This window comes from Suipraeoptans intestinalis (assembly GCF_034091795.1).
Lineage (GTDB): Bacteria > Bacillota > Clostridia > Lachnospirales > Lachnospiraceae > Suipraeoptans > Suipraeoptans intestinalis.
In genome coordinates this window covers 173,015-230,685 of record NZ_JAXFXH010000019.1, presented here as the reverse complement: position 1 = coordinate 230,685, position 57,671 = coordinate 173,015, and the positions used below count along the sequence as shown (strand labels likewise).

Here is a 57,671-nt window from a genome sequence, read left to right as displayed (position 1 = left end):
AACGTTCTGGCGGAGACAGTCACAGGAGCAGACGGAAAAGAAGTCAGACAGTATCCCTACGGTAATCTGTTTGCGCATGTAGTAGGCTACAGTCAACAAGGGAAGACGGGGTTGGAGTCCGCAGAGAATTATAATCTTCTGACATCCAACGAATTTTTTCTTACCAAGCTGCAAAACGAATTCCAAAACAAGAAAAATCCGGGGGACAACATTGTGACGACGCTGGATGCCCGCTTGCAGGAAGCGGCGTGGAACGCGCTGGGGCCTTATAGGGGAGCTGTGGTAGCAATAGAGCCTTCCACCGGAAAGATTGTGGCTATGGTGTCCAAGCCGGACTACGATCCCAACCAGATAGAAGAGAATTGGGAGTACCTGAATGCAGATCCGGAAAGCGCTCTGCTGAACAGAGCCACACAGGGCAACTATGTACCGGGATCCACCTTTAAGGTGGTAACGGCGCTGGAATATATGCGGGAGCATCCGGATTTTGAATCCTACTCCTACACCTGTCCGGGGTTCATAGAACACGAGGGGACACTGATCCACTGCTACAATCATCAGGCTCATGGAGTGGTAGATCTTCAGGACAGTCTGGCATACTCCTGCAATGCCTCGTTTTCTAATATTGGATTGATGCTGGAGGTTCCCCGGTTTCAAAAAACAGCCAAGGAACTTTTGTTTGACAGTAAGCTTCCCGGCCCTCTGCCGGGAAGCCGCAGTAGTTTTACATTGACGGAGCAGTCAGACAGTGCGGACAAAATGATGACGGCTATGGGACAGGGACAGACCCAGGTAAGCCCTTATCATATGGCGCTGATCACGGCTTCCATCGCCAATGGGGGCGTGTTGATGAAACCTTATCTGGTAGATAAGATCACCAACCATTCCGGAAAGGTGATCGAAAAGCAGATGCCGAAAGAATACAGAACCCTGATGACGCCGGAGGAGGCCGCAAAATTGAAAGAGTATATGACGGCCGTAACCTCTTATGGGACAGCTTCCGTGTTTGCAGGAGCCGGCTATACGGCGGCAGGGAAGACAGGAACGGCAGAGTACAGCAATGATCAGGAAAAAACACATTCCTGGTTTATCGGAATGTGTGATGTGGATCAGCCGCAGCTGGCAATCAGCGTCATCATTGAAGCTTCCGATGGAAGTATCAGTGGCACGCAGGTGGCGAAACAGGTATTTGACGCCTATTATCAGTAGCGGTCAAAAGGAGAAGGGAATGCGCTATTTCAAAAATCTGTACCTGACAGAAAGAGCAAAAGAAAAGAAGGAAACTATCATCCGAAAGCTGGAGGATAACAGCATCCAGTTCTCGGTTTATCTGCTCCTTTGCAGAGAGGGAGAGAGGATGACACTGGAGATCTGCCATGCCGGAATGTTTTTACAGGCCTGGTATCCCAGAGAACAGGTAAAGATCGCGGGAATGGCATTTGGCTATGAGGAGGCGCTGGAACTACTGGCAGAGATGGTGGAGGATGCTTACCAAAACACCGGAAACGCAGACGTGTGTTCTTATCTGAAAGCAAGGGAGGAACAGGGCGAATAAAATGTTGCATATGATTTTAATCCTATTGAAAGGACTGGGGATCTGCCTGGGAGCTTTTGCGGGACTGCTTGTTCTCGTTCTATTAGGAATCCTGTTTTTACCAATCTGCTATCGGATGGAAGGAAACTGGAACCGGATGAAGGAAGAGCGGGGAGGCAGGGCTGTGATAAGATGGTGTTTTGGCCTGGTTTCAGCCTGCTTCTATTATGAAGAAGGAGCAAAATGGAAAGTCAGAGTTGCTTTTTGGAGGTGGGGGAGCGATTCGCCTTCGAGACAGGGGAAAAAAGAAAAACAGTCCGAAGAGAAAACGAGTGAGGAAAAAGAGGATGACGAAGCGGACCAAAAGGAAACAGATTCCGTTCCTTTCCAGGAAATGGAACCAGAGGATCCAGTGGATCAGACGAATCCTAAAATGGAAGAAAATCCTGGGAAAGTGGAAACGGCAGAAAAAGAAAGTACAGAAAAAAGCATTTTAAACAGGATCCGAAAGGGATGGGAAGAGATCAAGAGAAAGTTTCGTAATATCCATGATACCATCAGATGGCTGCAGGAGCAAAAGGAGGCTCTCAAAGAATTTCTGGGGGATCCCATCCATCAAAGAGCATTCCAGATATTGAAAAAAGAAGGTAGGATTCTTCTTAAAAAACTAAAGCCGAAAGATATAAGAGGAAGATTTGTATTTGGCTTTGAAGATCCCGGAACAACAGGGTATGTTCTGGCAGGACTGGCAGTTTTGTATCCGGTTTATGAGGATCGGATAGAAATTCTCCCCGATTTTGAGACGGAAGTTTTGGAGGTGGACGGAAGCGTTTGCGGCAGAGTCTACTTGTGGTGGATGATCAGGCTGCTGGCGGGCCTTGGATGCAGGAAAGCGGTTCGAATGACCTATCGGGATATCATGGAATATAAAAACAATATGGCACGCAGGAAAGGAAGGGACAGATAATGGCAGAACAGAATTTTAAGGAAACGGTAGAGGCACTATTTCAGGGAGTGGACAGTGTGGTGTCGTCCAAGACGGTGGTAGGGGAGCCCGTCCATATCGGCGATGTTATCATTCTTCCACTGGTGGATGTATCTTTTGCCATCGGAGCCGGCAGCTTTCAGAGCGGGAAAAATGTGGAAGCAGGCGGAAGACAGGGAGAAAGGAAGCAAAAGGGCGCAGGGGGAATGGGCGGAAAGATGACGCCCAGCGCAGTTCTTGTGATACAAAACGGAAAGACCAAGCTGGTCAATATTAAAAACCAGGATACTATGACAAAGATCCTGGATATGGTCCCGGATCTTGTGGATCGCTTTTCTCCTAAAAAAGAAGGGAAGATGACAGAGCAGAAGGTTGCAGATATGCTGGAAAAAGCTTCGGAAGCGGAGTAGGAGAAATCTTTCCAGGAAAATCTTTCCGGCAGGAAGAAGAAATTAGGTCTTGCAATTTCAGATGAGATTTGCTAGAATATCAATGTTGCAAGTTCGTAAGAACTTATTTTGAGCGTTAGGAGGTGCAGTCATGGCTAAATGTGCTATTTGCGAAAAGGGTGCTCACTTTGGAAATAATGTAAGTCATTCTAATAGAAAAACACCAAAAATGTGGAAGTCAAATGTGAAGTCCGTTCGTGTAAAGACAGAGGGCGGTGCTACACGTAAGATGTATGTATGTACTTCTTGTCTGAAGTCCGGCAGAGTAGAGCGTGCATAATGCAGGAGAAAGAAGAATGAGGAACTCAGATTTCGTTTTGGAATCTGAGTTTTTGCTTTATAAGGAACCGGGACAGGGAGTTAATAGTTGTAATCAAATAAAAAACAGAGTATAATATCAGTACTGCGTAGGCAGCAGGGGAAGAGAACGGAGGTTTCGATATGAAAGGATGTATGAGTACAGAACTTGGCATCGTGACGGTAGATGCGGAAGTTATTGCGAAATATGCGGGAACGGTAGCGGTAGAGTGCTTTGGGATCGTAGGGATGGCGGCGGTCAATATGAAGGATGGACTGGTTCACCTGTTGAAAAAGGAGAGTCTGACCAAAGGAATACAGGTAAGGATCTCAGAGGATAATCATATCGCGATCCATTTTCATGTGATCGTGTCTTATGGTGTGAACATCTCGGCCGTTACAGACAATCTGTGCAGCAATGTAAAATATAAAGTGGAAGAATTTTCCGGAATGCCGGTAGATAAGATCAATGTCTACATTGAAGGCGTAAGAGTCATCGATTAAGGAGGGGCAAGACGTGGCTACGAAAACGATAAGTGTAGATAAGATGGCTGAAATGTTTCTTGCCGGAGCAAGGAATATTGAGGCGAAAAAGGAATATATTAACGAACTGAACGTATTTCCCGTTCCGGACGGGGATACGGGAACGAATATGTCTATGACCATCATGGCGGCTGCCAGGGAAGTGGCGGCTTTGGAACATCCGACGATGGAGGAACTGGCAAAAGCCATCTCCTCCGGATCCCTGCGGGGAGCAAGAGGAAATTCAGGGGTGATCCTGTCGCAGCTGTTAAGAGGATTCACGAAAGCGATCCGTCAGGAGAAAGAAGTAGACACCTTTGTGCTGGCGGCGGCATGTGCCAGGGGACGGGACACGGCTTACAAGGCGGTTATGAAGCCAAAGGAAGGAACCATTTTGACGGTTGCCAGCGGGATTGCGGACAAGGCAGCCCAGATGGCGGGAGAAACTGAGGATCTGGAGGTCTTTCTCGGCGAAGTGATCGCACATGGGCGGGAAGTTCTGGCAAAGACTCCGGAGATGCTGCCTGTTTTAAAAGAGGCAGGCGTGGTGGATTCCGGCGGACAGGGACTGATCGAGATCCTCCAGGGTGCTTACGATGCATTTTTAGGGAAGGAAATAGACTATCCGGCCATCATTCCGGCAGCGGAAAGAGTAGTAAAAGCAGCATCTGTGACAGAAGAGGCGGAGATTCGTTTTGGCTACTGTACAGAGTTTATCATCCTGACGGAAAAGGAATTTACAGAAGGACAGGAAAGAGAACTGAAACAGTACCTTTCTTCCATTGGTGATTCCATTGTCTGCGTAGCAGATGAAGAGGTGGTAAAGATCCACGTACATACCAACGATCCGGGTATGGCGCTGCAAAAAGCTCTGGGATATGGGCAGCTTTCCCGTATCAAGATCGACAATATGCGGGAGGAGCACCAGGAAAAACTGATCCGGGATTCCGAGAGACTGGCACGGGAGCAGGCGCAGGAAGAAAAAGAGCGGAAAAAGATGGGCTTTATCGCTGTTTCCATAGGAGAAGGACTGAATGATATTTTCCGTGAACTGGGTGTAGATTACATCATCGAAGGGGGACAGACAATGAACCCCAGCACAGAGGATATGCTCAATGCTATCCAACAGGTCAATGCGGATACTATATTCATCCTTCCCAACAACAAGAACATTGTACTGGCAGCCAGTCAGGCCAGGGAACTGGTGAAGGAGAAGGAGATCATAGTGATCCCGACAAAGACGGTTCCCCAGGGAATCACGGCAGTCATCAATTTCATGCCGGAGGAGGATGTACCCTCCAATGAGGCTGTGATGCTGGAAGAGATCGCAAAAGTGAAGACCGGACAGGTTACCTACGCAGTCCGGGATACCTGTATCGATGAGAAAGAGATCAAAGAAGGCGACATTATGGGAATTGGCGATAATGGGATTCTGGCAGTAGGGAAAGAAGTGGAAGCGACAGCCAGAGAGATGCTGGATCATCTGGTAGACGACAGTTCCGAGCTGATCAGTCTCTATTACGGGGAAAACGTCAGCGAAGAAGCGGCGGCAGCATTTGTGCAGGCGGTAGAAGAGCTGTATCCGGATCTGGATGTAGACGCTCATTACGGCGGACAGCCGATCTATTACTACGTGATGGCAGTGGAATAGTCCGTCAGGCAGGGATATGATAGAAGAGACAAGATTAAATCAACTGAAAGGGATAGGAGAAAAGACGGAAAAACTCTTCCAGAAGCTGGGACTTTTTACGGTGGGGGATCTGATCCGCTTCTATCCCAGGACTTACGATATTTATGAAGCGCCTGTCTTCATCTCCCAGTTGGAGGAAGGACGGATACAGGCGATAAGGGGAAAGATCGTATCACCGGTGCGGGTGGCGGGCAGTCGGGAAATGCAGGTCACAACTCTTTTGATCCGGGATGATACGGGAAGTCTCCGTGTACTGTGGTTTCGTATGCCCTTTTTAAAGCATAGCTTCAAAGAAGGGCAGGAAATTATTTTAAGGGGGAGGGTCGTCTTAAAAAAAGGTGAGTTCCGAATGGAGCAGCCTGAAATCTTTCTCTCTTTACAGGCATATAAAGAAAGGCTGCATTCCATGCAGCCTGTTTACAGTGTGACGGCAGGGTTGTCCAACAAAGTGGTAAAAAAGGCAGTCCAGCAGGTTCTGGAGCATTTTACGTTCAAAGAGGAAGCCTTGCCGGAGCATATTCTGAAGGAAAATCATCTATTTCTGTGGAAAGACGCTGTTCTTGGAATCCATTTCCCCAAAACAAAAGAAGAATTTGAATATAGCAGACGAAGACTAGTGTTTGACGAATTTCTCACATTTATCCTTGCCGTCAGGGGTCTGAAAGAAAAGAAGGAAGCGGAGGAAAGCAGTTATCTTGCTTGGGATGACAGGCTGAGCCAAAAACTGGAGGAATCCTTACCTTATCGGCTGACAAATGCGCAAAAGCAGGTGTGCCGGGAGGTTTCCGAAGATCTGAGATCCGGAAAAATGATGGCAAGGCTGATACAGGGAGACGTGGGATCCGGCAAAACGATCGTGGCGGTTCTGGCGCTTCTTCAGATGGTGGGAAGCGGATATCAGGGAGCACTGATGGCACCGACGGAGGTATTGGCAAATCAGCATTACGAAAGCCTGCAGAATATGTTTGCGGCTGCAGGCCTTGATGTTACCGTGGAGCTTTTGACCGGATCCCTGAAAGGGAAGGCAAGAAAAGAAGCCTATGAAAGGATTCGAGAGGGCAGGGTGGATATTGTAGTGGGAACGCATGCCCTGATCCAGGAGCAGGTGGAATATCATGAGCTTGCTCTGGTAGTTACAGATGAACAGCATAGATTTGGCGTAAACCAGAGAGGAGATTTTGCAAAAAAAGGTAAAAAACCGCATGTTTTGGTCATGAGTGCAACGCCGATTCCCAGAACACTGGCGATTATTTTGTATGGCGATCTGGACGTTTCCGTGATAGCAGAGCGTCCTTTAAACCGGATCCCGATCAAGAACTGTGTGGTGGGAACGGATTACCGCAAAAAGGCATACGCCTTCTTAAAGAAGCAGGTGGAAGAGGGGCGGCAGTGCTATGTGATCTGCCCGATGGTGGAAGAAAGCGAACATCTGGATGCAGAAAACGTAACGGATTATACAGAGATTTTGCGGGAAACATTAGGGAAGAATATCTGTGTGGAATGTCTGCACGGAAAAATGAAACCCTCTGAAAAAGACAGGCTGATGCAGGCGTTCTCTCAAAATAAGATCCAGATACTGGTGTCTACGACAGTGATTGAGGTGGGGATCGATGTTCCAAATGCTACGGTGATTCTGATCGAGAATGCGGAACGGTTTGGATTGGCACAGCTGCATCAATTAAGAGGAAGAGTGGGGCGGGGAAGGCACCAGTCTTATTGTATTTTTATGACTGCCTCCAGATCAAAAGAGATTCGGGACAGACTGGAGATTCTGAATCAGAGTAACGATGGCTTCTTTATTGCCGAAGAAGACCTGCGGCTGAGGGGACCGGGAGATCTGTTCGGGATCCGGCAAAGCGGGTTAATGGATTTTAAAATGGGGGATATCTTTCAGGATTCCCAGATATTGAAATTGGCGGCGAAGGTGGCGAAAGAACTGGAGAGGCAGGACAGGGAGTGCCTGACTCTCAGGCAGGATCCGGTGGTACTTTAGAGGACGGATCGAAAAAGGAGAAAAGGAGAAACGGTTGCAAACGAGCATAGTGGTGTTAGGGATAGTCGCACTGTACATCATACTGGAGGCAGTGCGGGAACTGCATACATTCCGAAAGGTGTATTATACCGTATCCGCAAGGGAACTGAATGGAATGAAAAGAAGCCGGAAGGTGGTTTTTTTAAGCGATCTTCACAACGCTTCCTATGGAAAAGAAAACCAGAGGCTCTACCAGGCGATCCGGGAGGAAAAACCGGATATCATCCTGATCGGAGGCGATATGCTGGTGGGAAAAAGAAGTAGCTCCTATGAGGGCACCCTCTCTTTTTTAGTACGGCTGGCAGAACTGTGTTCTGTTTATTATACGAATGGAAATCATGAGCAAAAGATGAAAGAAAACGCCCGGTTTTATGAAGGCAGATATAACAGATACAGATCCGCTTTGGAGGCGAATGGGGTCTGTGTGTTGGAAAACCGGCAGGAGGCATTCCTGTGGGACGAGGCAAAGATCTGTCTGACGGGCTTGGAGATTCCGCTTTGGGGATACAAAAAACAGGGAGGGAAACCGGTTACCAAAAGGGACCTGGATCGTCTTATGAAAAAGAAAGAGGATGGCTTTGAGATCGTTTTGGCTCATAATCCCAAGTATATGAAAGTTTATGAGAAATGGGGAGGAAATCTTTTTCTGTCCGGTCATTATCATGGAGGGATCGTAGGATTTCCGGGAAACAGAGGAATTCTGTCTCCGGATTTCCGGCTGTTTCCTCCTTACACGGCCGGAAAACATAAGCTTTCAAAGAAGGCAACAGCCATCATCAGCAGAGGTCTGGGCGTTCATACGCTGCCGTTTCGACTGTGGAATCCGGCGGAGCTGGTTATTATTACATTGCAAGGAGAAAAAGGAAATGGGAATTCCCGTAAAACTGCAGGTATTTGAAGGTCCGCTGGATCTTCTGCTACATCTGATCGATAAAAATAAAATAGATATCTACGATATTCCGATCGTAGAAATTACCGGCCAGTATATGGAATATATCCGGCAAATGGAATCGGAAGATCTAAACATTATGAGTGAATTCCTGGTAATGGCGGCTACGCTTCTGGACATCAAGTGCAGGATGCTTCTTCCGGCGGAGGAAAACGAGGAAGGGGAGAGGGAGGATCCGAGACAGGAACTTCTGGAACAGCTTCTGGAATACAAAAAATACAAATGCATGGCATCCTGGCTCAGAGACAGGGAAAGCTGTGGGGCCGGAAGGATCTGCCGGAGGGAATCTCTTCCGCCGGAAGTGAAAGAATACCAGGAGCCGGTGGATATGGATCGTCTGCTGGAAGGAGTGACATTGCAAAGGCTGCATGGAATCTTTCAGGAGGTTATGCAAAAAAGGGCGGACAAGCTGGATCCGGTCCGAAGCAAATTCGGAAAGATAGAAAAAGAAGAAGTGACCCTTCCCGAGAAACTGAGTTATGTTACCGATTACATCAGACGCAACAGAAATGTCCGCTTTCGGCAGCTACTGGAGGCCCAGACATCCAAAATACAGGTAGTCGTCACTTTTTTGGCAGTGCTTCAGCTGATGAAAGAAGGACAGATCCATGTGGAGCAGGAAAAGGCGTTTGAGGAGATCCGGATCCTGTGGAACGCGGATGAAAAATAAAAGGAAGAAAGGCAGTATGGTTGAAGTGGAAATGAACAGATTGGCAGGGATTGTCGAGGCGATACTATTTACGATGGGAGATGCGGTGGAAATCGAAAAGCTTTCGAAAGCCATTGACCATGATGAAAAAACAACACGAAAGATCCTGGAGGTACTGAAGGAAAAATATCTGGAGGAAGACAGAGGGATCCAGTTGATAGAGCTGGAAGATTCCGTGCAGCTGTGTACCAAGGCGGAAGCCTACGAATATCTGATCAGGCTGGCCAGTCAGCCCCGCAGGCACGTGCTGACGGAAGTGTTGATGGAAACGCTGTCTATCATTGCCTATAAGCAGCCGGTTACCAAACAGGAGATCGAGAAGATCAGAGGAGTTAAATCGGATCATGCAGTAAATAAGCTGGTGGAATACGAACTGGTGTCGGAGATGGGAAGGCTGGACGCTCCGGGAAAACCCATCCTGTTTGGTACGACGCAGGAGTTTTTAAGAAGGTTCGGGCTGCCTTCCGCCGGAGAACTTCCAAGTCCGGACCCGGAACAGATGGAAGAATTTAAGGAAGAGGCAGAGGAAGAAGTACAGCTGAGGCTGAATGTATAAGGACTGTCATTTTTTCAGAAAAAGATTGACAGGATGGAAAAAGTAGACTAACATAGGATCAAAGATATAGAACATTTGTTCTGAAAAGGAGAACTTAGATGAAGAAAGATACAAAGAAAGAATCAGTACAGCAGAGCAGAGAAAATGAAAAAAAATTAGAAGCTCTTTCTATGGCTATCGCAAAGCTGGAGAAGGATTTTGGAAAGGGAACGGTAATGAAGCTGGGGGATCCTGCCGCACAGGTGGCAGTGGAGACAGTTCCCACAGGCTCCCTCAGTCTGGATCTGGCGCTGGGACTTGGCGGACTGCCCAGAGGAAGGGTAATAGAGATCTACGGACCGGAGTCCAGCGGAAAGACAACAATCGCGCTTCATGCCATTGCCTCCGTACAAAGGGCAGGAGGAATTGCAGGATTTATTGATGCAGAGCATGCCCTGGATCCGGTGTATGCCAAGAATATCGGAGTAGATATTGACGAACTTTATATTTCGCAGCCGGACAGCGGAGATCAGGCGCTGGAGATCGCAGAAACGATGGCCAGATCGGGAGCGCTGGATATTATCGTCATCGACTCTGTCGCAGCTCTGGTTCCCCGGCAGGAGATCGAAGGCGGCATGGGAGACAGTCATGTGGGACTGCAGGCCAGATTGATGTCCCAGGCGCTCAGAAAGCTGACGCCTATTATCGGAAAAGCCAACTGTATTGTGATCTTCATCAACCAGCTGCGGGAAAAGGTAGGGAGCTACGGCGGCGGAGAGACAACGACGGGAGGAAGAGCGTTAAAATTCTATTCATCCGTCCGCATCGATATCAGAAGGATAGAGGTATTGAAGCAGAGCGGGGAGATGATAGGAAACAGGACGCGTGCCAAAGTTGTAAAGAACAAGATCGCGCCTCCTTTCAAAGAGGCAGAGTTCGATATTATGTATGGAAAGGGGATCTCCAAGGAGGGAGACATCCTGGACATGGGAGTCAAGTGTGATATCATCAAAAAGAGCGGCGCATGGTTTTCCTATGAAGGAACCCGACTGGGGCAAGGAAGGGAGAACTCCAAGAACTACTTTATGGAGCATCCGGAACTAGCGGAAGAAATCGAAGAGAAAGTCCGCGCCCATTCCCTGGTAAGCAATATGGGAGGAGAGGCCAAAAGCTCCGCCCCGGAGCCGGCGAAAGAGGGGATAGCTGCAAAGGAAGAAGAGCTGGATGATTTCTTTGATGAGGAACTGGACACGCTGTTTGAAGGTGATGAATAAAAATGCAGATCACCAAAATCAGACCGGTCAATGAAAAAAAGGTTTTTATAGAAACGGATGAGAAGGAAGGCTTCTGTCTTTATCTGGGAGAAGTAAAAAAACTCGGAATCCTCTGCGGAATGGAACTGTCTGCGGAGGATTATCGTCATATCAGAGAGGAAATCCTGGTAAAGCGGGCAAAAAAAAGGGCGCTATACCTTCTGAATTTTGGAAGAAAAACAGAAGATCAACTGAAAAGAAAACTGATCCAGGACAGATATCCCAAGGATGTGGCTCGGGAAGCGGTAGAATATGCGAAAAGCTTCGGTTATCTGGATGATGCCGCCTTTGCCAGAGACTACATAGAATTGAACAAGGACAGAAAGAGCAAAAGGGAAATGGCGCTTGCTCTTTTTCAAAAAGGGCTTTCCAAAGAGGAGATCCGACAGGCTATGGAGGAGGTCTATGATCAGGAAGATCACGTCAACGCCATCCGGCGCATTCTGCACCAGAAGGGATATGATCCCCGGGAGAAGGATGAGAAAAAAAGGCAGAAGATCATAGGGTATCTGGCCAGAAAAGGGTTTTCTTGGCGGGAAGTGCAAAGACAGATGGAATTGACGGAAGAAGAGACTGGGAGTGAATGGTAAGTCTTGACATAATACCGAAAACAGTATAGAATTTAGGTGTTGTATTTGTACAATGAAAATAAAATAAGGAGGTGCTCCTGTGCCAGTAGGAATAGGAATTGCTGTGGCGGTTGCGCTGATTGTGATAACGGCGATAGTCAGTAGAGCTTTGACAGTATCGAGCCTGAAGAAAAATGCAGAATCCAAGATCGGAAATGCAGAGACGAAGGCGAGAGAGATTATTGATACCGCAGTTAAAACGGCAGAAGCAAAGAAGAAGGAGTCCTTGTTGGAGATCAAGGAAGAGTCGATCCGCAACAAGAATGAACTTGAAAAGGAGAGCAAGGAACGCAGAGCAGAACTGCAGCGTTACGAAAAAAGAGTCCTTTCCAAGGAGGAGACTTTAGACAAGAAGGCAGAAGCCATCGAGAAGCGAGAAGCAGGATTCACAGCAAAGGAAGAGAGGCTGAAACAGCGGGAAGCGGAAGTGGACCAGCTGGGCAGGCAGAGAGTACAGGAACTAGAAAGAATCTCAGGACTTACCTCCGAACAAGCAAAAGAGTATTTATTAAAAACTGTTGAAGACGATGTGAAGCATGATACGGCTAAGATGATCAAGGAACTGGAGGCGCAGGCGAAGGAAGAAGCTGACAAAAAGGCGAAAGAGTATATCGTCACTGCCATCCAAAGATGCGCGGCAGATCATGTGGCAGAGACTACGATCTCTGTGGTACAGCTTCCAAGCGACGAGATGAAAGGAAGGATCATCGGACGGGAAGGACGTAATATCCGGACCCTCGAGACGCTGACGGGAATAGAATTGATCATTGATGATACACCGGAAGCGGTTATTCTGTCAGGATTTGATCCCATCCGTCGTGAAGTGGCAAGGATCGCACTGGAGAAGCTGATCGTAGACGGGCGGATCCATCCGGCAAGGATTGAAGAAATGGTGGAAAAAGCCCAGAAAGAAGTGGAAACTTTGATCCGTGAGGAAGGAGAAGCGGCTACACTGGAAGTGGGAGTTCATGGAGTACATCCGGAACTGGTGCGTCTGCTTGGACGTATGAGGTTCAGGACCAGCTATGGACAGAATGCACTAAAGCATTCCATCGAGGTGGCGCATCTGGCAGGACTTTTGGCAGGCGAGCTGGGAGTAGATACCAGAATGGCCAGACGTGCAGGACTGTTGCATGATATCGGAAAGTCCATCGACCACGATGTGGAAGGATCGCACATTCAGATCGGAGTAGATCTCTGCAGAAAGTACAAAGAATCTGCGATCGTTATTAATTCTGTGGAGTCACACCACGGAGAAGTTGAACCGGAATCTTTGATCGCATGTCTGGTACAGGCGGCGGATACCATATCTGCAGCCAGACCGGGGGCGAGAAGAGAGACCTTGGAGACATACACAAACAGACTAAAACAGTTAGAAGATATCACCAACCAGTTTAAGGGAGTGGATAAATCTTTTGCAATTCAGGCAGGTAGAGAGATTCGTGTAATGGTAGTTCCAGATAAGGTATCTGATGCAGACATGGTGCTGATGGCCAGGGATATTGCAAAGCAAATTGAGTTTGAGCTGGAATATCCGGGGCAGATCAAGGTCAATGTGATCCGGGAATCCAGGGTTACAGACTATGCCAAGTAGAAGATAAATGGAGATGATGTCGCCGAGTGGTCATATTGACTATTCGGCGATATTTTATATATCGGGAAATAATCCGAAGCAGGGATAGCAGGGGATTGTTTTCTGCCGGAGAATAGAAAGCGTGTGCCTGAGAGAAAAGAAGGATCCGGAAAACAGCAGGGAGCAGATCGCCGGAAGAGAAGGGAAAAGAGCATGGAAAAGAATGTGGTAAGGGCAGACAGAAAATTAATGTATGAAGGCTCTGTTATCAAGGTATATCAGGATAAGATGCAGTTTGCCGGAGGAAACGAAGAAAACTGGGATTATATCCATCATGACGGGGCAGCGGCGGTGGTTCCGGTGCTGCCGGATGGACGGATCCTTATGGTGGAGCAATACCGAAGCGCTCTGGACCGGGAGACATTGGAGATCCCGGCGGGCAAGCTGGATGCGCCGGGAGAGGATCCCAGACTTTGCGCCCAGAGGGAACTGGAAGAAGAGACAGGATATTTTTGTCAGGAACCAAAGTGGCTGATCACCGTTCGCACGATGGTAGCTTTTTCAAATGAAAAGGTGGAGATCTATGTAGCGGAAGATTTGATCCCATCCAGACAGCATCTGGATGAAAACGAATTTATTCATGTAAGCGCCTATCCGCTGGAAGAATTAAAAGAGAAGATCTTTCGGGGAGAGATTCAGGATTCCAAGACCATAGCGGCTCTTTTGGCCTATGGAGAGGCTTATGGGAAAAGCAGAAGAACCGCAAACTAACGAAGAAGCGGCTGGAAAGCAGAGGAGGAGAACAGGATGGAAAGAGAAAAAAGCTTTGGCCTTAACAGGGATGTGATCAAATATTTTGCCATGTTTACCATGCTGCTAAACCACATTGGCAATATTTTTCTGGAGCCGGGGACAGTCTGGCATGAGGCGCTGCTGGATATCGGATATTTTACTGCGATCACAATGTGCTATTTTCTGGTGGAAGGGTATGGATATACCAGGTCTAAATCCAGCTACAGAAACCGGTTGCTTTTCTGGGCGGTCATCTCTCAGATCCCGTTCGGCCTTGCCTTGTCATCGGGAGAGATCCTGCGATTCACCGGATTTAACATGTTATTTACCCTGTTTTTTTGCTTTTTGATCATTGATGTGATCCACACAGCGTCTCGCCGCTGGAAGAAGGTATTGTATGTGATCCTGCTGCTGCTCCCTTGTCTGTTCTGCGACTGGTTCATTCTGGCGCCTGTTTTTACTCTGTTGTTTCTTTGGGCCGGGAAAGATAAAAAGCGTCTGGCTGTTGCATACGGAATCTCCATGGGAGCGTTCGGGCTTTTGTCTATGGGAAGCTTTTACGGATACACAGGAGCAGCTCTGTTTTTTGTTGTGGCAGGAAAGGTGTCGGGGATGCTTCTTTCCGGAATCTGTATCATCTGGCTGTATAACGGCAAACGGATGGAACGGGGCAGGATTTTTTCCAAGTGGTTCTTCTACATATTTTATCCCGCCCATCTGCTGATTCTGGGGATCATACGGATCGCAATGGGATTGTAAGGAGCCTTCTGCTATGACCCTGTAGCCAACTGAAACGCAGATAACAAAAAATCCTGCTGGATAAGAAAAAATCCTATGGAACAGGAGGGTAATATGTTATAATAGCAAGAAGCTACAGGAGTGAGGAGGATACTTATGAAAAAAGTGATACAAATTAAGAGGCGCGGAATCGGGTTTCTGCTGGCATGCGCAGTGCTGCTGAGTGTTTGGCCGGGCGGATTTACAGAGTCTCTTCAGGCGGCAGATACACAGAATGTTTCTATACGTATTTTTAACCTGGAGGGGGATGGGAGCCAGAATGAGCAAACAGAATTTGAAGCGGAAGCGCCCGTCAACGCAGCGGCAAATCTTGTGGTGTCGGGAGACGGCGTAAAAATAGAAAACCCATGGCTGGTCCTTCGGGTAGAAAAAAACAAGGATAAGGCCGCAAAGCCTCAATTTGTAGACTCACAAAATGCATATCTTTCAAAATATCTGGAAGATGAAACGCATTATTACATGGTTTATAAATTAAACGCAATTGCAGGAGGCACCAATATTACATTTCCGTTCCCGTTCAAGTTTGTCGGTGGAAAGGCGGAAACAGGAGATCGGGTGACGGTGGATTTTCAGATGCTGCAGGGCGATGGAGAAGACAGAACAAATGTATCCCTGGCAGATCTTCAGGGGAAGGAAGTGCTTTACAGCACACAAAAGATCTACACGGCAAAGGCCGACTGGCTGGAGATCAATGACAGCCACATTAATATGTGGTATGCGTCAGGATATGATCAGACAAAGAAGGCCTTTTTCTACCATGCACGCAACATTCCGGAGAATCAGAAGACGACGGGAGAAACAGAAGTGATCGTCTCTCCTATGTTTTCAGAAACAGTAACAGAACCGGAAGATCTGACGGGGCGTGTGGATTACAGACATCCTAAAAACATTAAAATGCAATTTAAAATGCCTCCCTACGGAAAGCTGACGGAGGATGCAAAGAGAAATGGCTGGACCTATGATGAAACCACAAGGATCGCTACTTTGTTCAGAGAAAATCCGGATATCAGTTATGTAAAAGAAGGATGGCGTGAGGGAAAAGCCGGAATCACCTCCTGGGGCGGCTATATTCAGATGGTCAACGCTCCCTTTTTTGATGAAACAGGAGATCCCAAACTCTATACGATTGAAGCAAGCTATATTGTGAATGCAGGGTTAAGTGACGAGCGGCGCCTGCCGGACAGAAAAGCATCCTACTATCTGATTCCGGTTTACTTTAAGCCGGGCGGCGCATTCAGTATATGGAAGGATAATCTTACCGAAAGGGGGACCACGGAAAACGGGATAGGTTACGACATAAGTGAGGGGGACTATACCTATTATGGAAAAAAACTGTACGACAGGAAGCAGGATCAGACGGCAGAGGGCCTGGTTTATACACTGGACATCAGGAACAGCAATAATGGAGAATCTGCCCAAAATCCGGACAACGGACAGACGACAAAGGTATGGAGCATTACGGATAATCTGATCAGCCGGGGCGATACGGGAAGACTGTATTATAAGTATTTTACCGTCGCTAAAGTGATGGATTATTCCCCGATCTTGTCAGAGGAAAGAAAAGCAGAGATCAGAAATGCCATGATAGAAGCCATTAATGCTCCCAATAAACTATATGGGATCCGGGCGGATGGCACGAAAGAACTGATCCGGGAAAATATTAAATATCAGGAGAAGGTGGCGGTCGAGGACACGCAGGCCAAATACCTGAAGCTGGAACTGGAGCTGTCCAGACCGCTGGAGCTAAATAACAGCGCTGTGCGAATGATCACGCAGGCTTATCCGACGAAGGAAGAAGAGAAAAAATTTCAGGATGGCACGTATGCCCTCCGACAATACTATTACGGAGACGCTTCGGCATCAGTGGTAACCAGCAAACTGGGAGAAGGACTGGATACGGCTGCAAAGGACAGAAGCCTGGCACAGGGAAATGATTACTGGGCGCGTACCGGTATCGGGATCATTAATCCCAAAGTTGAGATCACAAACACAGAGAATCAAAGCGTTGCTTACTCGGCATCGGGAAGCTTTCTTAAATACAGCACGAATGTTTATGCCCAATATAACCGGGGAGATTGGGGACCACTGGCAAATGAACCATTGGAAAATGTCAGGGTGATCCAGCTTTTGCCGCCGGCATTTGAGTATGACAGTACCACCGGGACCTACTGGTATCTTGACAAGATTGAAGCGCCGCAGGTTGTGGAGAACTTTAAAAATACAGGACGTACTGCTGTGATCTACACGATCCCTCATATGGATCCCGGTGATTATCACTATAACTCTGCGAGAATAGAAACGAGAATCAGGGCACTGCCTTCTGCCAATGCAGGAAATAACAAGATAGAAAGCTTTATGGTATATGGCAACAATGATGTGATCCTGCCGCAGGATAAAGAAAATGAATATACAGATGTGCTGGATCTAAATGAAAATGGAAATGTAGACGAGATACTTGCCGCCACCAGCTCTCATATCAACTATATTCCCCCGTATGAGTTACTGGTAAAGAAACAGGTAGGGTATGACAGGAATAATTTCACCTTGTTTGCGACAGGAGATCTGGGGTATTCCTTTTATTATAAGATCAATATTTTCAATAATACGATCGCCAATGTGCAGAATGCATATATCATAGATGTTCTGCCGTACAAGGGAGACCACTACATCGTAGCAAACGATCAGGGAGAATATCTGGATCGTGCATCCCAATTTTCCACAAAGCTGGTACAGTCTTTGGAAAGCCTTCCTGAAAATCAGGCGGCGCTGGAAAAATTTGACGTCTTTTATCAGGTGACGGAACAGGGAAAAAATCTGGAAAGCGTCAGGGACGGACAGTGGCTGACAGCGGCGCAGATACAGGAGTTTTCTCAGGTAAAAAGTGTGAAATTTGTTTTGAAAAAAGGGGTACAGATGGAATCAAAGTCGGAAGTGGACTTCTTCCTTTGCTGCCGGATGCCCTATGACAAAACTTTGAACCCGGGAGAAGTGGCCATTAATTCTTCCGCTATCGCAACAGATGGAAAAACGTATTCAGAGGGAAACTCTGTGAAAGTAACCTACGAGAAGTATGGGGTGGAAGGCGTTCTATTTGATGATACGGATGAAGATGGCGTTATGGATGAAACGGAAGAACGGATCGCGGGAAGAAAGGTAGAGGTGGTGGATCCTGTTACCAAAGAAGTGGTAAAAGATCCGAACGGAGCCCCTCTTACCGCTGTGACAGATGAAAAAGGACACTACCAGATAGAAGTGTTCAAAAGAGGAGACTACCGCATCCGTTTTGCAAAGGAAACCTATGAAATCTTTACGGAAGTCAACGGGACGGCAAACAATCAAAGCAATGTGGAAACAGTATCGGGTCAGCTAGGAGACAGCTATGGATTTTCTTTAAATCCCATTTCCAAGTCTGCCGTCAGAAATGCAGGAATCATTCCGCAGGCAAGAGAAGTCTCCATCCGAAAGATCTCAACAGAAACAGGAGACAACAAAGAAGAAATCCCTCTTTCCGGCGTAGAGTTTCGTTTGATGCAGGGAGAAAAGCTGATTGCCACGCAAGCGACGGACGAAAAAGGAGAAGCGGTATTTTCCACCGTTCCTTTTGGAGAGTATACGCTGGTAGAAAGCAAGGGGATCGAAGGCTATGAGATCCTGGAACCCAAAGGCCGGAAGATCCAGGTGACGAAAGAAAAGCCGGTAGAAGTGCAGGTGTTTGAAAACAAGCCGATTCGCAGAGATATTCGTCTGATAAAGGAAGATCAGGATGAAAAGGGCAGGAAGCTGCCGGGCGTCACCTTTGCGATCTATGGAAAGGGAGAGATCGACAAGGCGATTGCAGAGGCAACGAGTGACGAGAAGGGAGAGGTGCTCTTTCGTGATATTCCCTATGGCGATTATGAGATCAGAGAGGTACAGACGATAGAAGGGTATGTACGAAAGGAGGACAGCCTGGAAGTATCTGTGAAAGAAAACGAGGAGACTGCGATAGATCTGGGAACGGTAACGAATCGAAAGATCAAAGGCACTGTCAAAATATACAAGCAGGACGGGGAAAAACATCCCCTTTCCGGAGCAGAATTTACGCTGCTTCAGGACGGAAAGGAAGTGAAAAAGCAGATCACAGATCGAGAGGGAATCGCGGTGTTTGAGGATCTGGTTTATGGAGCTTACGAAGTGGTGGAAAGCAAGGCTCCGGAAGGCTACCAGAAGGAGGAGCAGAGGTATCACTTTGAAATTCGTGAAGATGGGAAAATCCTGGAACAGACGGTGGTGAACCGGAAGATCCCTGAACCGGAAAAGAAAGATGCGACCAAAGGAACATCCAAAGTAAAAAGAGCGGCAAAGACGGGAGATGCGGCTGCTCCGGCAAGAAGTGCGATATGGCTGCTTGTAAGTGGCCTGAGTATGCTGGGGATCGTGAGAATGAGCCTCCGCCGGAAAAACAGATAACAGGAAATAAAAAGAACCAGCGCACAGGAAAGAAGCGATTTCTGTAAAGCGCTGGTTTCTTTTTAGATGCGGGAATTGTGTACGGAAATAGATACAGCAGATGTTGTTGACAGGGATGAGGGAGCGTGGTATTCTATGAATGCAAACCCTAGTAAAAAAGTAGGAATTGAAAAGAAGGTGAGAAGCATGAAACTTTCTACGAAGGGAAGATATGGTCTTCGAGCTATTATAGATCTGGCTCGTTACGGAGAGGAGGAGCCGGTATCCATAGGAAGCATTGCCGGAAGACAGGACATTTCCGAACGGTATCTGGAGCAGTTGATGGCGCTTCTGAAAAAGGCGGGATTGGTGACCAGCATCCGGGGAGCCGGAGGCGGTTATGTGCTGGCGAAAGAGGCGGATACCGTATCGGTGGGAGATGTACTGCGGGCATTGGAGGGAGATCTGGAACCTGTCCGGTGCGGAGCCTTTCACGAGGAAGAAGGCTGCCAGGGAGCAGACAGCTGTGTGACCAAGTATGTCTGGCAGAAGATCAATAACAGTATCAATGAAACTGTTGATGAGATCAAATTGAGCGAACTGGTATGGGAAAGCCGGGTAAAAAATCCGGCCGGCAATTCTCCGGGACCACAATGTGTAAATTGACAAGTCCGGGCAGGGATCAGAAGAAAAACAAAGACAGGAAAAGGATTTTGGACGGCTGCAGGATATGGGTGCAGCGACATAGAAACCAGCAGAAAATAACAGTGAAAAGGAGAGTGCAAAATGAACAGACCTATCTATTTGGATAATGCGGCAACCACAAAGACTGCACCGGAGGTAGTAGAAGCCATGCTGCCTTATTTTACAGAGCAGTACGGAAATCCCTCCAGTGTTTACAGCTTTGCAGCCGGGAACAAGGAAGTGATCGCGGCACAGCGGGAGATCATAGCAGATGTGCTGGGGGCAAAAAGCAACGAGATCTATTTTACGGCCGGAGGCTCTGAGGCGGATAACTGGGCGCTGAAGGCTACGGCAGAGGCGTACAAGAGCAAAGGAAACCATATCATCACCAGTAAGATAGAACACCATGCGATCCTGCATACAGCGGAATACCTGGAAAAAAACGGATTTGAGGTAACCTATCTGGATGTGGATGCAGACGGAAAGGTGGATCTGGACGCGTTAAAGAAGGCGATCCGTCCGACGACGATCCTGATCTCTATCATGTATGCCAACAATGAGATCGGAACGATCCAGCCCATCAGGGAAATCGGCGAAATTGCCCATGAGCATGGAATTTTGTTCCATACGGATGCCGTTCAGGCTTTCGGACAGATCCCCATTCAGGTGGATGCGTGCCACATTGACATGCTGAGTGCCAGCGGCCACAAATTAAACGGACCAAAGGGGATCGGCTTCCTTTACATCCGCACCGGCGTAAGGATTCGCTCTTTCATCCACGGCGGAGGACAGGAGAGAAAGAGGAGGGCAGGTACGGAAAATGTTCCGGGCATCGTAGGACTGGGAGCAGCAGTAAAAAGAGCGGCGGCTACCATGGAGGAACGGGCCAGACACGAGATCGAACTTCGGGATGAACTGATCCGTCAGATCGAATCGGAAATTTCCTATGTGAAACTGAACGGACACCGGACGGACAGGCTGCCAAATAACGTCAATTTCAGTTTCCGGTTCATCGAAGGAGAATCCCTTCTGATCATGCTGGATATGAAGGGGATCTGCGGATCCAGCGGTTCTGCCTGTACTTCAGGGTCCTTAGACCCCTCCCACGTACTGCTGGCCATCGGGCTGCCTCACGAAATCGCTCATGGTTCCCTGCGACTGACATTGAGTGAGGAGACGACAAAGGAAGAAATCAGTTATGTAGTGGAAAGCCTGAAAGAGATTATCGCACAGTTAAGGAAAATGTCTCCTCTCTATGAGGATTTTATAAAAAAGCACGGTTCACAAGAGTAGACAGACTGAAAAACAAGTCAAAAAAGCAGACCAGGAGGTATGAATATGTATACAGAAAAGGTAATGGATCATTTCCAGCATCCAAGAAATATGGGAGAAATAGAAAATGCCAGCGGCGTAGGAACGGTAGGGAATGCAAAATGTGGAGACATTATGCGGATCTATCTGGACATAGACGACGATCAGATCATTCGGGATGTCAAGTTTAAGACGTTTGGCTGCGGAGCCGCGGTTGCTACAAGCAGTATGGCTACAGAGCTGGTCAAAGGCAAATCCATCCAGGAAGCGATGGCGATCACCAACAAAGCGGTGATGGAGGCGCTGGACGGACTGCCGCCGGTAAAGGTACACTGCTCTTTGCTGGCAGAGGAGGCCATCCATGCGGCATTGTGGGATTATGCAGAAAAACATCAGATAAAGATCGAAGGACTGGAAAAGCCAAAATCAGATATTCATGAAGAGGAAGAAGAGGAAGAATATTAAATTTCGGGAGACAGAATGAATCGAAAAAAAGTAGTGGTAGGCATGTCCGGAGGAGTTGACTCCTCTGTGGCTGCCTATTTGTTAAAAGAAGAAGGATATGACGTGATCGGCGTCACGATGCAGATCTGGCAGGATGAGGACAGGACTTTTCAGGAAGAGCAGGGAGGATGCTGCGGGCTGAGTGCGGTAGACGATGCCAGACGGGTGGCGGCAGCCATCGGCATCCCGCATTATGTGATGAACTTTAAAAAAGAATTCAAGGAGAAGGTCATAGACTATTTTCTGGAAGAATATCTGCAGGGAAGAACGCCAAATCCCTGTATTGCCTGTAACCGCCATGTCAAATGGGAGTCTCTGCTGAAAAGAAGCATGGATATCGGAGCGGATTATATTGCAACCGGCCATTATGCAAGGATCGTCAGCCTGCCCAACGGACGCCGGTCCATCCGAACCTCCGTTACGCAAGGGAAGGATCAGACCTATGCCCTGTATAATCTGACCCAGGAGCAGCTGGCAAGAACGCTGATGCCTGTGGGAGATTATCATAAGGAGGAGATTCGGGAGATCGCACAGAAGATTTCCCTTCGGATCGCAAAAAAACCGGACAGTCAGGACATCTGTTTCGTTCCGGACGGAGACTATGCAGGATATATCGAGCAGAACACGGACAAGGGAAGCTGTCCCGGAAATTTTGTGCTGAAGGACGGAACAGTGGTGGGAAAACACAAAGGGATCGTGCATTATACTGTGGGACAGAGAAAGGGGCTGGGGATCGCTTTGGGATTTCCGGTTTTTGTTCTGGAGATACGGCCGCAGACCAATGAAGTGGTTCTGGGGAAGAAGGAGGATACACTGTCTACTCACATCAGAATGGGGGAATTAAATCTCATGTCAGAAGAACGGTTTCCCCGGAACAAGACTTTGTGGGGAAAGATCCGATATAATCACAAAGGAGGACGGTGTCGCATCGAGCAGGTGGATGAAGGGGAGGCTGTCTGTATTTTTGAGGAACCGCAGGGAGCGGCGGCCCCGGGACAGGCGCTGGTCCTTTATGACAACGAACTGGTGGTAGGCGGCGGCGTGATCCGGAAAGGGTGGATCCTATGAGAGTGGACGTACATATGCACACTGCATTTTCCCATGATTCCCAGGCGAAGCCGGAGGAAATGATCGAGGGTGCGATCCAAAAACAGATGAAAAAAATATGTCTGACCGATCACTTTGACAAGGATGATATGGAATGGGGAGAGGAGTGTATTTTCCCTGTGGAGGAATATTTCAAGACGCTGCAGCCCTTAAAAGAAGCGTACCGGGATAAAATAGACGTGGGAATCGGGGTGGAACTGGGACTTCGTCCTTATCTGGGAAAGTATTACAGGGAACTGACAGCTTCTCATCCTTTTGATTTTATCATAGGATCCGTTCACTGCATCCGGGGAGAGGATCCTGCCAAGGGAGTCTTGTTCCAGGGAAAGACAGACATGGAGGTTTACAAACAGGCGATGGAAGCGAATCTGGCTTCTGTAAGGGCCTGTGAAGAATTTGATGTTCTGGGGCATCTGGATTATGTGGTCCGGTACGGTCGGGAGAAGGAAGGGAGCTATCGGCTGGAGCCTCTGATGGAGATCATCGATGAGATCCTGCGCCTTCTTGTAGGTAGAAGGCAGGGGCTGGAGGTAAATACGGCCGGACTGAAATACGGGCTTTCCTTTCCACACCCGCACAAAAGGATCCTGCAAAGATACAGGGAGCTGGGCGGAGAGATCATTACCATGGGCTCGGATGCACACAGTCCGGAGCATATCGGATATCGGTTTACACAAGGAGTAGAGTACCTGAAAGCGTGTGGTTTTAAATATTACACAGAATTTTCTTCCAGAATACCGGTTTTTAAGCAACTTCCATAAAAATGGGAAATTTACTTGAAATGTTGTATCAAATTTAGTACAATATCACAGAAGTTGAAGTGTTTTTTGCAGTTCGAATTTCAAATACTAGGAAAAACTTTAGGAGGATTGGATCATGGCAGTAAAAGTGGCAATTAATGGTTTTGGACGGATCGGACGTCTGGCATTCAGACAGATGTTCGGAGCAGAGGGATATGAGGTTGTAGCGATCAATGACCTGACATCTCCGGCTATGCTGGCTCATTTGTTAAAATATGATTCTTCACAGGGAAGATATGCTTTGGCAGATAAGGTGGAAGCGACAGAGGATTCTATCGTGGTAGACGGAAAAGAGATCAAGATTTATGCAAAAGCAAATGCAGAGGAGCTTCCCTGGGGAGAGATCGGAGTAGATGTAGTTCTGGAATGTACAGGATTCTACACCTCCAAAGAGAAAGCATCTGCACACGTGAAGGCAGGAGCAAGAAAGGTTGTCATTTCAGCACCGGCCGGAAACGATCTTCCTACTATCGTTTACAATGTAAATCATGATGAATTAAAGGCAGAGGATACTGTGATCTCAGCAGCTTCCTGTACCACCAACTGTCTTGCGCCGATGGCAAAGGCACTGAATGATCTGGCAGCTATCAAATCCGGTATCATGTGTACGATCCATGCTTATACAGGAGATCAGATGACGCTGGACGGACCGCAGAAAAAGGGAGATCTCAGAAGATCCCGTGCGGCAGCTGTAAACATTGTTCCCAACAGCACAGGGGCAGCAAAAGCGATCGGACTTGTTATTCCGGAACTGAACGGAAAACTGATCGGAGCAGCGCAGCGTGTTCCTACGCCGACAGGATCCACTACTATCCTGACAGCAGTCGTAGAAGGAACTGTGACGGCAGATCAGGTAAACGCAGCGATGAAAGCAGCGGCAAACGAGTCCTTCGGATATAACACAGACGAGATCGTTTCAAGCGACATCGTTGGAATGCGGTTTGGTTCTCTCTTTGATGCCACACAGACGATGGTGCTTCCGCTGGATAACGGAACCACACAGGTACAGGTGGTATCCTGGTATGATAATGAGAACTCTTACACAAGCCAGATGGTAAGAACGATTAAATATTTTGCAGAATTAGCATAAAGTATTTAGGAAGACTCAAAAGGGGTCCGGTCACAGTGGACCGGATTCCTTTTACGTTATCAAACAACAAAAGCAGTTAGAGGAGGATTTGGTATGCTGAATAAAAAATCGATCGACGATATTCAGGTAAAGGGGAAACGTGTGCTGGTTCGCTGTGATTTTAATGTGCCTTTGATCGACGGAAAGATCACAGATGAAAACCGTCTGGTTGCGGCGCTTCCTACGATTCAGAAGCTGATCACAGACGGAGGAAGGGTGATTCTTTGCTCTCATCTGGGGAAACCAAAGGGAGAGCCGGTTCCGGAGCTTTCACTGGCGCCGGTTGCCGTGCGTCTGTCCCAGCTTCTTGACAAAGAGGTAGTATTTGCGGCGGATAAAGAAGTCGTAGGAGAGGAAGCGAAAAAAGCAGTGGCGGCCATGAAAGACGGAGACGTGGTACTGCTTGAGAACACCAGATACAGAGTAGAAGAAACGAAGAACGGAGAAGCATTTAGCAAAGAGTTGGCTTCTTTGTGCGACATCTTTGTAAATGACGCATTTGGAACGGCCCACAGGGCACATTGCTCCAACGTGGGAGTCACTCAGTTTGTAGAAACGGCAGTCGTTGGGTATCTGATGCAGAAAGAAATAGATTTCCTGGGAAATGCGGTGAACAATCCGGAGAGACCTTTTGTTGCGATCCTGGGCGGAGCCAAGGTGTCCAGCAAGATTTCCGTGATCGAGAACCTTCTGGATAAAGTAGACACGCTGATCATCGGCGGAGGTATGGCCTATACTTTTGCGAAGGCAAAAGGGGGAAGCGTCGGAAAATCCCTTCTGGAGGAAGACTATTGTGAATATGCACGGAATATGATCCAGAAGGCAAAGGAAAAGGGTGTGAACCTGTTATTGCCTTTGGACAACGTGATCGCAGACGACTTTTCCAATGACGCCAACAGACAGGTCGTAAAAGAAGGAGAGATCCCGGAGGGCTGGGAAGGACTGGATATCGGACCGCTGACTGTCAAATCCTTCTGCGACGCCGTACAGGATGCCAGAACGGTTGTGTGGAACGGTCCCATGGGCTGTTTCGAGATGCCGAATTTTGCACACGGTACAGAGGCGGTAGCAAAGGCGCTGGCACAGACGGAGGCCACCACCATTATCGGCGGCGGAGACTCAGCGGCGGCTGTAAATCAGCTGGGATATGGAGACAAGATGACTCACATTTCCACCGGAGGCGGAGCCTCTCTGGAATTTTTGGAAGGCAAGGAGCTTCCCGGAGTGGCAGCGGCAAATGATAAATAGAGAAGGAGAAAAAACATGGCAAGAAGAAAGATCGTAGCAGGGAACTGGAAGATGAACCAGACGCCGAGTCAGGCGGTAAAGCTGGTAGAGATGCTGAAACCACTGGTGGCAAGTGACGAGGTAGATGTGGTATTTTGTGTACCTGCGATTGATATCATCCCGGTGGTGGAGGCTTGTAAAGGAAGCAATATCAAGGTGGGCGCAGAAAACATGTATTTTGAGGAAAGCGGAGCCTATACCGGAGAGATCTCTCCGGCTATGCTGACAGACGCAGGGGTAGAATATGTGGTTCTGGGGCACTCTGAGCGCAGAGAATATTTTGCGGAGACAGATCTGACCGTCAACAAAAAGATGCACAAGGCGTTTGAACACGGAATCACACCTATTATGTGCTGTGGGGAGACGTTGGAGCAGAGAGAGCAGGGTGTGACCATGGACTTTATCCGTCAGCAGGTAAAGGTGGGATTCCTTGGGATCACGGCAGAACAGGCACAGAAGGCAGTGATCGCCTATGAACCCATCTGGGCGATTGGAACCGGAAAGACCGCTACCACAGAGCAGGCAGAAGAGGTTTGCGCAGGGATCCGTCAGTGTATCAGGGAAATGTATGACGGTGCGACTGCAGAAGCGATCCGTATTCAGTACGGCGGCTCCGTAAACGGAGGAAATGCGGCCGAATTGTTCGCCCAGGCAGATATTGACGGAGGTCTGGTAGGCGGAGCTTCTCTGAAGGAAGAATTCGGAAAGATCGTAAATTACAGATAAAGAAGAAGCAACGGCTGCAAGGGCAGTAAGAGAGCTGATACAGGACCGCTGGATTGTACAGCGGTCCTGTTTTAAAAAGAAGCTTAGTAAAAAGAAGCTTACAAGAAGAAGGAAATAAGAGGAATTTGGAATGAAAAAGAAACCTACAGTATTAATGATCCTGGATGGCTACGGCCTGAATGAAAAAAAAGAAGGGAACGCCGTGGCGGAAGGCAAGACGCCGGTGATGGACCGGTTGATGGCTACCTGTCCGTTTGTAAAAGGAAATGCCAGCGGACTGGCCGTAGGGCTTCCCGACGGACAGATGGGGAACTCAGAAGTGGGTCACCTGAATATGGGCGCAGGGCGTATCGTGTACCAGGAGTTGACCAAGATCACAAAATCCATTCAGGACGGCGATTTTTTTGAAAATCCTGTCTTGAAAAAAGCATGCAGAGCTGCCCGGGAAAACGGAAAATCCCTTCACCTGATGGGACTGGTTTCTGACGGAGGTGTTCACAGCCACCAGGAGCATATTTACGGACTTCTGGAACTGGCAAAGCGGGAGCAGGTAGAAAACGTCTATGTGCATTGTTTTCTGGATGGAAGGGATACGCCTCCTTCTTCCGGCAGGGAGTTTGTGGCAGAATTGTGTGAACAGATGAAAAAAATAGGAGTCGGCGAGGTTGCCAGTGTTTCGGGACGCTACTATGCAATGGATCGGGACAACCGCTGGGACAGGGTGGAAAAAGCCTACCTGGCCATGGTAAAAGGACAGGGAGAAAAGATCCAGGATCCGGTAGCCGGAATAGGAGCCTCTTACGAAAACGGAGTTACAGACGAATTTATGGTTCCCTCGGTGGTGGAAAAGAACGGAACACCGGTGGGATGTGTAGAAAACGGGGATTCTGTCGTATTCTTTAATTTCAGACCGGACAGAGCCAGAGAGATCACAAGAGCCTTTTGTCAGGAAGACTTTACGGGATTTGACAGAAAAGAACGGATCCGGACCACCTTCGTATGCTTTACAGAGTATGACGTGACCATTCCCAATAAAGAAGTAGCCTTTGTAAAAGAAGAGATCACCCATACGTTTGGAGAATTTTTGGCAGAACATCACATGACACAGGCCAGGATCGCCGAGACAGAGAAGTACGCGCATGTGACCTTTTTCTTTAACGGAGGAGTGGAGGAGCCCAATGTAGGAGAGGAAAGGATCCTGGTAAAATCTCCCAAGGTGGCTACGTATGACCAGAAACCGGAGATGAGTGCCTATGAAGTCTGCGACAGGCTGACGGAGGCGATCCGTTCCCAGAAGTATGATGTGATCATAATCAATTTTGCCAATCCGGACATGGTAGGGCATACCGGAGTGGAGAACGCCGCCATCAAAGCGATTGAAGCGGTGGATGCGTGCGTGGGAAAAACCGTGGAGGCTTTGCAGGAGGTAGATGGACAAATGTTTTTATGTGCCGACCACGGAAACGCAGAGCAGCTGATCGATGAAGAAACAGGAGAACCATTTACCGCCCATACCACCAATCCGGTGCCTTTTATCCTGGTGAACGCAGGAGAGGGATACGGACTGAAGGAGGGAGGCTGTCTGGCGGATATCGCGCCGACTCTGATCGATCTGATGGGAATGGAACAGCCCAGGGAGATGACGGGGACTTCCCTTTTGCTTAGATAAAGGCTGCCGAAGGCAGAGCATCCTTTGTCAGAAAGAAACGCGAAAAAGAAAAACAAAAAATCGTAAGAAGATATCTTGACAAGAACAGAGTGTGTTGCTATATTAAAAACAGAACGCACTCTGTTTTATGTACTGAGGGTTTCAAAAAGGAAACCCGACACCGAAAAAAGAAAGGAAAGAGGTGGAATATGCAGAGAGTATATTCATTGTTGGTAGACAACAATCCCGGAGTGTTAAGCCGGATCTCAGGACTGTTCAGCAGAAGAGGATACAGCATTGACAGTATTACGGCAGGACTGACGGCGGACCCCAGATTTACCCGTATCATCATCGTGGCAAGCGGAGATGAGCTGATCCTTGCGCAGATTGAAAAGCAGGTCAGGAAACTGGAGGACATTATCGAGATCAAAGTGCTGAAGCCGGAAACGTCAGTGTTCCGCGAACTGATTATGGTGAAGGTTCGTGCCAACGCCGCTGAAAGGGCGGAGATCATTTCCATCGCAGGGATTTTCCGGGCGAAGATCGTGGATGTGGAAAAAGAATCTCTCATGGTGGAACTGACGGGAAACCAGTCAAAACTGGATGCGTTTTTGAACCTTTTGGATGGTCATGAAATCCTGGAGATTGCAAGGACCGGAATTACGGGGCTTGCAAGAGGGATGAAAGATGTGACCTACATCGATTGAGAGAATTTTTAGGAGGAACAAGAAATGTCAGCAAGAATTTTTTATCAGGAAGACTGTAATCTGGAATTATTAAAGGGAAAGAAGATCGCCATCATCGGTTACGGAAGCCAGGGACATGCCCATGCTCTGAACCTGACAGAGTCCGGTTGCGATGTGATCGTTGGTCTGTACGAGGGAAGCAAGTCCTGGGCGAAAGCGGAGGCACAGGGACTGAAGGTATATACTGCGGCAGAAGCGGCAAAACAGGCTGATATTATTATGATCCTCATCAATGATGAAAAACAGGCGGATCTGTACAAGAAAGACATCGAGCCCAATCTGGAAGCCGGGAACATGCTGATGTTTGCCCATGGATTTGCTATTCATTTCGGACAGATCCTTCCTCCCGAGCAGGTAGATGTGGCTATGATCGCGCCAAAGGCGCCGGGACACACCGTCAGAAGCGAGTATCAGGCAGGAAAAGGAACACCCTGTCTCGTGGCAATTGAGCAGGATGCTACCGGAAAAGCGCTGGATGTGGCTTTGGCATATGCGGCAGGGCTGGGCGGCGCAAGAGCCGGAGTCTTGGAGACAACGTTTAGGACAGAGACGGAGACAGACCTTTTCGGAGAACAGGCTGTCCTGTGCGGAGGAGTATGTGCTTTGATGCAGGCGGGCTTTGATACCCTTGTGGAAGCCGGTTATGATCCGAGAAACGCATACTTTGAATGCGTACATGAAATGAAGCTGATCGTAGATCTGATCTATGAGTCAGGCTTTGAGGGAATGAGATATTCCATCTCCAATACGGCAGAATACGGAGACTATGTAACAGGACCGAAGATCGTTACAGAGGAAACAAAGAAAGCCATGAAGAAGATTCTTTCCGATATTCAGGACGGAAGCTTTGCAAAAGAATTCCTTCTGGATATGTCTGCGGCAGGCGGACAGGCACATTTTAGGGCGATGCGGAAGCTGGCGGCTGAGCATGCGTCCGAAAAAGTAGGAAAAGAAGTCAGAAGTCTCTATAGCTGGAGCGATTCAGAGAAGCTGATCAACAACTAGGAGTCAGACAGAAGGATGTTTCTTTCACGGGAGATCAGAAGAGACAAGGTGGAAAGCAATAAAATAGAAGTAAGAAAATAAAAAAGCTAAAAAGCAAGAAGGATTTGGAAGAAGGAAAAGACCCCTCTTACAGATCCTTCTTTTTTTGGAAGCAAAAAGAGCAAAAGATCTGCAACAGGAAGCATCCTCCGGGATAGGATGTATTTTAATATCAGGAACGGAAATCGGTTAAAAATGGACAGGCATCGGAAAGAAAAAAGTGTGTTAAACTATAGATAGACATAATAAAGAGTTGTTTGCTTGTAAGAACAAAAAAGAGGAGGGAATGCAGATGATTTCATTTTTTTTGTGTTTGCTGGCGTTGATCGTAGGGTATTTCACCTACGGAGTGTTGGTTGAGAAAATATTTGCGCCGGATGACAGAAAGACGCCGTGCGTGGCGCATCCTGACGGAGTGGACTATGTGCCCATGAAGCCGTGGCGTGCCTTTTTGATCCAACTGTTGAATATTGCAGGACTGGGACCCATTTTCGGGGCGCTGTCCGGGGCGATCTGGGGGCCTTCTGTATTTTTGTGGATCGTTCTGGGAACCATTTTTGCAGGAGCGGTTCACGATTTTCTAAGCGGTATGCTTTCCATCCGTAATGACGGTGCAAGCATTTCGGAAATTGTAGGCACCTATCTGGGAGGCGGAATGAAGCAGGTCATGCGGGTCTTTTCCGTGATCCTTCTGGTCATGGTAGGAGTCGTGTTTATGGTGGGACCGGCAGGGCTTTTGGCCATCCTTACGCCGGACATACTGGATGTGCGTGTATGGACCATTATCATTCTGGTATATTATTTCCTGGCAACCATGCTGCCGATTGACAAGATCATCGGAAAGCTGTATCCCATTTTCGGAATCTGCCTGATCATTATGGCAGTGGGGATTGCAGGTGCTACGATCTTTCACAGCGGGACGAGGCCGATGATGGAAATCACCCTGAAAAATCTCCATCCGGCCGGAAAGCCTATCTGGCCTCTGATGTTTATTACAGTTGCCTGTGGCGCGATCTCCGGTTTTCATGCGACCCAGTCGCCAATGATCGCAAGATGTCTGACTTCAGAAAAACAGGGCCGCAGGATCTTTTATGGAGCCATGGTGGCAGAGGGAGTGATCGCTCTGATCTGGGCGGCAGCCGGCTGTGCCTTTTATAACAAGACAGGAGGGCTGATGACAGGACTTCTGGAGGCGGGCGGTGGAAATTCTACGACAGTGTACAATATGTCCATCTCTCTTTTAGGACCCTTGGGAGGAGTTTTGGCTATGATAGGCGTGATTGCCTGCCCCATTACTTCCGGAGATACGGCGTTTAGAAGTGCCAGACTGACCATTGCAGACTGGTTTCATATTGATCAGAAGGATACGAAAAAGAGGCTCCTTTTATCCGCGCCGCTTCTTCTTTTGGGATATTTGATCTCCTTTATAGATTACAGCGTGGTATGGAGATACTTCTCCTGGTCCAATCAGACATTGGCCATGATCGCGCTTTGGGCAGGCGCAGCCTACCTGGTAAAAAGCGGGAAACATCCTGGATACAGTCTGATCGCCGCCATTCCGGCCGCCTTTATGTCGGCAGTCAGCGTAACCTATATCCTGATCGCAGAAGAAGGATTTAAGCTGAGTACTTCCATCGGATATCCGGTAGGGATCTGCGTGGCGCTGCTTCTGACGATATTGTTTTTCGTCAAAGGACTGCTTCCGGCTTTACAGCAGAAAAAATAAAAAATAACCTGAAGAAGATCAGGATTTGAAAAGGAGGCTGTCCCGGATGGGAGCAGCCTCCTTTTCTGTGGGAAACTGGAGGACAGGTTTTCCAGACAAAATAAAAAACAGCCATTGTGACGGTATGGCTGTTTTTGTTATTATTATGTAAGAAATACTTCTTAAGAAATCTTGTTGACCGCTTTTGAAAGACGGGAAATCTTTCTGGAGCAGGTGTTTTTGTGATATACACCCTTGCTTCCTGCCTTGTTGATCTCAACGGTTGCTTCTCTTAAAGCAACAGCAGCAGCTTCTGCATCGTTGTTCGCAACTGCTGACTCAACTTTTTTTACGTAAGTCTTTACTTTAGATTTAATTGCCTTGTTTCTGGCAGCCTTTGTTTCGTTTACTAAAATTCTCTTCTTTGCAGATTTGATGTTAGCCAATCTGTCCACCTCCAATACCTTATATTCATGATTTTGAATGTCCGGTTCGTTAGATCCGGACACGGACGTTCTAACGAAACACACGAATTCATTGTAGGACAGACCGGTCATTCTGTCAATAGAATTTTCAAAACATTTCCGATAACAATTGTCGGGGCTTTCTTTTTGTGGTACGATATGGAAACTGTGAGAGTAGAAAACAAGGAGAAAGGGTGGAAGATCATGGCGGCAAGGAAAGAGTATGGTGCAGAGAGCATTACCGTACTGGAAGGACTGGAGGCAGTACGAAAAAGACCGGGGATGTATATCGGGAGCGTATCGACCAAAGGCCTGCATCATCTGATCTACGAGATCGTAGACAATGCGGTAGATGAGCATTTGGCGGGCTATTGCTCCGATATCCGGGTGACGCTGGAAGCAGACGGATCCGTGACGGTGGAGGATGACGGAAGGGGAGTTCCGGTAGAATTGCACCGTACAGGAATTCCGGCGGCGCGGGTCGTCTACACGACCTTGCATGCCGGCGGAAAATTTGACGGAGAAGCCTACAAGACCAGCGGAGGTCTTCACGGGGTAGGATCTTCTGTAGTCAACGCCTTGTCCTGCTACATGGATGTGCAGATCAGCCGGGAAGGAAAGATCTTTCACGACAGGTACGAAAGAGGGACTCCGGTCATCCCGCTGGAAAACGGACTTCTTCCGGTGGTGGGAAAAAGCAGAAAAACAGGAACAAAGGTAAACTTTTTACCGGATGATCAGATTTTTGAAAAGACGAAATTTAAAAGCGAAGAAGTCAAAAGCAGGCTGCACGAGACAGCCTATTTGAATCCGAAGCTGACGATTCTGTTTGCAGATAAAAGGGGAGCAGAACCGGAGGCGGTCGTTTATCATGAACCGGAAGGGATCCTGGGCTTTATCCGGGATCTGAATGCCAAAAAAGAGACCATTCATCCGCCCGTTTATTTTAAAGGAGAAGCAGAAGGCATCGAAGTAGAGGGTGCCTTTCAGTATGTCAATGAGTTCCATGAGAATGTTCTGGGATTCTGCAACAATATTTATAATGCAGAAGGAGGAACGCATCTGACAGGATTTAAAACGACGTTTACCACCATCATGAATCAATATGCCAGGGAACTGGGGATCCTGAAAGAAAAAGACGCCAATTTTACCGGGGCAGATATCAGAAACGGGATGACGGCAGTAATTTCCCTGAAACATCCGGATCCCAGATTTGAAGGACAGACCAAGACTAAGCTGGACAATCCGGACGCTGCAAAAGCGTGCGGTAAGGTGACCGGAGAGGAAGTGCCCCGATATTTCGACAGGAATCTGGAGCAATTGAAAAAGGTGATCTCCTGTGCGGAAAAGGCGGCAAAAATCAGGAGGTCAGAGGAAAAGGCCAAAACAAATCTTCTGGTAAAGCAAAAATACTCCTTTGACAGCAACGGAAAACTTGCAAATTGTGAAAGCAGGGTTCCTGCAGAGTGCGAGATCTTTATCGTGGAGGGAGATTCTGCGGGAGGGTCGGCAAAGACGGCCCGAAACAGGAAATATCAGGCGATCCTTCCGATTCGTGGAAAGATTCTGAATGTGGAAAAGGCAAGCATCGACAAGGTGCTGGCAAATGCAGAGATCAAGTCGATGATCAATGCCTTCGGGTGCGGATTTTCCGAAGGCTATGGGAATGATTTTGACATCAGTAAGCTACGGTACGGAAAGATCATCATCATGGCGGATGCAGATGTGGACGGTGCCCATATTTCTACGCTACTGCTGACTTTATTCTATCGGTTTATGCCGGAACTGATCTACGAAGGGCATATTTATATTGCCATGCCTCCTCTTTATAAGGTAATGCCCAAAAAAGGTGAGGAAGAATATCTGTATGACGATAAGGCACTGGAGGCTTACAGAAGAACGCATGAAGGTGGATTTACCCTGCAAAGGTATAAGGGACTGGGAGAAATGGATGCGGAACAGTTGTGGGATACCACACTGAATCCGGAAACGAGAGTGCTGAAACAGGTAGAGATCGAAGATGCGAGAATGGCTTCCGGGGTGACAGAGATGCTGATGGGGACGGAAGTTCCTCCGAGAAAAGCGTTTATTTATGAAAATGCTGCGGAAGCAGAATTGGATATCTAGGAAATATAGAGGAGAAAGACAATGGAAGATACACAGATTATCAGAACAGAGTATTCGGATATCATGAAGAAGTCTTATATTGACTATGCCATGAGTGTCATCATATCCAGGGCCTTGCCGGACGTCAGAGACGGACTAAAGCCGGTACAAAGGAGAACGCTGTATGATATGCATGAATTGGGGATCCGATACGACAAACCTTATCGGAAATCGGCCCGTATCGTGGGAGATACCATGGGTAAATACCACCCGCATGGAGACAGCTCCATTTATGATTCACTGGTGGTTATGGCACAGGACTTCAAAAAGGGAATGGTTCTGGTGGACGGGCATGGAAATTTTGGCTCCATCGAGGGCGACGGGGCTGCGGCCATGCGTTATACGGAAGCCCGTCTTGCACAGGTGACCCAGGAGGCGTATCTGGCAGATCTGGATAAAGATATTGTAGACTTTGTCCCCAATTTTGACGAAACGGAGAAAGAGCCGCAGGTGCTTCCGGCCAGAATCCCGAACCTGCTGGTCAACGGAGCAGAAGGGATCGCAGTAGGAATGGCAACCAGCATTCCCACCCACAATCTGGGAGAGGTGATCGATGCCGTCAAGGCCTATATGGAGAACGAGGACATTACCACCGGGCAGCTGATGAAATATGTAAAAGGGCCTGATTTTCCCACAGGAGGGATCGTGGTAAATCAGGATCAGCTTCCGGAGATCTATGAGAGTGGAATGGGAAAGATCCGTTTACGGGGGCGGGTTTCCATAGAAGAAGGAAAAGGCGGGAAAAAGCAGCTGGTGATCACGGAAATCCCGTACACGATGGTGGGAGCCGGGATCGGCAGATTTCTGAACGATGTATGCAGTCTGGTAGAACAGAAAAAAACCGGCGATATTGTGGACATCTCCAATCAATCCTCGAAAGAGGGGATCCGTATTGTGATCGAACTGAAGCGGGGTGCGGATCCAAAGAATCTGGAAAACATGCTGTACAAAAAGACCAAGCTGGAAGACACCTTCGGGGTCAATATGCTGGCAGTGGCAGACGGAAGACCGGAGATCATGGGACTGAAAAAAGTCATAGAACATCATGTAGACTTCCAGTTTGACCTGACTACAAGAAAATACCAGAATCTGTTAAAAAAAGAAGTAGACAGAAAAGAAGTGCAGGAAGGGCTGATCAAAGCCTGCGATGTGATCGACCTGATCATCGAGATCCTGCGGGGAAGCAAGTCCATACAGGATGCAAAGGACTGCCTGATCCATGGGACGGTAGAAAAGATCCAGTTTAAAAATAAGATTTCCAAAAAACTGGCTTCCATGCTTCGGTTTACAGAACGTCAGGCTGCAGCGATCCTGGAGATGCGCCTGTATAAGCTGATCGGCCTGGAAGTGGAGGCCCTGATACAGGAACATGAAAAAACGCTGGCAAACATTGCAAAATATGAAGATATTTTGAACAATTATGATTCCATGAGCCAGGTGATCACAGAAGATTTGGACCGACTAAAAGAAAAATTCGGAAGAGCAAGAAGGACGACGATCGAGAATGCAGAAGAGGCCGTTTATGAAGAAAAGGCCATAGAGGAGAAGGAGGTCTTCCTTTTGCTGGATCGGTTTGGCTATGGCAGAACGGTGGATACGGCAGTATATGAACGGAACAAGGAGGCGGCGGATGCAGAGCATAAGCTGGTGATCCCCTGCAAGAACACGGGAAAGATCTGCCTGTTTACGGATACCGGTCAGATGCATCAGATAAAGGTTATGGATCTGCCGTGCGGCAAATTCAGAGATAAAGGGATCCCTATAGACAATATAAGTAATTACAGCAGTGCGACGGAAGAGGTGGTCTATGCCTGTGATGAACTGCAGTTTCATCAGGGAAAACTGCTTTTTGGAACCGGTCAGGGAATGCTGAAGATAGTAGACGCATCGGAGTTTTTGGTAAGCAAGAGAACCGTTAGTGCCACAAAACTTTCTGCAGATGACAGGGTGGTTTTTGTAAAACCGGCTGGAAAAGGACAGCAGATTGTGCTACAATCAAAAAATGGTTACTTCCTGAGATTTTCCACAGATGAAGTGCCGGAAAAGAAGAAGACCGCCATTGGCGTCCGGGGCATAAAGCTAAAGCCAAAGGATACTGTGGAGGCAATCTATTTGTTTGAAGAAGGAGTGGAAACGAAAGTTTCCTATAAGGGAAAAGAAGTATCTCTTAACCGTCTGAAGCAGGCAAAAAGGGATACGGCAGGTATCAAAAACAGAGGGGCATAATATTTCTAAGGAGGCAGATACATGAAGATGTTACGGAAGACGGGCATGCTTTTTGGGGCCGTGTGTTTGATGCTTTTAGGAGTGGTATCTTACCGCACCACGGCAAAAGCCTGGACGGGCAGGACACAGAATGAAGCCATGGACTGGGTACGTTCCCAGGTAGGGAAGAGCATCGACGACGATAATGCTTATGGAGTACAATGTGTGGATCTGATCCGCGCTTATTATCGGTATCTGGGAGTGATGCCGGTACTTGGGAACGGAGCCGATTATACGAGCAATGCACTTCCGACAGGCTGGAAGCGGATCCAGGGAGCCACTCCAAAGCCTGGAGATATCCTGGTATATACGGGCGGAATGGGCGGATACGGTCATGTAGGGATCTATGAGAGTGACTATGTCACGTATCACCAGAATTTTAACAATGTGAAGATGGTTCAGAAGATTGCCTACGTAAAATATAATGGATTTAACAACTACAATCCCTACTGGGGAGTGATCCGGCCGGATTTTTCCGGATCATCTGATCAGGATGTTCCCAATCCTCCTCACAATCAGGAGGATGATGTGATCTGGCAGGAGCCCGGCGGATGGGTTCAGCAGGGAGGCCGGTGGTATTACAAAGATGCGAACGGCGCCTATGTGAAAGGATGGCTGAACGACAAAGGAAACTGGTACTATCTGAACAGTAGCGGAGAGATGCTGACCGGCTGGCAGCAGATAGGGGGACACTGGTATCATCTGGATTCTGACGGAGCGATGGTAACCGGGTGGAAACAGTCCGGAATCAGTTGGTATTATCTGACAGACAGTGGCAAAATGGCGACAAACTGGCAGCAGGTGGGAGATGACTGGTATTTCTTCCATGAGGACGGAGCGATGCGGACGGACTGGAAGCAGATCGGGAATTCCTGGTATTATCTGAACAGCGACGGAAAAATGGCCGTTCACTGGAAACAGCTGGGTGGAAACTGGTACTATTTTGGCAGCAGCGGAGCCATGAGCACCGGTTGGCAGCAGGTAGGGGATAGCTGGTATTTCTTCCATGACGGAGGAGAGATGAGTACCGGCTGGAAGCAGGCGGGAGACGTCTGGTACTACCTGACAGAAGGAGGCAGCATGGCTGTGGGCTGGCAGCAGATAGGCGGCAAGTGGTATTACTTCTCGGAGGGAGGAAGCATGGCCACCGGCTGGAAACAGGCGGGAGACAAGTGGTACTTCTTTGACAATGGAGGAGTGATGACTACCGGCTGGAAGCAGGCAGGAGACGGCTGGTACTACCTGACAGAAGGAGGCAGCATGGCTGTGGGCTGGCAGCAGATAGGCGGCAGATGGTATTACTTCTCCGACGAAGGCGTGATGACTACCGGTTGGAAGCAACTGGGAGAGAGCTGGTATTATCTGGACTCTAACGGAGTCATGGTAACCGGAGAATATCTGATAAATGGAGCAAAGTACACTTTCAATGAGGCAGGAGTGTGGATCCCGTAAAGAAATCAGGGCTCTGGGAATCATATAACAAGAAGGCAGAAGGGAGTATCCGCTTATAATGGACCGAAAATAAGAGAGTTGGAGTCACCTGGATGAAAATTATGAGAATCTTAAAGGCACTGCCTTTGCTTGTGGTTGCTGCGGCAGTGATATACGTTTCTGTTTATATTTGTATTGATAATGGAGGATGGGCTTATATTGCAGCAAGGTTGGCGGGCCTGGAGAAAAAATACGCCGGCAATGTGGAATTGATCGTCATTGCAGCGCAATCCATCTTTTTTACCTCGGATTGGTTTTATCGCCGTATCGGAATGTTTCTTGATAGGCGCATTGAAAAATCCAAGGGACTGAATCACCAGATCTACCTGGGCTACAAGACTGGCATTGCGTGTCTGATCGCTCTGCCCAAACGTACAATTCTGTTTGGGATCTATCTGCTGCTGATCGTACTGGAAAGCATCGGTGTGATCGATCAGGCCAAGGATTATGCGGTAGTGGTTGTCTTTATTATTGCAATCGACAGAGTAGCAAAGATATGGCCGGAAGAAAGGGAGCGCCTGAAAGAGTTCCTGAGCAAGGCAGGCGGATATATCAAAAAAATCTGATTTCAACCCGGCAGGACTTACCGGAGAAGACAGACATATAGTTTTGACAGCAAAAAGCAGACTCTGAAAGGAGCCTGCTTTTTGGTATGACAGAATAAGATCATCTTTGCACGATTTAGGATTTCCCTGAAGAAAAGTATTTTCTGGTCATTTGCACCACAGTACCTGACAGAAGGAACAATGCCACCAGGTTGGGGATGGCCATCAGACCGTTACAGGTATCTGCGATCCCCCAGATCAGTCCCAGATCCATTGTGGCGCCTACAATGGCTACCAGAGAATAAATGATCATGAAAGGCTTCACGGCCTTGATCGTGAAGATAAATTCTACACATCTTGCTCCGTACAGACCCCACCCGAGAATGGTAGAGAAAGCAAAGCAGCACATGGCAACAGCAGTGAAAATCGTCACCCAGTTTCCGTAGGTGGAAGTAAATCCGGAGATGGTAAGCTCGGCCCCGGCTGCCTGTCCGTACTGGATCGGCACTCCGCTGCAGAGGATGGTCAGCGCTGTAAGTGTACAGATTACGATAGTGTCAGCAAATACTTCAAAAATACCGAACATTCCCTGACGTACCGGTTCGTCTGTGTCTGCGCACGCATGAGCCATGGATCCGGTACCGATACCTGCTTCGTTGGAAAAGATTCCTCTGGACACACCCTTGCGGATCGTCATGAAGAAGCTTCCTACAATGCCTCCGGTAAATGCAGAGGGATTAAAAGCTCCCACAAAAATAGACTGGAATACGGCAGGGATGGATTTGATGTGAAGGATCACAACTCCCAGTCCCAGCAGGATGAACAGAACAGCCATAAAAGGAACCAGTTTTTCTGTTACCCCTCCGATACGTTTTACACCGCCCAGAAGAACGGTCGCCACCAAAACGGCGATCACGATACCGATTACAAGACTGACCAGTTTGACCTGGCTTTCCTGGATAACACCAAGACTTGTCAGTGCAGAATTAATAGAAGTCGTGATGGTATTTACCTGTGTAGCGTTTCCGGTACCCAAAACGGTCAGAGATCCCAGAAGTGCATAAAGGCCTGCCATCCAGTGCCATTTCTTATCCAATCCGTTTTTGATGTAGTACATGGGGCCTCCGATGTATTCTCCTTCACGGTTTTTCTCGCGGTAACGGACTGCAAGGATAACTTCGGCATACTTGGTACACATCCCCAGAAGAGCGGAAACCCACATCCAGAACACGGCACCCGGTCCTCCGATGGCGATGGCTCCGGCCACACCGGCGATGTTTCCGGTACCTACCGTGGCGGCAAGAGCGGTACATACTGCCTGAAAGGGTGTGATACTTCCTTCCTTTGCCTCCTCTTTACTGAAAATACGGCCGATAGAGTTCTTAAGTGCATATCCAAATTTGCGAAACTGGATAAAGCGGGTGCGGAAGCTGAGAACCAGACCTACACCGATGATACAAATCATTGCCGGAACACCCCATACAAAATTATTAATGGCGGTGTTTGCACTCTCAATAGTTTGTAACATGATTTTTTCCTCCTCTTTTGACATACTCTCTTTCAGAGCGTTTTTCCTTTATTACCATAGCACAAAAAAGAATGGCTGTACAGAATTGATAAAAAATAGTCGAATTCACAAAATAATATAGTAATATTACACATACAAAAGTGCATGATAGTATCTTCCGATAGCCGGTAACAAACAGTCGCTTCCTTTTCGTGAGTGGAGCCGGAGGGAAAACAAGAAGAAGGATCAGGAGAAAACAGTACCGAGAATATCAAAAAGTACGCCAGAAAGGCGGGAGCCGGAGGAAACAGGACTTGCATTTTGAAAAAAGAGGTGTTATACTGTGAAAGGTTACATAAGGGCAGGAAAAAAGAGTGGACGAAAGTTCACTCTTCTTTATTGCGATACGCCGGAAAAGCGTCCGTACTTGCCGGATTTTACGGGGATACGATTTATGGAAGATCCCTCGTGGTTTTCAAACAAAATGAGGACAGCTGAAAACAAGGAGGTTGACGAGTGTCTAAGAAAGAACGCTATGAACAAAAGACAGAAGAACTGCTTCTTCCTGTGATGGAAGAAAACAAGTTTGAACTGGTAGACGTGGAGTATGTAAAGGAAGGCGGAAGCTGGTATCTTCGGGCTTACATTGATAAAGAGGGCGGAATCAACATAGATGACTGCGAGCTGGTAAGCCGAAAACTTTCGGATCTTCTGGATGCGGCCGATTATATGGAAGACGCATATATTCTGGAAGTCAGCTCTCCCGGACTTGGGCGGCCTTTAAAAAAAGAAAAAGATTACAAACGGAGCCTGGGAAAAGAAATAGAGATCCGCACCTATTCCATGATAGACGGAAAAAAGGAATTCCGGGGAATCCTCCGGTCTTATACCGAAGCGGAGGTTACAATCATGGAGGAAGAAAAAGAAAAAACATTTGCGAAGAAAGAAATTGCGCTGATACGATTGGCGTTTGATTTTTAAGGAGGGAAAAGATGAATACGGAATTATTGGAAGCATTGAATGTACTGGAGAAGGAAAAAGATATCAGCAAGGAAACCCTGCTGGATGCCATTGAAAACTCTCTTTTGAATGCATGCAAGAACCATTTCGGAAAGGCTGACAACATTAAACTGGTCATGGACAGAGAGACCTGTGATTACCAGCTCCTTGCGGAAAAGACGGTCGTGGAAACGGTAGAGGACAAGGTAGAGCAGATCAGCCTGGAGGATGCAAGAGCCATTGACAGCGGGTATGAGCTGGGCGATGTAGTGCAGATCCCCATTGAATCCAAATCCTTCGGGAGGATCGCCACCCAGAACGCAAAGAATCTGATCCTGCAGAAAATCAGGGAAGAAGAGCGCAAGGTAGTGTATGATCAGTACTTTGAAAAAGAAAGAGATATTGTTACAGGAATCGTACAAAGATATGTAGGAAGAAATATCAGCATCAACCTAGGAAAAGCAGATGCAATGCTGACAGAAAACGAACAGGTCAAGGGAGAGATCTTCCAGCCGACAGAGCGGATCAAGCTGTATGTCGTAGAGGTGAAGAACACGACGAAAGGACCGAGGATCCTGGTATCCCGTACACATCCCGAACTGGTGAAGCGCCTGTTTGAAGCAGAGGTTACCGAAGTAAGGGACGGCATTGTAGAGATTAAGAGTATTGCCAGAGAAGCAGGAAGCAGGACGAAGATCGCAGTCTGGTCCAATGATCCGGATGTGGATCCGGTGGGAGCCTGCGTGGGAATGAACGGAGCAAGAGTCAATGCGATCGTGGATGAGCTAAGAGGAGAAAAGATCGATATCATCAACTGGAGTGATAATCCGGCCATCCTGATCGAGAATGCCTTAAGCCCCGCAAAGGTGATCTCGGTTATGGCGGATCCGGATGAGAAGACGGCAAGCGTTATCGTCCCGGATTACCAGCTGTCACTGGCGATCGGAAAAGAAGGACAAAACGCAAGGCTGGCGGCAAGACTGACCGGATATAAGATCGACATCAAAAACGAGACGCAGGCGATTGAGTCGGGAGAACTTCCGGAAAACTACCTGGAACTGATGGAGGGTGTTTACGAGGAAGAGATGTACGAAGACGGATATGAGCAGGATTACGAAGAAGACACGGAAGCAATCTGCGAAGAAACTGAAGAAGATGGCAAGGAGTAGGGAGTGATACTGTGACAGGAACAAAGAAATTACCCTTGAGAAAGTGCGTCGGATGTCAGGAAATGAAGAGCAAAAAAGAAATGATCCGGGTAATCCGTACCGGAGAAGGAGAGTTTCTTTTGGATCAGACAGGCAAAAAGAACGGACGGGGTGCATATGTATGCCCGGATCAGAAGTGCCTGGAGCTGGCAATCAAAAACAAAGGCCTGGAGCGGTCTTTTAAGCAAGGGATCCCGCAGGACGTATACGAGTCACTGAAAAAGGAGATGAGCCGGATTGAAAGCAGATAAAGCGCTGTCCCTGATCGGCCTGGCGACTAAGGCAGGAAGGACAGTCAGCGGAGAATTTTCCACAGAGAAGGCCGTCAAAGACGGACGTGCGTCTTTGGTGGTGGTTGCGGGAAACGCTTCGGAAAACACAAAGAAAAAATTCCGAAACATGTGTGAATTTTACGGAGTACCAATCTATTTTTATAAAGATAAAGATACCTTGGGAAATGCAATGGGAAAAGAGTTTCGGGCTTCCCTGGCGGTCCTGGATGAAGGGTTTGCCAACGGGATCCGAAAAGCGATGGAAACAGATGACGGTACAATTGCATAAGGAGGTAGTGTAGATGTCAAAAATCAAGATATATGAACTGGCCAAAGAACTGGATATTCCCAGCAAGGAACTGGTGAAGTTTTTGGGCGACAAACATATAGAAGCAAAAAGCCATATGAGCAGCATTGAAGAAACGGAAGCGAATATGGTAAGAAATCATTTTCAAAGCGGAGAGTCTTCCGTGAAAGCGGAGAAAGTAAAAACAGAGCAGCCGGAAACAGAAAAGCCGGAGGATACGGCAGAGGCAAAAAAAGTGTCGGAAGCACCTAAAAAGAAGAGCATTGTCCACGTATTCCGTCCTCAGAACAGTAAGAGTGGGGGAGGCAGACAGAAAAGAGGGGCAGCACAGGGGAAAATTCCTCATCCGGGAAAACCGATGCAGGTCAACAATGGAAGACTGCAAAAAGAGGCAGTAAAAGAGGAACCCGCTCCCAGGCAGGGAATGAGAAAGCCGGAAGATGTGAAAGAAGAGGCAGAAAAGCCGGCAGAAGAGATCAAGATCAATCAAACGACAGAAAAGGAAGCTGCTGTGGCAAAAGGAATGAGAGAAGAAACGAAACCTGTAAAAAAAGAACAGACGGAAAAGCATATATCGGGAGAAGGAAACATACTGAAAAACGACAGGCCTCAAAAAGAGCAATTCTCCAAACCGGAAAGAAACGGGGGAGATCGTCCAAGAGGAGACCGTCCGCAGGGCGACCGTTTCTCAAGAAGCGACAGACCGCAAAGTGACAGGTTCCCAAGAAGCGACAGGCCACAGGGGGATCGATTCCCAAGAAACGACAGATCTCAGGGAGACCGTTCGCAGAACGACCGTTTCCAGAGAAATGACAGACCCCAGGGAGACCGTCCACATAATGATCGCTTCCCAAGAGGGGATCGTCCGCAAGGTGACAGATTCCAGAGAAGTGACAGACCCCAGGGAGAGAGATCCCAGGGAGGAAGGTTCCAGGGAGGAGACAGACCTCAGGGCAGTCGGTACGGCCAGGGAGGAGAGAAGAAGGACTGGAATCAGAGAAAGCCGACGGACAGAAGAGGCGACAAGAAAGTATCAGACCCCCTTTCTTCTGTTGTAGAAGGACAAAAGCCTCAAAGAGCAAAAGGGAAGGGAAAAGAAGACTTTAAGAAGAAGGATTATAGAAAAGATGAGGACAACAGACAGAAGAAGGGGAAAAAGACCCCGGAAACCAAGCCTTTGATCCAGAAGCCTCAGTCCAAGGTGCAAAAAGCAGAAGAACAGATCAAGTCGATCATTCTGCCGGAAGTGCTTACCATCAAGGAGCTGGCGGACAAGATGAAGATCGTACCTTCTGTTATTGTGAAAAAACTGTTTCTGAAGGGCCAGATCGTAACGGTCAACCAGGAGATCAACTACGAAACCGCAGAGGAGATCGCATTGGAGTTTGATGTTCTGTGTGAAAAAGAGGAAGTGGTAGACGTGATCGAAGAGCTTCTGCGGGAAGAGGATGAATCGGAAGACACTATGACGAAACGGCCGCCGGTGGTATGCGTTATGGGGCATGTAGACCACGGAAAAACTTCTCTTTTGGATGCGATCCGGGATACGAATGTGATCGACAAAGAGGCAGGAGGGATCACCCAGCATATCGGAGCTTATGTAGTGGACGTCAACGGGGAGAAGATCACCTTCCTGGATACTCCGGGACATGAAGCCTTTACGGCAATGCGTATGAGAGGAGCCAGCTCCACGGATATCGCGATCCTGGTAGTGGCGGCAGACGACGGCGTGATGCCCCAGACGGTGGAAGCCATCAACCATGCAAAAGCAGCGGGAGTGGAGATCGTAGTCGCAGTCAACAAGATAGACAAACCAAGTGCCAATATCGACCGTGTAAAACAGGAACTGGCAGAGTATGAATTGATTCCCGAAGACTGGGGAGGAAGCACTATTTTTGTTCCGGTTTCCGCCAAGACCAGAGAAGGACTGGATGACCTGATGGAAATGCTGGTACTGACGGCAGAGGTGCTGGAATTAAAAGCCAATCCAAACCGTAAGGCAAGGGGTCTGGTTCTGGAAGCAGAGCTGGATAAGGGAAGAGGCTCTGTTGCAACGATCCTGGTACAAAAAGGAACCCTGCGGGTAGGAGATCCTATCGCAGCGGGAGCCGCTTACGGAAAAGTCCGGGCCATGATGGATGATAAAGGAAGACGGGTAAAGGAAGCGGGACCGTCTATGCCGGTAGAGATCCTGGGACTGAACGATGTTCCCAATGCAGGAGAAGTCTTTGTGAACTGTGAAAATGACAAGGAAGCAAGAAGCTTTGCGGAAACCTTTATTTCACAGAGCAAGGTAAAGCTTCTGGAGGATACCAAAGCGAAGCTGTCTCTGGATGATCTGTTTACCCAGATCAAGGAAGGCAATCTAAAAGAGCTGGGCATTGTGATAAAAGCAGACGTACAAGGATCTGTGGAAGCAATGAAGCAGAGTCTTCTGAAGCTGTCTAATGACGAGGTGGTAGTCAAGGTGATCCATGGCGGCGTGGGAGCCATCAACGAGTCAGATGTAAGTCTGGCATCTGCTTCTAATGCCATCATCATCGGATTTAACGTAAGACCGGATGCGGCGGCAAAAGAAACGGCAGACAGAGAAGGCGTGGACCTTCGGATGTACCGGGTAATTTACAAGGCAATTGAGGACGTAGAGGCAGCTATGAAGGGCATGCTGGATCCTGTCTTTGAAGAAAAGGTACTGGGACATGCAGAGGTTCGCCAGATCTTCAAAGCTTCCGGAGTGGGAACGATTGCAGGATCCTATGTTCTGGACGGAACGTTTGAGCGAGACTGCTCTGTAAGGATCACCCGGGACGACGCCGTGATCTTTGAGGGAAAACTGGCCTCTCTGAAGCGGTTTAAGGATGACGTAAAAGAAGTGCGTACCGGCTATGAGTGCGGACTGGTATTCGAAAACTTTAATGACGTGAAAGAAGAAGACAGAGTAGAAGCATACAAGATGGTAGAAGTCCCAAGATAGGACTTCTGCCTGGAAAGAGGCGGATTATGAGAAAGAGAAGCATTAAAAATACGCGTGTAAATACAGAGGTGCAAAGGGCTGTAGGATCTATCATCCGGGGAGGGATCAAGGATCCCCGGGTGGCTCCCTGGACCTCCGTGGTGGCGGCGGAAGTGGCTCCGGATCTAAAAACCTGCAAGATCTATATCAGTGTTTTAGGAGATCAGGAAGCACAGACGGAAACCATGAAAGGCCTGAAAAGCGCAGAAGGGTATATCCGCAAGGAGCTGGCAGCTCAGTTGAATCTGAGAAATACACCGGAACTTACCTTTGTGCTGGACCAGTCTATTGAATATGGGGTCAATATGTCCAGAAAAATTGACGAGATCACAGAAAAAGAGCGGCTGGCAAGACGAGAGATCGAGGAAGAAGCAGATGAAGAATAGAACGATAGAGGAAATCCTGGGAGACGCCAGGAGGATCGCCATCAGCGGCCACATCCGTCCAGACGGCGACTGTGCAGGGTCCGGTATGGCGCTGTATCATTATCTGCGGGATAACCGGCTGGCGGAGACGGTGGATATCTATCTGGGAGAGCTTCCCAAGTCCTTTGAATTTCTGGAAGGGATCGAAGAGATCCGCCATCAGCTTCCCTCCTCCCGAAAACCGTATGATCTGTTTTTCTGCCTGGATTGTGCAGATAAGGGACGACTGGAGTTTTCGACGCCTTTGTTCGAAGAAGCAAAGCGGAGATGTTGCATCGACCACCATATCGGCCAGGGGCCCTTTACGGAGGAGGCCTATGTGGATCAGGAGGCAAGCTCCACGGCGGAATTGGTGTATCAGCTCCTTGATCCGGAAAAGATTTCCAAGAGGGCTGCAGAGGCTCTGTATCTGGGAATCATCCATGATACAGGGGTGTTTCAATATCCCTGCACGGCTCCCTCCACCCATCGGATGGCGGCGGTTTTGCTGGAAAAGGGAGTGGATGCCGCTAATATCATTCAAAAGACCTATTATGAAAAGACGGACAAGCAAAACAGGATCCTTGGGAAAATGCTGGTAGAAAGCCGCCTGCTCCTGGATGGACGGATGATCGTGGCAGGACTTTCCAAAGAGGAAATGGCGGCGTTTGACGTCAGGCCGTCGGATCTTAACGGGATCGTCAGTCAGCTTCGCCTGACAGAGGGCGTGGAAGTTGCCGTATTTTATTACGAATTTCGGGAAGGCGGGTATAAGGTCAGCCTTCGTTCGGGAGATACGGTGGACGTCAACCTGGTGGCCTCTGTGTTTGGCGGAGGCGGACATCAAAGAGCGGCAGGGCTGGAATCTCCCAGGAATCTTGAAGAAATTTTGCGGAAGCTGGAGAAAGAGGTCTGCAGACAGATAGGGGAGAAGGCGAAATAAGATGATACATGGGATAATCAACATACAGAAAAAGGCGGGCTTTACTTCCCATGATGTGGTAGCAAAGCTTAGAGGAATCCTGCATCAGAAAAAGATCGGCCACACCGGCACCCTGGATCCGGATGCGACAGGCGTCCTTCCGGTCTGTCTGGGAAAAGGGACAAAGGTGTGCGATATGCTGACAGACCGGGACAAGGTATATGAGACCGTGCTGCTTTTGGGAAAAGAAACAGACACCCAGGACATCAGCGGACAGGTGCAAAAGGTCTGCGACACTTCCGGCGTGACAGTACAGCAGGTTGAGGCGGCCATAAAAAGCTTTGCGGGCAACATCTGGCAGATGCCTCCCATGTACTCTGCCATTAAGGTGAATGGAAAAAAACTGTACGAGCTGGCGAGAGAAGGCAAGGAAGTAGAGAGGAAGAAAAGGCAGGTTACGATCCACGGGCTTCGGATCCTGAAAATGGAACTTCCCCGGGTATGGATGGAGGTTTCCTGCTCCAAAGGAACGTATATCCGGACACTGTGTCATGATATCGGGGCGAAACTACAGACCGGCGGATGCATGGAGAGCCTGAAGCGTACCCGAGTGGGAGAATTTTCCCTGGAGGAAAGCCTGACACTGGAGAAGGTGGAGGCACTGGCAAAGGAAGGACGGCTGGATAGCTGTCTGATTCCGGTGGACCGGTTATTTTTAAAATATCCCGGGAAAACAGCGCAGAAAGGAATGGAAAAGGCCTTAAGAAACGGGAATCCCATACCGGTCGGATGTGTGACGCCAAAGGAAGAAAGCAAAGAGGAGCCTGTCATCAGACTCTACGAGGCTTCCGGCGTTTTTATGGGGATCTACGAAAAGAAAGAAACATGGTATAAACCGATCAAACTGTTTTTTGATACGCAGGATCCGGGATCGGTTTAAAAGAAACAGGAGTGTCAGAATGAAGTATTTAACAGGACTATCTTCCTATCAGGGCAGCCGCAGGACGGCCATCACGTTTGGAAAGTTTGACGGCATTCACAAGGGACATCAGAAGCTGGTGGGCGAAGTACAGTTTTTAGGAAGAGTGACGGACATTGACAGCATCATCTGTGCTTTTGACATGACTCCTTTTTGGAAAAGCCGGCAGATGGAGAAGCCGACGATCATGACACCGGGGGAAAGAAGAAGATTTCTGAAAGGAAAGGCGGATTATCTGCTGGAATGTCCCTTTACGCGGGAGTTCAGCAGCATTTTGCCGGAGGAGTTTATCCGAAGGTATATCCGGGATCTTTTTCACGCAAGATATGTGGTGGTGGGAGAGGATTTCCGGTTCGGATGTGATAAAAAGGGCGATATCGCAATGCTGAAGGCCTTTGAAAAAGAGTGCGGCTATGAACTTCATGCCATTGCGAAAGAGCGGTTTGGAGACAGAGAGATCAGCAGTACCTACATCAAAGAGTGTATCCGGGAGGGCCGGGCAGATCTGGCAAGGGAGATGCTGGGATACGGCTACGGGATGACAGGCACCGTCATTGCCGGAAACAGACTGGGAAGAAGCATAGGATTCCCCACATTGAACCTGGAGTGGCAGAGAGAAAAAGTTCTTCCCCGAAAGGGCGTCTATTTTGGAAGAACCAGGATCGACGGAGTCTGGTACCAGAGTATTTCCAACCTCGGGACCAAGCCTACGGTGGAAACGGGAGACCGCCTGCTGCTGGAAAGCCATTTACTGGGATTCCAGGGAGATGTATATGGAAAATGTGTAACGACAGAACTGTTTTCCTTTCATAGAGAAGAGAAGAAATTTGCAAGTATAGAAGCTTTAAAAGAACAAATCCTTTCGGATGTGGAAGAAGCGGTCCGCTTTTTTGAAGAAGAGAGGGAGGAAAAGGAGTAATCTCATGAATATTGTAACGTTTTTTGGATTGCTGGGAGGACTTGGACTGTTTCTCTACGGAATGAAGCTGATGAGCGAAGGTCTGGAGAAGGCGGCCGGTGAAAAAATGAGGAATATCCTGGAATTTTTCACTCGGAACCGGTTTATGGGGATGATGGTAGGTATCGCATTTACTGCCATTGTCCAGTCTTCCAGTGCGACGACCGTTATGGTAGTCAGTTTTGTAAATTCAGGTCTGATGGATCTGTTCCAGGCGTCCGGCGTGATCCTGGGAGCCAATATCGGTACGACGGTAACGGGGCAGTTGATTGCCTTTAAGCTGTCGGATATTGCGCCTTTATTTGTGATCACCGGAGTGATCATGGTCATGTTCTGTAAAAAGATGAGCATTCACCGGATCGGAGAAGTGATCCTTGGGTTTGGCGTGCTGTTTATGGGTCTGAGCATCATGAGCAGTTCCATGGAAAGTATCAAAGAATCTCCCCGCATTCTGGAGCTTTTGCAGTCCATGACCAACCCCATGATGGCCATCCTGGTAGGATTTGTGATCACGGCGATCCTTCAGAGTTCTTCCGCTACGGTGGGGATCGTGATCCTCATGGCGTCGCAGGGACTGCTGGAATTTACCATCTGCCCCTTCCTGATCCTGGGATGTAATATGGGCTCCTGCGTATCTGCGCTTCTGGCAAGTCTGGGTGGGAAAAAAGTGGCAAAGCGAGCTGCCATGATCCACTTTTTGTTTAACATCATCGGCTCCGCCATTGCTTTTGGTGTGTTGCTGGTGGGATTGCAGCCTATTACCGAAAAGATTCTGGATTTTTCCGGACAGGATGTAGCAAGGGCAGTGGCAAACCTGCATACCAGCATCAAGATCTTTGAAGTGGTTCTGTTGTTCCCATTCATGGGCTGGGTGGTCAAAGCCACCTATAAGGTGATTCCGGGAACGGACAAGGCCAGAGACGAAGAATTTCAACTGCAGTATATCGGGACAGGGACACTTTTGATTCCCACGACCGCCATGCTGGACGGGATCCGTGAGATCGAGCACATGGGGCAGATCGCCATTGAGAATCTGAAGACGTCCATGGAGGCTCTTTGCGAACCGGAAGAAAAAAAGATCCGACAGGTGTACCAGCGAGAAGAATATATTGATTTTTTGAACCATAAGATCACAGATTATCTGATGAAAGTCAACGAAATAGAACTTCCGGCAGCAGACAAGAAGCTTTTAGGAGGACTGTTCCATGTTGTAAATGATATTGAACGGATCGGGGATCACGCAGAAAATTTTGCGGATTCCGCCGGCATCCGGCTGAAAGACCAGGTGGAATTCAGCGACAAGGCCAAAAAACATTTACAGGAAATGATGGAAAAAGTAGTCACGATCCTGACGTATTCTTTGGATATGTTCCGAAACAGAAATGACGAACATATGAGGGAGATCCTGCAGCTGGAAGATGAAATAGATGAGAAAGAAAAGAAGCTACAGCGTTTTCATGTGAAACAGCTGACAAAAAATAAGTGTACCCCCTTTTCAGGAATGCTGTTTTCTGATACAGTATCAGGGCTGGAACGTGTAGCGGACCATGCAACCAATGTAGCATTTGCAATTTTCAAACCGGATGAGGGTTTGAATGAAGAGGAGGATTAAGAATGAAAAAAGGATTTATCGGAGAGTTTAAGGAATTCATCACGAAAGGGAACGTCATGGATCTGGCAGTCGGTGTCATCATCGGCGGAGCGTTTACGGCGATCGTAACTTCATTGAATGCAGATATCATTGCACCGATCCTGGGAATTTTCGGCGGAGTGGATTTCAGCAACCTGAAGCTGGTTTTGGGAAGCGGAAAGAATGCGCCGGTGCTGATGTACGGAAACTTCATCACGGCCATCATTAATTTCCTGATCACGGCACTGATTATTTTCTGTATGGTAAAGGGACTGAACAAACTGCAAAACGGTATGAAAAAAGACGAGCCGGCAGAAGAAGCAGCTCCGGCTACAAAGAAGTGTCCTTACTGTGCCAGTGAGATTGCAGTGGAGGCTGTAAAATGTCCTCACTGTACCTCTTCTTTGTCCTAGAGGACAAAAGAGAGCTCCGGTTTTACCACCGGCCTCGCAGTCAGATGAAGCAGCCGGTGGTTACAGAGAAAAGTCTTTACATCCCAGGAGGAATGTGATAGACTTACCGGGTAAAACTGATGTTCGGTGGCAGGAATCTCCAACCGCCGCTTAATATCCGGTGTGATTTTTAACAGAAAACAAGGAGGAAGTACAAATGATCACAAAAGAACAGAAACAGCAGATTATGGCAGACTTTGGGAGAGGCGAAGGCGATACCGGTTCACCGGAGGTTCAGATCGCGATCCTGACAGCAAGGATCAATGACCTGACAGAGCACTTCAAGAACAATCCGAAGGATCATCACTCAAGAAGAGGTCTTCTTAAGATGGTAGGACAAAGAAGAGGTCTTCTGGCTTACCTGAAAAAGTCTGACATTACAAGATATCGTACATTGATCGAAAGACTGGGACTTAGAAAATAGTCTTTACAGGATCAGTGGACTGACTGTACAAAGAGAGACTGCCGCCTGATGGATCGAGAAGTTATCCGATCTGTCAGACGGCAGTTTTTATATTTGGAAGGGAGAGAATCGAAAGAAACTTCGGATTGTCGCAGAAAACACCGAAAAGAAGGATGCTGGAGGGCGGCGGATCATCTGTATGTTATAGAAATACTCTATATATCGCTTTTTTCTTCAAAAAAAGCGATTGGAATTTCCGAATACGGACTGTTATACTAAGAAAAGCGTTAAGATTGAAAAGGTAGGAGGTAGAGCATTATGTCTATTACAGCGGAAACAGCGAAAGCGCATGCCAACGATCCGGCCGTGTTATGCTGCAGGGCGGAGGCAGGCATCACCATTGAGGCTGCCAATCTGGAAGATCCGGCTATTTTTGATGAACTGGTGGATTCCGGACTCTTAAACCTGGACGGCTGTCTGACCATCGGACAGGTGCTGGGAGCAAAGCTTACAAAAACCAGCGACTCTTTAAGCCCTTTGACGGCAGAAAATGTAGAAGGGATCAAGGAAGCTGCTTCTGATGAGCCGGCGAATCAGACGGAGGAGAAAGAAGCGCCTTCCATCAGCGGTACGGCAGAGGGAGTCTATACGACTGTCCGCAGCGGGAAAGTTGTGATTTCCATAAAAGAAGGAAAGGATATTTATCTGGAACTTCCCATATAAGTTCAGAGGGTTTATCGGGGGCCTTTTCTGACACACAGGACAGGGCAGGAACAGGGCGATCACAGATCGCTTTGCTCCTGCCCTGTCTTATGTATTCCACGGGAGAAAGGACCTGATTGCTTTTGAAAAATATCAGTAGCGGATCCCCTGTTCCTGTGCTATAATAATGGAAGTTGTGAAGTAAAAGGAGAAGACTATGTATAAGAAATTTGAAATGGAACTTGCGGGCAGGACACTTTGCGTAGATGTAGATCGTGTCGCCAAGCAGGCAAATGGCGCAGTACTGATGCACTATGGAGATACGACGGTACTTTCTACCGCTACCGCATCAGAAAAACCAAGAGAAGGGATCGATTTTTTTCCTCTGAGTGTAGAGTATAACGAAAGGCTTTATGCAGTAGGAAAGGTTCCGGGAGGATTTAACAAACGGGAAGGAAAAGCTTCCGAAAATGCAGTTTTGACCTGCCGGGTGATCGACAGACCTATGCGCCCGCTCTTTCCCAAGGACTATAGAAACGACGTAACTTTAGAAAACCTGGTTCTTTCCGTAGAGCAGGACTGTTCGCCGGAGCTTACGGCAATGCTGGGATCTGCCATTGCAGCCAGCATTTCAGACATTCCTTTCGACGGACCGATCTCTACTACGCAGGTGGGACTGGTGAACGGGGAGTTTGCATTCAATCCGACGGCGGCGGAAAAAGAAGCTTCCGACCTGACTCTGACGGTAGCTTCTACCAGGGACAAGGTGATCATGATCGAGGCGGGAGCCAATGAAGTGCCGGAAGACAAGATGATCGAAGCTATTTTTGCAGCGCATCAGCTGAATCAGAAGGTGATCGCTTTTATCGACACCATCGTAGCAGAATGCGGAAAGGAAAAGCACTCCTATGAGAGCTGCGCCGTTCCGGCAGAAGTATTTGAAGCGATCCAGGCGATCGTTCCGCCTTCCGAGATGGAAGAAGCGGTCTTTACAGATGAGAAGCAGACAAGAGAAGAAAATATCCGGGAGATCACCAGGAGACTGGAGGAAGCTTTTGCAGAAGACGAAGAAAAACTTGCCGTGCTGGGAGAAGCCGTTTACCAATACCAGAAAAAGACCGTTCGTAAGATGATCCTGAAGGATCACAAAAGACCGGATGGAAGAGCCATCGATGAGATCCGGCCGCTGGCCGCAGAGATCGATCTGATTCCGCGCGTTCATGGATCGGCTATGTTTACCCGTGGACAGACGCAGATCTGCACCATTACCACTCTGGCGCCCCTCGCAGAAGCCCAGAGGCTGGATGGCCTGGATGAATCCGAGACCAGTAAAAGATACATGCACCATTATAATTTCCCCTCCTACTCAGTCGGCGAGACAAGACCGTCCAGAGGGCCGGGAAGACGGGAGATCGGACATGGAGCTTTGGCAGAAAAGGCGCTGATCCCGGTACTGCCGGATGAAGCGACCTTCCCCTATGCGATCCGTACTGTTTCCGAGACCTTTGAATCCAACGGTTCTACCTCCCAGGCAAGTATCTGTGCTTCTTCTATGTCACTGATGGCGGCAGGAGTACCGATCCGATCGGCTGTGGCGGGGATTTCGGCAGGACTGGTGACGGGAGAGACCGATGAGGATTACCTGGTACTGACGGATATCCAGGGACTGGAAGATTTTTTTGGAGATATGGACTTTAAGGTGGCGGGAACCCATAAGGGAATCACGGCCATCCAGATGGATATTAAGATCCATGGGCTTACGAGACCGATCATTGAGGAAGCGATCGCAGCGACCAAAAAGGCAAGAACCTATATTCTGGATGAGATCATGAATCCGGCGATCGGTCAGCCGCGTCCGGAAGTGGGACCGTATGCGCCGAAGATCATACAGATGCAGATCGACCCACAGAAGATCGGAGATGTGGTGGGACAGAGAGGAAAGACCATCAATGCCATTATCGAACAGACCGGCGTGAAGATCGATATTACAGACGATGGATCCGTATCTATCTGCGGCACGGATGCAGACAGCATGGCAGAAGCCAGAAGACTGATCGCCGTGATCGTAACAGACTTTGAGGCCGGACAGGTATTGGAAGGAAAAGTCATCAGCATCAAAGAGTTTGGAGCTTTCATAGAATTTGCACCGGGCAAGGAAGGCATGGTTCACATTTCCAAAATCTCCAAGACCAGGATCAATACGGTAGAAGAGGTGCTGACGCTGGGAGAAGAAGTAAAGGTGGTATGCCTTGGAAAAGACAAGATGGGAAGGATGTCCTTTAGCATCAAGGATGTAGTGGAATAAAACGGGGATCCTGACAGGGAATACCTAAAAACGGGAAAGAGAGAAGAGGAATGAAACAGAAAAAGGGACTAATCATCGGGCTTGTTGTTGCTTTGCTGGCAGTGTTTGCGGTCGCTTCCGTAGTGGGCTATAATGTTTTTCAGCAGGTTCGCCACAGACAGGCGCTCCATGCGCTGACAGAGGAACTGAACAAAATGGAAGGAGTGATATCCAACCAGGCTTTTACGGATGCAGAAAGTTCCCAGATCCTGGATCGGACAGTTTCCAAGGGAGACTATGCCGTGCTGGAAAGAGCGGTCAAGGATCATTGCAAGGATCTATTTGCAAAGCAAAATGAGATGACACAATATCTGGAAAAAAATGAGATCGAACAATATCTGACACCGGAGGCGCTGGCGTCAGATGCTCCAAATTTTGAGACGACGACGCAGAAGCTGGCGGAATTTCGGGAAACGGAGAAAAATCTGAGAGAATCCTGGCTGTATCTGGCTTCAGAGGAAGGGATCAGACAGTATCAGTCTGCCCAGCTCAAGGGAGATCTGAAAAAGTTGTTTGATGAATATGTGGAAAATGTTACATCCTCCGATGTGCAGTCGGTGATAGAAAGTGACGTGGCATATTATAATCAGACGATGGATGCAATCGGGCAGGCTTTGGAGTATCTGAAAAATAATCAATCCTCCTGGGTTATGGAGAATGGGCAGATCCTGTTCAACACGGAAGAAAGCCTGAATGCCTACAACGCGATCTTAAGTCAGATTCCGGAATAACGCAAATATGATTTGGAAAACGGGTTCCATCGAAAGATGGGATCCGTTTTTACCATACATTGGGCGTGCGTAACCAATAGATGAAAGCTCCTGATCCACTCTAATGTGTCTGGTAAAAAGTGACAGGTATAACCGATAAATCCTACTTACAATACACAGAATATATAGAAGTGTGTTAAAAATATTACAAAAAAAGCAAAATATAACTAAAATTATTGACTGGAATGATCAAATATGATACATTATTCACAAATATTTAGTGTAAACTGGGTGAGGTTAGGAGGGATAAAGAATGAAAAAATATTTGGCAGGCGTTTTAATTGCGAGTAGTGTTATTCTAGGGCTAGTTGGAATCACTGTTGTTGCAGAAGAGTTGACGGTTCCAATTTCTGAAAATACATTACTAGACATCAAAGCAAATGCAAACACTGTGCAAGTTGGCTGGATCCAGGGGGCAGACGGAAGATGGTGGTATAGGCATGCAGATGGAAGCTACACCGTAAACAACTGGGAACTTATTGACGGAAAGTGGTATTTTTTTGATGGGGATGGCTGGATGAAAACCGGTTGGATACAGTGGGCCGGAGGATGGTATTATCTAGAGCCCAGTGGATCAATGAAAACGGGCTGGTTATACTGGGAAAATAACTGGTACTACTTGAATGCGAATGGTTTAATGCAGATAGGATGGCTAAAGGAAAATGAAAAGTGGTATTTCTTAGCATCAAATGGGTCTATGGTAACAGGATATCGTAGATTAGGAGGTATAGACTATCATTTTGAAGCTAATGGACAATTGAGTTATGATGCCAGCATAGTGGCGGCTATATACACAAAACAATACGGTGATATTAATACGCTGCAAGATGGAAATTTAGCAAAGTCAATTTTACAAAGTAAATATGTAATAGAAAAATATGATAATTTCACAAAAAATAGTTTTGTAGGCAGAAATGGAAAAGTAAATACACCCAATTTGAATAGAGGAATATTCTATTATAGTGGGCATGGTTATAAGTATGGATATGGACTTGCATTAGGGAATGGCTCAGGGATTTCTCCGCAAGAACTCAGTAATATGGAGATGAATAATACTAAAGTAGCTCTCTTTTTTGCATGCTATGGAGGAGTAATAGACTCTAGGAGTGGAAAAAGCTTGGTTACAGCGGCGGTTGCATCAGGAGCGAAGGCTGCTTATGGGTACAGAGTGGCATCTGATGTGTTTCTAGATAGAGCTGTTACAAAAAAATTGTTAGAATCTCTGATGCAAGGAATGAGGTTTGACGAGGCCATTTCACGAACACAAAGGATTTATGAAAAATATGCTCCTCTGCACGGAAATAATTTGGCACTTGCAGGAGATATAAGTATAAGAGTGAATGATACTTATACAATTAAGGACACAGAGGCTTTAGATGTACCAGAAGGATTTGTAGAAACTTCAAATGAAGATGGGATTAGTACTTATAAAAGGTTTTATAATGGGAGGGAAACTACAGACAAAATAGTATATGACCATAATTATATGCAATATCTTGTTCGGAGGAATGTTTTAGATGAGAGTACATTCTTAAGTATTGATTTAAATCATATTGAAGAAAACAAGAAAAAACTTTCAGAAACAGGAGAATTATCTAAATATACAAGTACATTTGAAGTTGTCACTATGGTAGGTGGAAAATCTACAGTAGTTTTAGTTGGAGGTCGAGAAATAGAAGGAATGCTTACTTACGATTGTATTGACTTAATGACGAATACAATTGTGAATGAAGAAATTGATCTGGCAGAAGATATCTTTTAAAGGAAAAATGAAGGGAGGATGTATATGAAAAAAAAGCTGAAGCACTTATTCCTCGCGGCATGTGTAGGACTGGCGGGGATGCTGGGTATGTTTGTCCTGTGGAATCCGACCGGCTCCGAAAAAGCTGTGGCGACAGACGGCGTAGAACAGAAAGCTGTGCCAATAACAGGCTGGGTTCAGGA

General features: G+C 47.8%; 51 protein-coding genes and 1 pseudogene (2 of these 52 running past the window's edge). 50 read left to right on the top strand and 2 right to left on the bottom strand.

Annotated elements, in window-relative coordinates:
- The 29 genes from SOW26_RS06890 to SOW26_RS06750 all read left to right on the top strand — a co-directional run.
- Positions 1–1,209 carry the 3' portion of a peptidoglycan D,D-transpeptidase FtsI family protein gene (locus SOW26_RS06890; protein WP_276960013.1) on the top strand. Its footprint begins 123 nt before the window's first position, so only the last 1,209 of its 1,332 coding nucleotides appear in the window; the start codon falls outside the window, past its left edge; the stop codon is at positions 1,207–1,209.
- A 19-nt stretch (positions 1,210–1,228) separates the two neighbouring features.
- The gene (locus tag SOW26_RS06885; protein WP_276960010.1) at positions 1,229–1,555 is read left to right on the top strand and encodes a hypothetical protein; all 327 of its coding nucleotides are present in this window, start codon (positions 1,229–1,231) and stop codon (positions 1,553–1,555) included.
- Position 1,556: 1 nt separating this feature from the next.
- Positions 1,557–2,501: a DUF2953 domain-containing protein gene (locus SOW26_RS06880; protein ID WP_320652126.1), complete on the top strand. Its 945-nt coding sequence runs from the start codon at positions 1,557–1,559 to the stop codon at positions 2,499–2,501.
- On the top strand, positions 2,501–2,929 hold the full coding sequence (locus SOW26_RS06875) for a GerW family sporulation protein (RefSeq protein ID WP_320652125.1): 429 nt from the start codon (positions 2,501–2,503) through the stop codon (positions 2,927–2,929). Before SOW26_RS06880 ends, SOW26_RS06875 begins: the two co-directional genes overlap by 1 nt.
- A 130-nt stretch (positions 2,930–3,059) precedes the next feature.
- Positions 3,060–3,248 carry a 50S ribosomal protein L28 gene (gene rpmB, locus SOW26_RS06870; protein WP_154475655.1) on the top strand — a complete coding sequence of 63 codons (189 nt, stop codon included), beginning with the start codon at positions 3,060–3,062 and terminating at the stop codon, positions 3,246–3,248.
- Positions 3,249–3,409: 161 nt separating this feature from the next.
- Positions 3,410–3,769, top strand: a complete 360-nt coding sequence (locus SOW26_RS06865) for an Asp23/Gls24 family envelope stress response protein (RefSeq protein ID WP_154475653.1) — start codon at positions 3,410–3,412, stop codon at positions 3,767–3,769.
- A 13-nt stretch (positions 3,770–3,782) separates the two neighbouring features.
- Complete coding sequence (locus tag SOW26_RS06860) at positions 3,783–5,438, top strand: DAK2 domain-containing protein (protein ID WP_320652124.1); 1,656 nt, start codon at positions 3,783–3,785, stop codon at positions 5,436–5,438.
- Between the two features lie 16 nt (positions 5,439–5,454).
- Positions 5,455–7,470: an ATP-dependent DNA helicase RecG gene (recG, locus tag SOW26_RS06855; RefSeq protein ID WP_320652123.1), complete on the top strand. Its 2,016-nt coding sequence runs from the start codon at positions 5,455–5,457 to the stop codon at positions 7,468–7,470.
- A 34-nt stretch (positions 7,471–7,504) separates the two neighbouring features.
- On the top strand, positions 7,505–8,407 hold the full coding sequence (locus SOW26_RS06850) for a metallophosphoesterase (RefSeq protein ID WP_320652122.1): 903 nt from the start codon (positions 7,505–7,507) through the stop codon (positions 8,405–8,407).
- Complete coding sequence (locus SOW26_RS06845; protein WP_154475647.1) at positions 8,376–9,128, top strand: segregation and condensation protein A; 753 nt, start codon at positions 8,376–8,378, stop codon at positions 9,126–9,128. The genes SOW26_RS06850 and SOW26_RS06845 overlap by 32 nt, the downstream gene beginning before the upstream one ends.
- Before the next feature lie 16 nt (positions 9,129–9,144).
- Positions 9,145–9,723 carry an SMC-Scp complex subunit ScpB gene (scpB, locus tag SOW26_RS06840; protein ID WP_154475645.1) on the top strand — a complete coding sequence of 193 codons (579 nt, stop codon included), beginning with the start codon at positions 9,145–9,147 and terminating at the stop codon, positions 9,721–9,723.
- A 98-nt stretch (positions 9,724–9,821) separates the two neighbouring features.
- A complete protein-coding gene (recA, locus tag SOW26_RS06835) occupies positions 9,822–10,976 on the top strand; it encodes a recombinase RecA (RefSeq protein WP_154475643.1) in 1,155 nt (384 codons plus the stop codon).
- 2 nt (positions 10,977–10,978) lie between these two features.
- Positions 10,979–11,605 (top strand): regulatory protein RecX, encoded by a 627-nt coding sequence (locus SOW26_RS06830; protein ID WP_154475641.1) that lies wholly within the window; start codon positions 10,979–10,981, stop codon positions 11,603–11,605.
- Between the two features lie 79 nt (positions 11,606–11,684).
- A complete protein-coding gene (gene rny, locus SOW26_RS06825; protein WP_276960078.1) occupies positions 11,685–13,238 on the top strand; it encodes a ribonuclease Y in 1,554 nt (517 codons plus the stop codon).
- Between the two features lie 192 nt (positions 13,239–13,430).
- Complete coding sequence (locus SOW26_RS06820) at positions 13,431–13,988, top strand: NUDIX domain-containing protein (RefSeq protein ID WP_276960079.1); 558 nt, start codon at positions 13,431–13,433, stop codon at positions 13,986–13,988.
- Between the two features lie 36 nt (positions 13,989–14,024).
- The gene (locus SOW26_RS06815; protein WP_320652121.1) at positions 14,025–14,768 is read left to right on the top strand and encodes a TraX family protein; all 744 of its coding nucleotides are present in this window, start codon (positions 14,025–14,027) and stop codon (positions 14,766–14,768) included.
- A 135-nt stretch (positions 14,769–14,903) separates the two neighbouring features.
- Positions 14,904–19,256: an MSCRAMM family protein gene (locus SOW26_RS06810; RefSeq protein WP_320652120.1), complete on the top strand. Its 4,353-nt coding sequence runs from the start codon at positions 14,904–14,906 to the stop codon at positions 19,254–19,256.
- A 186-nt stretch (positions 19,257–19,442) separates the two neighbouring features.
- Positions 19,443–19,901: an RrF2 family transcriptional regulator gene (locus tag SOW26_RS06805; protein WP_154478755.1), complete on the top strand. Its 459-nt coding sequence runs from the start codon at positions 19,443–19,445 to the stop codon at positions 19,899–19,901.
- 120 nt (positions 19,902–20,021) lie between these two features.
- Positions 20,022–21,212 carry a cysteine desulfurase NifS gene (nifS, locus tag SOW26_RS06800; protein WP_276958996.1) on the top strand — a complete coding sequence of 397 codons (1,191 nt, stop codon included), beginning with the start codon at positions 20,022–20,024 and terminating at the stop codon, positions 21,210–21,212.
- A 45-nt stretch (positions 21,213–21,257) separates the two neighbouring features.
- Complete coding sequence (nifU, locus tag SOW26_RS06795) at positions 21,258–21,695, top strand: Fe-S cluster assembly scaffold protein NifU (RefSeq protein WP_154475631.1); 438 nt, start codon at positions 21,258–21,260, stop codon at positions 21,693–21,695.
- Positions 21,696–21,710: 15 nt separating this feature from the next.
- Positions 21,711–22,802, top strand: a complete 1,092-nt coding sequence (mnmA, locus tag SOW26_RS06790; protein ID WP_276959000.1) for a tRNA 2-thiouridine(34) synthase MnmA — start codon at positions 21,711–21,713, stop codon at positions 22,800–22,802.
- A complete protein-coding gene (locus tag SOW26_RS06785) occupies positions 22,799–23,602 on the top strand; it encodes a histidinol-phosphatase HisJ family protein (protein WP_320652119.1) in 804 nt (267 codons plus the stop codon). Before mnmA ends, SOW26_RS06785 begins: the two co-directional genes overlap by 4 nt.
- A gap of 115 nt (positions 23,603–23,717) precedes the next feature.
- A complete protein-coding gene (gap, locus tag SOW26_RS06780; protein ID WP_154475625.1) occupies positions 23,718–24,731 on the top strand; it encodes a type I glyceraldehyde-3-phosphate dehydrogenase in 1,014 nt (337 codons plus the stop codon).
- Between the two features lie 93 nt (positions 24,732–24,824).
- On the top strand, positions 24,825–26,018 hold the full coding sequence (locus SOW26_RS06775) for a phosphoglycerate kinase (RefSeq protein ID WP_276959007.1): 1,194 nt from the start codon (positions 24,825–24,827) through the stop codon (positions 26,016–26,018).
- Positions 26,019–26,033: 15 nt separating this feature from the next.
- A complete protein-coding gene (gene tpiA, locus SOW26_RS06770; RefSeq protein WP_276959011.1) occupies positions 26,034–26,783 on the top strand; it encodes a triose-phosphate isomerase in 750 nt (249 codons plus the stop codon).
- Between the two features lie 130 nt (positions 26,784–26,913).
- Positions 26,914–28,452 (top strand): 2,3-bisphosphoglycerate-independent phosphoglycerate mutase, encoded by a 1,539-nt coding sequence (gene gpmI / locus SOW26_RS06765; protein WP_320652118.1) that lies wholly within the window; start codon positions 26,914–26,916, stop codon positions 28,450–28,452.
- A gap of 188 nt (positions 28,453–28,640) precedes the next feature.
- The gene (gene ilvN, locus SOW26_RS06760) at positions 28,641–29,138 is read left to right on the top strand and encodes an acetolactate synthase small subunit (protein ID WP_154475617.1); all 498 of its coding nucleotides are present in this window, start codon (positions 28,641–28,643) and stop codon (positions 29,136–29,138) included.
- A gap of 24 nt (positions 29,139–29,162) precedes the next feature.
- On the top strand, positions 29,163–30,182 hold the full coding sequence (ilvC, locus tag SOW26_RS06755; protein WP_154475615.1) for a ketol-acid reductoisomerase: 1,020 nt from the start codon (positions 29,163–29,165) through the stop codon (positions 30,180–30,182).
- 331 nt (positions 30,183–30,513) lie between these two features.
- Entirely contained in the window at positions 30,514–31,947 is a 1,434-nt protein-coding gene (locus tag SOW26_RS06750; protein WP_320652117.1) for a carbon starvation CstA family protein, read from the top strand.
- 161 nt (positions 31,948–32,108) lie between these two features.
- On the opposite strand, the gene rpsT is transcribed toward SOW26_RS06750, so the two are convergent.
- Positions 32,109–32,372 carry a 30S ribosomal protein S20 gene (rpsT, locus tag SOW26_RS06745; RefSeq protein ID WP_154475611.1) on the bottom strand — a complete coding sequence of 88 codons (264 nt, stop codon included), beginning with the start codon at positions 32,370–32,372 and terminating at the stop codon, positions 32,109–32,111.
- Between the two features lie 222 nt (positions 32,373–32,594).
- Here rpsT and SOW26_RS06740 point away from each other — a divergent pair, with 222 nt between their 5' ends.
- From SOW26_RS06740 to SOW26_RS06725, 4 genes are all read left to right on the top strand, one after another.
- Positions 32,595–34,517 (top strand): DNA gyrase/topoisomerase IV subunit B, encoded by a 1,923-nt coding sequence (locus SOW26_RS06740; RefSeq protein ID WP_276960089.1) that lies wholly within the window; start codon positions 32,595–32,597, stop codon positions 34,515–34,517.
- A gap of 21 nt (positions 34,518–34,538) precedes the next feature.
- Positions 34,539–36,782, top strand: a complete 2,244-nt coding sequence (locus tag SOW26_RS06735) for a DNA gyrase/topoisomerase IV subunit A (protein WP_320652116.1) — start codon at positions 34,539–34,541, stop codon at positions 36,780–36,782.
- Positions 36,783–36,803: 21 nt separating this feature from the next.
- A complete protein-coding gene (locus SOW26_RS06730) occupies positions 36,804–38,273 on the top strand; it encodes a hypothetical protein (protein ID WP_320652115.1) in 1,470 nt (489 codons plus the stop codon).
- 92 nt (positions 38,274–38,365) lie between these two features.
- Entirely contained in the window at positions 38,366–38,878 is a 513-nt protein-coding gene (locus SOW26_RS06725; protein ID WP_276960084.1) for a hypothetical protein, read from the top strand.
- 115 nt (positions 38,879–38,993) lie between these two features.
- On the opposite strand, the gene SOW26_RS06720 is transcribed toward SOW26_RS06725, so the two are convergent.
- Positions 38,994–40,385: an alanine/glycine:cation symporter family protein gene (locus SOW26_RS06720; RefSeq protein ID WP_154475603.1), complete on the bottom strand. Its 1,392-nt coding sequence runs from the start codon at positions 40,383–40,385 to the stop codon at positions 38,994–38,996.
- 495 nt (positions 40,386–40,880) lie between these two features.
- Here SOW26_RS06720 and SOW26_RS06715 point away from each other — a divergent pair, with 495 nt between their 5' ends.
- The 17 genes and pseudogenes from SOW26_RS06715 to SOW26_RS06635 all read left to right on the top strand — a co-directional run.
- A complete protein-coding gene (locus tag SOW26_RS06715) occupies positions 40,881–41,345 on the top strand; it encodes a ribosome maturation factor RimP (RefSeq protein WP_276960085.1) in 465 nt (154 codons plus the stop codon).
- A gap of 11 nt (positions 41,346–41,356) precedes the next feature.
- Positions 41,357–42,532, top strand: a complete 1,176-nt coding sequence (gene nusA / locus SOW26_RS06710; protein WP_276960086.1) for a transcription termination factor NusA — start codon at positions 41,357–41,359, stop codon at positions 42,530–42,532.
- Positions 42,533–42,543: 11 nt separating this feature from the next.
- On the top strand, positions 42,544–42,822 hold the full coding sequence (rnpM, locus tag SOW26_RS06705) for an RNase P modulator RnpM (RefSeq protein ID WP_276960087.1): 279 nt from the start codon (positions 42,544–42,546) through the stop codon (positions 42,820–42,822).
- Positions 42,809–43,132: a L7Ae/L30e/S12e/Gadd45 family ribosomal protein gene (locus SOW26_RS06700; RefSeq protein WP_154475599.1), complete on the top strand. Its 324-nt coding sequence runs from the start codon at positions 42,809–42,811 to the stop codon at positions 43,130–43,132. Before rnpM ends, SOW26_RS06700 begins: the two co-directional genes overlap by 14 nt.
- 13 nt (positions 43,133–43,145) lie before the next feature.
- Positions 43,146–46,124: a translation initiation factor IF-2 gene (gene infB, locus SOW26_RS06695; protein WP_320652114.1), complete on the top strand. Its 2,979-nt coding sequence runs from the start codon at positions 43,146–43,148 to the stop codon at positions 46,122–46,124.
- A gap of 26 nt (positions 46,125–46,150) precedes the next feature.
- On the top strand, positions 46,151–46,549 hold the full coding sequence (rbfA, locus tag SOW26_RS06690) for a 30S ribosome-binding factor RbfA (RefSeq protein WP_154475595.1): 399 nt from the start codon (positions 46,151–46,153) through the stop codon (positions 46,547–46,549).
- A complete protein-coding gene (locus SOW26_RS06685; protein WP_320652113.1) occupies positions 46,539–47,510 on the top strand; it encodes a DHH family phosphoesterase in 972 nt (323 codons plus the stop codon). The genes rbfA and SOW26_RS06685 overlap by 11 nt, the downstream gene beginning before the upstream one ends.
- A 1-nt stretch (position 47,511) precedes the next feature.
- Entirely contained in the window at positions 47,512–48,429 is a 918-nt protein-coding gene (gene truB, locus SOW26_RS06680) for a tRNA pseudouridine(55) synthase TruB (RefSeq protein ID WP_320652112.1), read from the top strand.
- A gap of 19 nt (positions 48,430–48,448) precedes the next feature.
- The gene (locus SOW26_RS06675; RefSeq protein ID WP_320652111.1) at positions 48,449–49,387 is read left to right on the top strand and encodes a bifunctional riboflavin kinase/FAD synthetase; all 939 of its coding nucleotides are present in this window, start codon (positions 48,449–48,451) and stop codon (positions 49,385–49,387) included.
- 4 nt (positions 49,388–49,391) lie between these two features.
- On the top strand, positions 49,392–51,038 hold the full coding sequence (locus SOW26_RS06670; protein WP_276960051.1) for a Na/Pi cotransporter family protein: 1,647 nt from the start codon (positions 49,392–49,394) through the stop codon (positions 51,036–51,038).
- A 2-nt stretch (positions 51,039–51,040) separates the two neighbouring features.
- On the top strand, positions 51,041–51,469 hold the full coding sequence (gene mscL, locus SOW26_RS06665) for a large conductance mechanosensitive channel protein MscL (RefSeq protein WP_154475585.1): 429 nt from the start codon (positions 51,041–51,043) through the stop codon (positions 51,467–51,469).
- 196 nt (positions 51,470–51,665) lie between these two features.
- Positions 51,666–51,932, top strand: coding sequence for a 30S ribosomal protein S15 (gene rpsO / locus SOW26_RS06660; RefSeq protein WP_154475583.1), 267 nt, complete (start codon positions 51,666–51,668; stop codon positions 51,930–51,932).
- Between the two features lie 297 nt (positions 51,933–52,229).
- Positions 52,230–52,631: pseudogene (locus SOW26_RS06655) on the top strand (sugar transporter); the annotation flags it as partial.
- A gap of 199 nt (positions 52,632–52,830) precedes the next feature.
- Entirely contained in the window at positions 52,831–54,918 is a 2,088-nt protein-coding gene (locus tag SOW26_RS06650) for a polyribonucleotide nucleotidyltransferase (protein ID WP_320652110.1), read from the top strand.
- Positions 54,919–54,968: 50 nt separating this feature from the next.
- Positions 54,969–55,688 carry a hypothetical protein gene (locus SOW26_RS06645; RefSeq protein WP_276960066.1) on the top strand — a complete coding sequence of 240 codons (720 nt, stop codon included), beginning with the start codon at positions 54,969–54,971 and terminating at the stop codon, positions 55,686–55,688.
- 292 nt (positions 55,689–55,980) lie between these two features.
- On the top strand, positions 55,981–57,489 hold the full coding sequence (locus SOW26_RS06640; RefSeq protein WP_154475575.1) for an N-acetylmuramoyl-L-alanine amidase family protein: 1,509 nt from the start codon (positions 55,981–55,983) through the stop codon (positions 57,487–57,489).
- A gap of 24 nt (positions 57,490–57,513) precedes the next feature.
- Positions 57,514–57,671: the 5' end (the start) of a hypothetical protein gene (locus SOW26_RS06635; RefSeq protein WP_276960065.1), read on the top strand. The gene runs 1,006 nt beyond the window's last position; 158 of the gene's 1,164 nt are visible here — the first part of the coding sequence; its start codon is at positions 57,514–57,516; the stop codon falls past the right edge of the window.

What these genes read in the sequence shown, in the direction of transcription:
- nusA (WP_276960086.1), top strand. Translation starts at nt 41,357, where the DNA reads ATGAATACGGAATTATTGGAAGCATTGAATGTACTGGAGAAGGAAAAA.
- truB (WP_320652112.1), top strand. Translation starts at nt 47,512, where the DNA reads ATGATACATGGGATAATCAACATACAGAAAAAGGCGGGCTTTACTTCC.
- rpsO (WP_154475583.1), top strand. Translation starts at nt 51,666, where the DNA reads ATGATCACAAAAGAACAGAAACAGCAGATTATGGCAGACTTTGGGAGA.
- SOW26_RS06750 (WP_320652117.1), top strand. Translation starts at nt 30,514, where the DNA reads ATGATTTCATTTTTTTTGTGTTTGCTGGCGTTGATCGTAGGGTATTTC.
- SOW26_RS06810 (WP_320652120.1), top strand. Translation starts at nt 14,904, where the DNA reads ATGAAAAAAGTGATACAAATTAAGAGGCGCGGAATCGGGTTTCTGCTG.
- SOW26_RS06740 (WP_276960089.1), top strand. Translation starts at nt 32,595, where the DNA reads ATGGCGGCAAGGAAAGAGTATGGTGCAGAGAGCATTACCGTACTGGAA.
- SOW26_RS06670 (WP_276960051.1), top strand. Translation starts at nt 49,392, where the DNA reads ATGAATATTGTAACGTTTTTTGGATTGCTGGGAGGACTTGGACTGTTT.
- scpB (WP_154475645.1), top strand. Translation starts at nt 9,145, where the DNA reads ATGGTTGAAGTGGAAATGAACAGATTGGCAGGGATTGTCGAGGCGATA.
- SOW26_RS06885 (WP_276960010.1), top strand. Translation starts at nt 1,229, where the DNA reads ATGCGCTATTTCAAAAATCTGTACCTGACAGAAAGAGCAAAAGAAAAG.
- ilvC (WP_154475615.1), top strand. Translation starts at nt 29,163, where the DNA reads ATGTCAGCAAGAATTTTTTATCAGGAAGACTGTAATCTGGAATTATTA.
- SOW26_RS06880 (WP_320652126.1), top strand. Translation starts at nt 1,557, where the DNA reads ATGTTGCATATGATTTTAATCCTATTGAAAGGACTGGGGATCTGCCTG.
- ilvN (WP_154475617.1), top strand. Translation starts at nt 28,641, where the DNA reads ATGCAGAGAGTATATTCATTGTTGGTAGACAACAATCCCGGAGTGTTA.
- recA (WP_154475643.1), top strand. Translation starts at nt 9,822, where the DNA reads ATGAAGAAAGATACAAAGAAAGAATCAGTACAGCAGAGCAGAGAAAAT.
- rbfA (WP_154475595.1), top strand. Translation starts at nt 46,151, where the DNA reads ATGAGAAAGAGAAGCATTAAAAATACGCGTGTAAATACAGAGGTGCAA.
- SOW26_RS06725 (WP_276960084.1), top strand. Translation starts at nt 38,366, where the DNA reads ATGAAAATTATGAGAATCTTAAAGGCACTGCCTTTGCTTGTGGTTGCT.
- SOW26_RS06865 (WP_154475653.1), top strand. Translation starts at nt 3,410, where the DNA reads ATGAAAGGATGTATGAGTACAGAACTTGGCATCGTGACGGTAGATGCG.
- SOW26_RS06775 (WP_276959007.1), top strand. Translation starts at nt 24,825, where the DNA reads ATGCTGAATAAAAAATCGATCGACGATATTCAGGTAAAGGGGAAACGT.
- SOW26_RS06815 (WP_320652121.1), top strand. Translation starts at nt 14,025, where the DNA reads ATGGAAAGAGAAAAAAGCTTTGGCCTTAACAGGGATGTGATCAAATAT.
- gpmI (WP_320652118.1), top strand. Translation starts at nt 26,914, where the DNA reads ATGAAAAAGAAACCTACAGTATTAATGATCCTGGATGGCTACGGCCTG.
- SOW26_RS06820 (WP_276960079.1), top strand. Translation starts at nt 13,431, where the DNA reads ATGGAAAAGAATGTGGTAAGGGCAGACAGAAAATTAATGTATGAAGGC.
- mscL (WP_154475585.1), top strand. Translation starts at nt 51,041, where the DNA reads ATGAAAAAAGGATTTATCGGAGAGTTTAAGGAATTCATCACGAAAGGG.
- SOW26_RS06805 (WP_154478755.1), top strand. Translation starts at nt 19,443, where the DNA reads ATGAAACTTTCTACGAAGGGAAGATATGGTCTTCGAGCTATTATAGAT.
- SOW26_RS06675 (WP_320652111.1), top strand. Translation starts at nt 48,449, where the DNA reads ATGAAGTATTTAACAGGACTATCTTCCTATCAGGGCAGCCGCAGGACG.
- SOW26_RS06645 (WP_276960066.1), top strand. Translation starts at nt 54,969, where the DNA reads ATGAAACAGAAAAAGGGACTAATCATCGGGCTTGTTGTTGCTTTGCTG.
- nifU (WP_154475631.1), top strand. Translation starts at nt 21,258, where the DNA reads ATGTATACAGAAAAGGTAATGGATCATTTCCAGCATCCAAGAAATATG.
- SOW26_RS06640 (WP_154475575.1), top strand. Translation starts at nt 55,981, where the DNA reads ATGAAAAAATATTTGGCAGGCGTTTTAATTGCGAGTAGTGTTATTCTA.
- SOW26_RS06785 (WP_320652119.1), top strand. Translation starts at nt 22,799, where the DNA reads ATGAGAGTGGACGTACATATGCACACTGCATTTTCCCATGATTCCCAG.
- SOW26_RS06735 (WP_320652116.1), top strand. Translation starts at nt 34,539, where the DNA reads ATGGAAGATACACAGATTATCAGAACAGAGTATTCGGATATCATGAAG.
- SOW26_RS06730 (WP_320652115.1), top strand. Translation starts at nt 36,804, where the DNA reads ATGAAGATGTTACGGAAGACGGGCATGCTTTTTGGGGCCGTGTGTTTG.
- SOW26_RS06720 (WP_154475603.1), bottom strand. Translation starts at nt 40,385, where the DNA reads ATGTTACAAACTATTGAGAGTGCAAACACCGCCATTAATAATTTTGTA.
- recG (WP_320652123.1), top strand. Translation starts at nt 5,455, where the DNA reads ATGATAGAAGAGACAAGATTAAATCAACTGAAAGGGATAGGAGAAAAG.
- SOW26_RS06650 (WP_320652110.1), top strand. Translation starts at nt 52,831, where the DNA reads ATGTATAAGAAATTTGAAATGGAACTTGCGGGCAGGACACTTTGCGTA.
- SOW26_RS06830 (WP_154475641.1), top strand. Translation starts at nt 10,979, where the DNA reads ATGCAGATCACCAAAATCAGACCGGTCAATGAAAAAAAGGTTTTTATA.
- nifS (WP_276958996.1), top strand. Translation starts at nt 20,022, where the DNA reads ATGAACAGACCTATCTATTTGGATAATGCGGCAACCACAAAGACTGCA.
- rpmB (WP_154475655.1), top strand. Translation starts at nt 3,060, where the DNA reads ATGGCTAAATGTGCTATTTGCGAAAAGGGTGCTCACTTTGGAAATAAT.
- SOW26_RS06685 (WP_320652113.1), top strand. Translation starts at nt 46,539, where the DNA reads ATGAAGAATAGAACGATAGAGGAAATCCTGGGAGACGCCAGGAGGATC.
- SOW26_RS06875 (WP_320652125.1), top strand. Translation starts at nt 2,501, where the DNA reads ATGGCAGAACAGAATTTTAAGGAAACGGTAGAGGCACTATTTCAGGGA.
- infB (WP_320652114.1), top strand. Translation starts at nt 43,146, where the DNA reads ATGTCAAAAATCAAGATATATGAACTGGCCAAAGAACTGGATATTCCC.
- SOW26_RS06845 (WP_154475647.1), top strand. Translation starts at nt 8,376, where the DNA reads ATGGGAATTCCCGTAAAACTGCAGGTATTTGAAGGTCCGCTGGATCTT.
- mnmA (WP_276959000.1), top strand. Translation starts at nt 21,711, where the DNA reads ATGAATCGAAAAAAAGTAGTGGTAGGCATGTCCGGAGGAGTTGACTCC.
- tpiA (WP_276959011.1), top strand. Translation starts at nt 26,034, where the DNA reads ATGGCAAGAAGAAAGATCGTAGCAGGGAACTGGAAGATGAACCAGACG.
- gap (WP_154475625.1), top strand. Translation starts at nt 23,718, where the DNA reads ATGGCAGTAAAAGTGGCAATTAATGGTTTTGGACGGATCGGACGTCTG.